We start from the raw sequence: 55,712 nt of genomic DNA on the forward strand, positions 1-55,712 counted from the left end.
TCCTCCGGCGGTATCCACCGGTCAAGCAGACGCGGCGGTCCCGGACGGATCCGAAGGAGCTGCTGAGTCTCTTGACAGTGGCTGCGGTGAACGGATATGCGGTGGACGACGAGGAGACCGTCGAAGGCGTCGTCGGTTGCGGCGCGGCCATCATCGACGGAGCCGGAGCCGGCGTCGCGGCGGTGGCCATGAGCTGCACGAGCACCATGGCCGACGACCGGTACCGCGCCGTCGTCTCGGCGGAGATCGTGGGACTCGGTGAGGAGATCGGGCGTCGCCTCCGATCGGACGCCGAAGCCTGCCATCCCTCGGCGAGCAGGGTCCCGGCAAAGTCGGTTTAGTGGCGATTGATCACCTGATCCCGAGGATCTGGAGGGGGCGGGTGGCGTCTCGGGCGAGGTGTCGGATGGCTTTGGCGATGTTGTCGGTGCCGGTCAGGCGCAGGGCGCTGATAGCGAGGTTGCGCAGGGTGGCCATGGCGCGGGGTGCGTTGCCGGTACGGGTCTGGGAGTGACGACGCCGGTGGTGTGGTCGATCGCGGCTAGGAGGTGCACCAGGTCCGTGCCGTCTGTGTTGCCCGTGTCGCCGGCGTGGCCGTTCGGTGTGGTCAGGTGACGGCGGCGAGCGCCGCGAAGGCTCTTGCCGTCGACCGCGACCGCCTGGATCGGCCGTCGAGTGGAGGCGGCGGCGCCCGTGGTCGTGCGGGCAGTGATCCACGCTGACACCGCGGTGTCCAGCTCGTCGGCGTTGACCGCAGTTAACGCTCGGCGCACGGTGGCCTCATGCGGTGGGCGGTAGTGTCCGGACAGCGGGTCCCGGCGAACGCCGAGTAGGGCTAGGACCTGCTGCGGAGCATCGGCTGCCCACTCGGCGACTGCGGTGAAGGAGCGTGCTCCGGTCAGGACCGTCACCGCGGCAATGGCCAGCAACGAGCACCACGTGTGGCGGATGCCGCGATGTGCGCGGGGATCGGGTATTCGAGACAGGTGATCGGGCAGGCCTGTTCAGCGTCCTGTGCCCGGACCTCGATGCTCGCCTGTCGGATCCGCTAAACGGACACCACGCCACTATGCCGGGGTCCTACCTCGGCGAGCTGTTGATCGCCGGTCCGCGCAGGAAAAACGGAGCACACTCCGAAAGAGTCTTTCGTTCTGAAATGCGAATGTGGTTCACTGGGCGGAACAAACGGGGCAGCGCTCGATTCGAGTTCCTTTCCTTCAGCGTCGAAGCAGCGAAAGGCTGACCATGGCCCTCGACACCCAGCGGTTGATCAGGCGACTCTCCTGGCGCATCGTGCCGCTCATCTTCATCCTCTACATCATCGCGTACGTCGATCGGTCGGCCGTCTCGTTCGCCGCGCTGACAATGAACGCCGATCTCGGCCTGTCCGCCTCGGCGTACGGCCTGGGCGCTTCGATGTTCTTCATCAGTTACCTCCTGTTCGAGGTGCCCAGCAACCTCCTCCTGGTCAAGTTCGGACCGCGCAAATGGATCGCCCGGATCCTAGTGACCTGGGGGATCGTGACGGTAGCGACCTTCGCCATCCAGGACGAGATCGGCCTATACGTGGCACGGTTCCTCCTCGGAGCGGCCGAAGCCGGCTTCTTCCCGGCGATCATCCTCTACATCAGCTGGTGGTTCCCGCGGGCCGAGCGGACAAAGATCACGACGTACTTCATGCTCGCCGTTCCCGTGTCGTCCGTCATCGGCGCGCCCCTCGCTACTGCAACCATGACCGCGCTCGACGGGGCTCTGATGCTCGAGGGCTGGCGGTGGGTCTTCCTCGTGCTCGGTGCGCCGGCGGTCATCATGGGCTTCGTCTGCCTCAAGATCTTGAAGGACCAGCCGCGCGATGCGAAGTGGCTGCGTCCGGAGGAGTCGAGCTGGCTCGAGATGACTCTCGCAGCGGAGAAGCAGGAGATGGAGACGGTCAAGCACTACTCGCTGCGCGAGGGACTGACCAATCCGCGAGTCCTCCTGCTCGCCGCCGTCCTCCTCCTGTGGAACTGCTGCAACTACGGCATCATCTACTGGCTGCCTCAGATCATCAACGCCGTCGTGTCCGACACCCAGCTTGTGGGATGGATTGTGGCCGCCGCGTGGACGCTCGCGGCGATCGGGATGGCGTTGTGGGGGGTACGCGCGAACCGGACCACCGACCCGGTCGTGCCGATGTCGATCGTGTATTCCCTCGGAGCAGTTGCACTCTTCGCCGCCGGTTCGCTCGCCGCACTTCCGATCCTGCAACTGGTAGCGCTGATCACGGCGCTCATCGGTCTGATGTCCGGTATCTCCATCTTCTGGTCCATTCCGACGGCATTCCTCACCGGGACCGCAGCCGCGGGCGGTGTCGCACTCATCAACTCCGTCGGGAACTTCTCGGGCGTGATCGCGCCGTGGGGCGTCGGGGTGATCTACGACGCGACCGGCGGCTACTCCGCCGCGATGTACATCTTCGGCGGTCTCCTGGTCGTCTCGGTCCTGCTGGCATACGTCTTCCGGTACGTCGTCAGACGCGACAGGATCGAAGCGAAGTCGGTTCCCACGGTCCCGGCCGAGCAGTAGTCAGCCCACCGACGCGACCACAGAGGCCCCGAAGTCTTCGGGGCCTCCGCGCTGCGGTACCGGCGGGACTTGAACCCTCGTGCGAGATTTCATCCCCGCAGGCGCGGGGAGCTCGCGCACCAATTTTGCTGGCCTCGGTGAATCTCGATGATCCGGACGGTCGCTAGAGACGTTCAATGGTGAGGGGTATATGGCCTGACCTCGGCGTGAGCTGGCAGCCGGTCGTCGCGGTGCTACCTGGGGTGCATGAGGTATCCCGATGGTGGTGGCCTGACCGCCGAGCAGCGATTATGCCGTGAGCAGATACGGATGCAAGCAGCCGACCGCTTCGCCGAAGGCGCGACCGACGCCCAGGTCGCCCAATCGCCTGAGCAGGCGGCCGCGGGGCGCTGCCAACGCCGGGTGGCGGGCGAGGCGGGCCCACCATCTGGCGGATCTGCACCAGTGTCGTGAGAACTACGGTTCAATCGGACGCCGGTTCAGGTGATCTTTAGGGCTGTCTAGGGTTGCTAACGGTTACGTGATCGGGTTCAAACCACTAACGCCACGCTAACAAACGATCAAGGGCCTGACCGCTGTTTCCAGCGATCAGGCCCTTGACCTGCATCTATCGGGTCGGGGTGGCGGGATTTGAACCCACGGCCTCTTCGTCCCGAACGAAGCGCGCTGCCAAGCTGCGCTACACCCCGGTGCGCGGAGCTTGTCGCCCTGCGCCTCGCAAAGTCTAGCGGACTTTGGCCGTGCTTGTGTCATCCGTGGATCGGGTGATCACGACGAGGCCCGGCGGGGGACGAGCGTGAGGAGCGTCGCCTCCGGCGGGCAGGCGAACCGGACCGGCGCGTACGGTGATGTGCCGAGGCCGGCCGACACGTGCAGCCACGCGCTCTCGTGCCGGCTCAGCCCCTTGACGCGGGCCCGGTCGATGCCGCAGTTCGTCACCAGCGCCCCGTAGAAGGGGATGCACAGCTGGCCGCCGTGGGTGTGACCGGCGAGCAGGAGCTGGTACCCGTCGGCGGCGAACCGTGACATGTTCCGCGGCTCGGGCGAATGCATGACACCCAGCCGCAGATCGGCGTCTGCGGGTGCGGGACCGGCGATCTCGTCGTACCGGTCGCGGTCGATGTGCGAGTCGTGGATGCCGCCGACATGGACGTCCAGATCGCCCACCTTCAGACGGGCCGTCGCGTTGTTCATGTCGAGCCATCCCGCCGCCGTCATCGCGGAGCCCAGCTCGTCCCAGGGCAGGTTCGGGATGATCTCTCGGGCGTCGTTCTTGGACGTACGCCAGAGGTACCTGGCGGGGTTCTTGGGCCGTGGGGCGTAAAGGTCGTTCGACCCGTACACGAACATGCCGGGCCGGTCGAGCAGAGGCTCGACAGCGTGCATGTAGGCGGGAATCGCGTCCGGGTGAGCCAGCGTGTCGCCGGTGTTCACCACCAGGTCCGGCTGGAGGGACGCCAGGGAACGAACCCAGGCGATCAGCCGGGACCGCCCCGGGGTGAGATGCAGGTCGGAGATCTGCAGGATTCGGACCGGCCGTTGCCCGGGATCGAGCACAGGCACGTCGAAGCGTCGCAGCCGGAACCAGTTCCGTTCCACGATGGAGGCGTAACCGAGACCGGCCACGCCGAGGCCGAACAGGGACAAGGGAACCGCGACAGCTTTCCTCACACTGCCATCATGCCCGACCAGGGCGGCGACTCAGGGATAACGCTCAGGGATAACAAGGCGAGAACCGATCCGCCGAGACGGCAAGATGGACTCTATGAGTGCGTTGAAGGACAAGCTGAAGGCCGATCTCTCGGCTTCGATGAAGGCCCGTGACGAGGTACGCCTCCGGACCATCCGGATGGCCCTGGCCGCCGTCAACGTCGAGGAGGTGGCGGGCAAGGAGTCCCGCGAGCTCTCCGACGAGGAGATCATCAAGGTCCTGACCCGGGAGGCGAAGAAGCGTCGGGAGGCTTCCGAGGCGTTCGCGAACGCCGGGCGCGCCGAGCAGGCGCAGGCCGAGCTGGACGAGCAGGCCGTCCTTGAGGAGTACCTCCCCGCGCAGTTGTCCGATGACGAGTTGAACCGCCTCGTGGCCGAGGCGATCGCGGAGAGCGGCGCCGAGGGTCCCAAGGCGATGGGCCAGGTCATGAAGGTCCTCAACCCGAAAATCGCGGGCCGTGCCGAGGGCGGCCGCGTCGCCCAGGCCGTCCGAGCCCGGCTCGCCGGCTGACCGGGACCGGCGCGCGCCGCATCCGGCGTCGGACCTCGCGCCGGACCTCACGCCGGACCGCGTACGAACGCGCGTCGAACCTTGCGCTGGACCGCGTACGAACGCGCGTCGAACCTTGCGCTGGACCGCGTACGAACGCGCGTCGAACCTCGCGTCGGCGCCGCGTATCGACCGCGCATGGAACCGCGTACGGGACTGCTGGGCGGGGCTGGAAACGCGTCGTGGGCCGGCGATGGAGACCGCCGGCCCACGAGTGTCGCGTGAGAAGACTTCTCAGTTGTCGAGGATGATGGGGCCGCCGTCGTTCCAGTGACCGCGACCGTTGCCCCGGCCGTTGTTGCCTCCGCCGTTGCCTCTGCCGTTGTCCCCGCGGTTGTCCCCGTGGTCGCCGCCCCGATCGTCACGGGCCGGACGACGAGGCGCGCACTGCTGGCTGCAGCCGCCGAACCGTGACATGTCCGGCGGGATGAACGATGTGGCCTTGACGTCCTTGAGCGCCCCCAGCATCGTCTCCTTCCAGATCGGGCCCGGGATGGTCGCCCCGAACACCGAGCCGTAGGCACGCCCGCCCATGACCTGGCCACTCAGCGGGTAGCGCACCGGGCCGCGGGGGTCGCCGAGGCTGACCGCTCCGGCCAGGTCCGGGGTGTATCCCGCGAACCAGACGGTCCGGGACTGGTCGCCGGTGCCGGTCTTGCCGGCCGCGTCCCTGCCGATGCCGCCGACGCCCGCCATGGTGCCCTTGGTGAACACGCCTTCGAGGATGTGGCTGGTCGCGTCCGCGATCTCCGGCTCGACGGCCTGCTTGCACTCGGGCTTGAACGCCGTGACCTTGCCGAACCGGTCGACGATCTCCGTGATCGCCATCGGGGCGCAGTACTTGCCGCGCGCGCCGAGGGTCGCGTACGCGGACGCCACGGTCACCGGGTCCATCTCGTTGAAGCCGAGGGTGAAGGTCTGGAACTCGCGCAGCTTCTGGCCGTCGGCCCGCTTGATGCCGAAGTCCTTGGCCGTCTTGACGACGTCGCAGAGGCCGACCTTCCGCTCAAGCGTCATGAAGAAGGTGTTCACCGAACCCCAGGTGCCGGTCTGCAGGGTCTTGAACCCGCCGTTGCCGCCCTCGGAGTTGTGCTGGGCGACGGTGGGATCGCCGACGTTCTCACCCTTGCAGTTCTTGAAGTCCGAGTAGCCGTTCGCCTGGAACGTGCCGCCGACGCTGAAGCCATCGTCGAACTTCATGCCCTCCTTGAGGGCGGTGACCAGGGTGAACATCTTGAACGTCGAGCCGGCCTGGAAGCCGGTGCCGCCGCCGTGCAGGGCGTCCGCCACGACGTTGAACGACATCTCGTTCTTCTTGTGGTTGGTCCCGAACTTGCGGCTCGCCGCCATCGCGCGGATCGCGCCGGTGCCCGGCTCGATGAGCGCCTCGGACGCGACCGGCTTGTCGGACGTGTGGACGTACTTCTTGATCGCCTTCTCGGCGGCCTTCTGCATGTCGCGGTTCAGGGTGGTCTTGATGGTCAGGCCGCCCCGGTTGAGGAAATCGCGCCGGGTCTTCTCGTTCTTGCCGAACTGCTCGTCGTGCAGGATCTCGTTCTGGACGTACAGGCAGAAGTACGGGAACTCGCTCTCCTCGCAACCGCCGGGGATGGGCTTGTCCTTGTACCCGAGCTTCTTGGCCTTGGCCTTCGTCGCCTCCGCCGTGGTGATGATCTCCAGCTCGGCCATCCGGTCGAGCACGACATTGCGCCGGGCGACCAGCCGGTCCCGGTATGCCTTGCCCAGGTTGGGGTCGGTGTTGTTCGGGTTCTGCACCGCTCCAGCCAGGGTGGCGGCCTCCACGAGGTTGAGCTCCGACGCGTGCTTGCCGAAGAACCGCTTGGACGCCGCCTCGATCCCGTAGGATCCGGCCCCGAAGTACGCGATGTTGAGATACCGGTTGAGGATCTCGTCCTTCGAGTACTTCTGCTCGATGGCCATGGCGTAGCGGATCTCGTTGAGCTTGCGCGAGAACGTCGGCGCGACGGCCGCGGCCTTGTCCTCATCGGTCTCGGCCTTGTTGTAGATGACCTGCTTGACGTACTGCTGAGTGATCGAGGAGCCGCCCTGGGTGACGCCACCCGTCGTGAGGTTCTTGACGAGGGCACGGCTCGTGCCCTCCAGATCGAGCGCCCCGTGCTCGTAGAAGCGGAAATCCTCGATGGCCACGATGGCCTTCCGCATGATCGGCGAAATCTTGTCGAGCGGGACGGACTCGCGGTTCTGGAAGTAGAACTGCGCGATCTGCTTGCCGCTCGCGTCGAGCAGCGTGGTCTTCTCGGGAAGCGGAGGCTCGTCGAGGTCCTCCGGAGCGATGTTCAGCTCTTCCTTGACGGACTTCACCGTGATACCCGCACCGCCGACAGCCGGTAGCGCGATGGCCGCCGCCAGCACCCCCGCCGCACCAGCGGCGGCGAACAGCCGCAGGACGGTAGCGAACGCCGTTGCCTGAGCTTTGCCTTTAGCTTGCACGTTACTAAGGGTACGCGGATCGCGGCACTCAATCGCTACCGGCAGGCGCTCACTTTACATTCGCCCCTGACGGGGAGGACTAGTCATTCCCGGCCACATGGCCTGACATGACCATCCGGGAAATTGGTCCGCCCGGGTCTGTCGGCCCGATCGTCATCTTGCGTACGTTCTCCTCTGCGGCAATGCAACCAGGAGGCTCGACGCCCGCGCCCGTCGGCCGAAATGACGACTGACCACCTTAAGGGGAGTGGGGTCGAACATGTGGATCACGGATTGGACATCCCGTGCCGCCTGTCGAGGTGCGGATCCTGACGCTCTCTTTGTGCAGGGCGCCGCGCAGAACCGGGCGAAACTGATCTGCCGGGGATGCCCGGTCCGTACCGAGTGCCTCGCCGATGCGCTGGACAACCGCATCGAGTTCGGGGTGTGGGGCGGGATGACCGAGCGGGAACGCCGCGCGCTGCTGAGGCGCCGGCCCGATGTGAACTCCTGGCGCGACCTGCTGGAGTCGGCCAAGGAAGAGTACGAGCGAACCAACGAGCTCATCGCCGGATGAGCCGGGGGCTCACCCCCTCCCTCCTCCAGCGGTTATGACACGCCGGTCAAGACGGGCTGGTCATGACGCGCCTGTCATGACGCGCCTGTCATGACGCGAGGAGCTCTCCGATCTCGCGCAGCCCGTCCAGATCGTGCACGTCCTCGGCCATCGCGGGGACGTGGGCGATCGGCACGGTCGGGTGCGCCGACGTGAAGTGCTCCTGCTCGCGCTGCTCCCGGGCGGCCAGCTGCATCCGTCCGGCGTGCAGCCGCAGGACGGCGGAGGCCAGCTCGTGCTCGCCACGGGACTCCAGGTCCTCCGCCGCCGCGGTACTCCGGGCGGCGGACAGGGCGGGCGCCGGCGAGCGGTGCAGGCGGTTGATCACCAGCCCGGCCAGGGGCATCCGCTCCTCGGCCAGCCGCTCGACGAAGTAGGAGGCCTCGCGGATCGCGTCGCGTTCCGGTGTCGCGACCACGACGAAGGCCGTTCCGGGGGCCTGCAGCAGCTTGTACGTCTGCTCGGCACGCTGTCTGAACCCTCCGAAGACCGCGTCGAGGGCCGAGACGAACATCTGGATGTCCTTCAGCACCTGGGCGCCGAGCACCTTGGTCAGCGCGCCGGCGACGATGCCGAAACCCGCGTTGAGCAGCTTGAACGCGCTCCTGCCTCCGACCTTGGCCGGGGCCATCAGGATGCGGATGAGCCGCCCGTCGAGGAACCGCCCGAGGCGTTCCGGCGCGTCGAGGAAGTCGAGCGCGGACCGGGACGGCGGCGTGTCGACGATGATCAGGTCCCAGTCACCGGACCGGCGGAGCTGGCCCAGCTTCTCCATCGCCATGTATTCCTGCGTGCCGGAGAAGCTCGACGACAACGACTGATAAAAGGGATTTGTCAGGATCTGGCGGGCGCGCTCGGGGTCGGCGTGCGCTTCGATGATCTCATCGAAGGTCCGCTTCATGTCGAGCATCATCGCGTGCAGCTCGCCCTGTGATCCTCCACGTGAGTCTCCACGTGAGTCCCTGTGGGAGCCGACGCCCTTGACCCGGCGCGGGATGTTGTCCAGCTCGGTGAGCCCCATCGACTGGGCCAGCCGCTTCGCGGGGTCCACGGTGAGCACCACGACCGAACGGCCGCGCTCGGCCGCCCGCAGCCCCAGAGCCGCCGCCGTGGTCGTCTTTCCGACGCCGCCGGAGCCGCAGCACACGATGATGCGCGTGTTCTCGTCGTCGAGGATCGCGTCGATGTCCAGAACGGGGGCGATCTTGCTCACAGCTCAGCCTTTCGACGTCCTGACGTCCGGAGGTGACCGGCGGCCGCCGGGGCCGTACGGGATCGGGTCATGCCGCGCCCTGCGCGCGGATGGCCTCGGCGAGCTCGTACAGCCCGGCCAGGTCGGCGCCGTCGGCGAGCAGCGGCAGCTCGTAGCGCGGCCTCCCGGCCTTGGCCAGGGACGCGCGTTCCCGCTTCTCGAGCCGCATCCGGTGGGCGTGGTCGGTGACCTCCTCGGCGAGGGCCTGGGCGATCGCCGACGCGTCATCGGGACCGCCGACGACGCCGGCCGCCTTCAGCCCCAGCGCGAGCTCCGCCTGGTCGAGGTGGTTCTTGAGCGCCGCGTCCAGCACGTCCTTCGGCAGGCCGATCGGACGGACCATGTTGATGAAGATCCCGCCGACGGGCAGTTCGGCGGCGTGCAGCTCGGCGATGCCGTCCAGCGTCTCCTGGACCGGCATCTCCTCGAGCAGCGAGACGAAGTGGACCGCCGTCTCGGGTGAGGCGACGACCCCGCGCACCAGGTCTGCGTGGTTCTTGACGGGGCCGACGCGGGCGAGCCCGGCGACCTCCTGGGTGACGTTGAGGAAGCGCGTGATCCGCCCGGTGGGCGGCGCGTCCATCACGATCGCGTCGTAGACCCGCCGGCCGGCCTTGTCGCGGCGGCGTACGGCCTCGCTGGTCTTGCCGGTGACGAGGACGTCTCGCAGGCCGGGGGCGATGGTGGTGGCGAAGTCGACCACGCCCATCCGGGTGAGCGCCTTGCCCATGCGCTTGAGCCCGTAGAACATCTCGAGGTAGTCGAGCATGGCCTCTTCGGGGTCGATCGCCAGGGCGTACACGTCGCCGCCGCCGGGGGCCACGGCGATCTTCCGCTCCTCGTACGGCAGGGGCGGCAGGTCGAAGACCTGGGCGATGCCCTGCCTGCCCTCGACCTCGACGAGCAGGACCTTGCGGCCGCCCGCCGCGAGGGCGAGGGCCAAGGAGGCGGCCACGGTGGTCTTCCCCGTGCCGCCCTTGCCGGTGACGACGTGCAGCCGCACGCCGTCCCAATCGGTGTCCCGAGAGCTCACGGCTCCTCCTCGCCAAGGGGCGTGGAAATGGCGTCGGCGACGCTGCCGCGCCGGATCGTTCGCTCGCTCCGCTCGCTCACGGTTTGAAGGCTACCCAAAGGTCACATGTCGATTTCGCGGAGGCTGTCCCTTGAAGACCCTTGCGGTACGCCTTGTGCGCCGATTGGCTTGGGGCAGGCTTCATCGTCTTTACACAACGGCGTGGAAAGGGGCATCGATCGTGGAGTCGGTACTGTACGCGTTTGTCCTGATATTAACGATCTTTGTGCTGATCGTGCTGGCGCGCAGCATCCGGGTCGTCCAGCAATTCGAGACGGGCATCGTCTTCCGTCTTGGGCGCATCCAGTCGAAGGTCAGGGGGCCCGGACTCCATCTGGTCGCTCCGGTGATCGACCGGATGCAGAAGGTCAACATGCAGATTGTCACGATGGGCATCCCCGCACAGGAGGGGATCACCCGTGACAACGTCTCGGTCCGGGTCGACGCCGTCGTGTACTTCCGGGTCATCGATCCGATCAAGGCCGTCGTCAACGTGCAGAACTACCTGTTCGCGGTGTCGCAGGTCGCCCAGACGTCGCTGCGCTCTGTCATCGGCCAGTCCGAGCTGGACCAGCTCCTCTCCGACCGTGACGAGCTCAACGCCCGGCTGAAGAACGTCATCGACGAGCCGACCGAGGGGCCGTGGGGCGTCAGGATCGAGCGGGTCGAGATCAAGGATGTGGCGCTCCCCGAGGGCATGAAGCGGTCGATGTCCCGCCAGGCCGAGGCCGAGCGCGAGCGCCGCGCCCGCATCATCACGGCGGACGGCGAGTTCCAGGCGTCCAAGCGGCTGGCCGCGGCGGCCAAGGAGATGTCGTCCGATCCCGCCGCGCTGCAGCTGCGCCTGCTGCAGACCGTGGTGGAGGTCGCCGCAGAGAAGAACAGCACGCTGGTCATGCCGCTGCCCGTCGAGATGCTGCGCTTCTTCGACCGGATGGCCCCGGACGCGGCTCAGGCCGCGCAGGCTCAGGCCGCGCAGGCTGGGCAGGCTCCGGCGGGACCGGAGGAGCCGGAGCCGGTGGACGAGGCCATCGACGAGCTGCCCGCCATCGAGTCCCAGGTACCCGTTCCCGGGCTCTCCGGCATCCCCGGCGCCACGGAGCAGGCCGACCACGCCCCCACGGTTCAGAACCCTGTCTGGAACCGCGACGCCCCCTGAAGCGCGGGCGATCCGCCCCCCGTGCCCGCCGGTGACATCCCCTCGGGCGCGGGGCGCGAGCCGTCGATAACCTGGCCCCATGACCAAGTGGGAATACGTCACGGTGCCGTTGCTGACGCACGCGACGAAACAGATTCTTGACAACTGGGGCGAAGACGGCTGGGAGCTGGTCTCCGTCATTCCAGGGCCGAACCCCGAGCAGCTCGTCGCCTACATGAAGCGGGAGAAGTGATGACCACCCCTGAAAAGCGCATCGCCGACCTTGGGCTGACCCTGCCCGAAGTGGTGGCCCCTCTCGCCGCCTACGTGCCCGTCGTACGCACGGGCGACTATGTCTACACCTCCGGTCAGCTTCCCATGGTCGGTGGCAAGCTCGCCGTGACCGGCAAGGTCGGCGCCGAGGTCTCCGCCGAGGACGCTGCGGCCCAGGCGCGGATCTGCGCGCTGAACGCCCTCGCCGCGCTGAAGTCCGTCGTCGGCGACCTGTCGAACGTCGTCAGGATCGTGAAGGTCGTCGCCTTCGTGGCGAGCGCTCCCGGCTTCACCGGCCAGCCGCAGGTCGCCAACGGCGCCAGCGAACTGCTCGGGGAGATCCTCGGAGACGCCGGCAAGCACGCGCGCAGCGCCGTCGGCGTGGCGGTCCTGCCGATGGACGCTCCGGTCGAGGTCGAACTGATCGCCGAGGTCCGCTGACCCTCCTCGTACGCGGTGCGGGACCGGCGGGCGCGCCTCGTGACGGGCGTCCCTCGTGACCGTCCGGGCGTTCCCCGCGATCGTGTGGGCGTCCCCCGCGCGGTCGCGGGCGGACGCCCGTCGCGCGTGATCACACCGGCACCGTAGGCGCGTTGACCGAGCGATGTTCTAATGGGTCGCACAGAGCGGCTACCGCGTGGAGGATTCATGACGATCCCGCTTCCGGGAGAGATCGGCCAACGGGCGCGGGACGTCATCGCGGGGCGCGTTCCGGTGGCGCCGGCCAGGGACGCGGCTACCGTGGTGGTGCTCCGCGACGACCCGCTCGAGGTCTATCTGCTGCGCAGGAAGGCGACGATGGCCTTCGCCGCGGGCGCCTACGTGTTCCCCGGAGGGTCGGTGGACCCCCGCGACGCCGATCACGCGGTCGCGTGGGCCGGCCCGTCCCCCAGTGAGTGGGGCGCGGCGTTCGGCGCCGACGAGCGGACGGCACGCGGCCTGGTGTGCGCCGCCGTACGGGAGACCTTCGAGGAGTCCGGTGTCCTCCTGGCCGGGCCGAGCGCGACCACGATCGTGGCGGACACCACGGGTGACGACTGGGAGGCCGATCGCCTCGCGCTGATCGACCGCACCCTCTCCTTCGCCGAGTTCCTCGACCGGCGCGGTCTGGTGCTGCGGTCCGATCTGCTCAGGGCGTGGGCGCACTGGATCACACCCGAGGTCGAGAGCCGGCGGTTCGACACCCGGTTCTTCGTCGCCGCGCTCCCGCCCGGCCAGCGCACGCGTGACGTCGGGGGAGAGGCGGACGCGGTCGCCTGGATGAGCCCGGCCGCCGCCCTCGACCGCGCGAAGGCGGGCGAGATCCTGCTCATGCCGCCGACCTTCCAGACATTGACCGAACTGGCCGGGTTCGAGACGATCGGCGACGTGCTGCGCGAGGAGCGCGCGATAACCACGGTCCAGCCGTCCGCCGCCGAGGTGGACGGCGAGATCGTCCTGATCATCCCCGGCCTGGTGCCGGGAGGGGCACTGGGCCACGTCCCGGGACGCATGCCGTGAGCATGGCGACAAGCACGGCGACGGCGCGTCCGGCGAATGAGGAGAGATGAGCGGCATTCGGATCCCCGTTGACGGCATCGACGGATCCGGTACGGCGCACGCCACCGCCCTGCTGGCCCCGAATCCTTCGCCGATGACGCTGGACGGCACCAACACCTGGGTCATCGGCCGGGCGGAGGCCGTAGTCGTGGTGGACCCGGGACCGGACGACGAGTCCCATCTCCGGCGGGTGGCCGACCATCTGGCCGACCGCCGGGTGGTGGCCGTGCTGCTCACCCACGGGCACGACGACCACAGCGGGGGCGCGCGAAAGTTCGCCGGGATGGTGAACGCGCCGGTCCGGGCACTCGACCCGCGGCACCGGCTGGGTGACGAGGGACTCGGCGACGGTGACGTCATCGACCTGGACGGCCTGGAGGTCAGGGTCGTCGGCACCCCGGGGCACTCATTCGACTCGCTCTGCTTCTGGCTGCCGGAGGACCGGGCGATGCTGACGGGCGACACGATCCTCGGCCGCGGGACGACGGTGATCGCGCCCGACGGGGATCTCGCCGACTACCTGCGGAGCCTGGACCGGCTGCGGGCGGGGGCCGAGATCTTCTCCGCGGCGGCGCTGCTGCCCGGCCACGGCCCGGTCCTGCCCGATCCGGTGGGTGTCCTGGACGAGTACATCACCCATCGGCGTCTGCGTCTGGACCAGATCCGCCAGGCCATCCGGGACGGGGCCGAAGACGCCCGGCAGATCGTCGAGATCGTCTACGCCGAAGTGGATCCCGCGCTGTGGCCCGCCGCCGAGATGTCGGTGGCGGCCCAGCTGGACTATCTCAAGTCGCTCTAGCGGGAGCGGTTGTAGAGCCGCTCCATGTCCAGGATGACCACGGCCTTGGCCTCGATACGCAGCCAGCCGCGCTGCGCGAAGTCGGCCAGGGCCTTGTTGACCGTCTCACGGGAGGCGCCGACGAGCTGGGCGAGCTCCTCCTGGGTGAGGTCGTGGTGGACCCGGAGGCCGTCCTCGGTCTTGCGGCCGAAGCGATCGGCGAGGTCGAGCAGCTGCTTGGCCACACGGCCGGGAACGTCGGTGAAGACCAGGTCGGCCAGCACGTCGTTGGTACGGCGGAGCCGCTGGGCGAGGGCGCGCAGCAGGTGCAGCGCGACCTCGGGCCGGCCGGTCAGCCACGGCCGCAGGTCGTCGTGGCCCAGCCCGGCCAGGCGCACGTCCGTCAGGGCGATGGCGGAAGCCGTACGCGGGCGGGGGTCGAAGAGGGAAAGCTCGCCGAACATCTCGCCCGGGCCCAGCACGCTGAGCAGGTTCTCCCTGCCGTCGGGTGCGGTGCGGGCCAGCTTGATCTTTCCTTCCAGCACCACGTAGAGCCGGTCGCCGGTCTGGTTCTCACTGAACAGGGTCTGTCCCTTGGACAACTCGACCTCGGTGACGCTCGTCCGCAGTGCCGCGGCGCCCTCACGGTCGAGCGCGGAGAACAGGGGCGCCTTGCTCAGTACGTCTTCGGTGCTCACGGTGCCTCCTCCTTGCAATGGTCGCGCTCGGTCGTTGGCGCCGTGCAAGCCATTGTGACCTACGCCGTCCGCGTAGTCTTACGGGGTGTCCCGCAAAGTTCAGACGGCTGGGGAGTCCCGGCTCGCTCTCGTTCGCCGCGCGCGGCGGATCAACAGAATCCTGGCGGAAACCTATCCTGACGCTCATTGCGAACTCGACTTCGCCAACCCCCTCGAACTGCTGGTCGCCACGATCCTCTCGGCGCAGTGTACGGACAAAAGGGTAAATATGGTTACTCCGGTGCTTTTCGCGAAGTATCGGACACCGGCTGACTATGCCGCGGCGGACCGGGCCGAGCTGGAAGAGATGATCAAATCCACCGGATTCTTCCGGGCCAAGGCCAACAGCATCATCGGCATGGCCCAGGCCATCTGCGAGCAGCACCACGGCGAGGTGCCCGGGACGCTCAAGGAACTCGTCGCCCTGCCCGGAGTGGGGCGCAAGACCGCCAACGTGGTGCTGGGCAACGCGTTCGACGTCCCGGGCATCACCGTGGACACCCACTTCAAACGGCTGGCCAAACGCTTCGGCTGGACCACCGAGACCGACGCCGTCAAGATCGAGCACGAGGTCGGCGACCTGATCCCCAAGTCCCAGTGGACGATGCTCTCGCACCGCCTGATCTGGCACGGCCGCCGCGTCTGCCACGCCCGCAGGCCGGCGTGCGGCGCATGCCCGCTTGCCGACCTCTGCCCGTCGTACGGCACCGGCCCGACCGATCCCGTAGAAGCGGGCAAGCTGGTGAAGGAAGGCCCCTTTTCCTGATCAGCCGGGAAGTTCGTGATCCGCGGGAAGGTTGACCGCCGCTCCGCGGTTGTACGGCTCGCGCGGCTCGACCTGCATCGGAGGAGACATTGGTTCCCGGCTGGCTGACGGACCTGGCGGCGAAAGCTGTACGGAACCCCGTTCCCGAGGTGCTGCGGCCTCCCGGTGACGGCGCGGGGCGGCAAGCCGCGGTGCTGCTGCTGTTCGGCGAGGGGCCGGCCGGACCGGACATCCTGCTCATCCAGCGCAGCTCCAACGGCCGCAGGCACGCCGGCCAACCGGCCTTCCCCGGCGGAGGCGTCGATCCCAGCGACGACGGCCCCGTGGGGGCCGCACTGCGGGAGGCCGAGGAGGAGACCGGTCTCGACCCCGGCGGGGTGAATATCGTCGGGACGATGCCCGAGCTGTACGTCTGGCGCAGCGACAACCGCGTGACGCCCGTCCTGGGGTGGTGGCACACGCCCTCCGCCGTCCACGCCGCCTCGCCGGACGAGGTCGACTCCGTGGAGCGGATTCCGATCGCGGAGCTCGTCGATCCCGCCAACCGGTTGCTGCTGCGCTACCCGCGCGGCCGCGCCACTCCGGAGGAGGGCCTGTCGCGAAGGTACGCGGGGGATCCGGGAGGCGCGCCCGCGTTCCGGGCGCGCGGCCTGCTGGTCTGGGGCTTCACCGCCGGGGTCCTCGATCGGGTGCTGGCCGTGTCGGGCTTCGAGCGGCCCTGGGACCGGACCCGCGTCGAGGATCTGCCGCCGGACGCGCTGGAGCTCGCCTCACGCGGCTGACCGGGCCGTCCCGCGCTGGCCGGCGCCCCTGTACGAAGACGGACCGGCGCCCCTCTACGAGGACGGACTGCGGTCGCTGATGAGGCTGATCCCGAGTGAGGCCCAGTCGGCGACGTCGTCGTCCGGGTCGGCGGCCAGCAGGCGCAGTGCCGCGACACCGGCCGGATCCGGCGGGTCTCCCATCACGTTGGGCAGGGCGTAGGCCGCGCCGTACCGGACCGAATGCTCCGGATGGGAGGCCAGCTCGATCACGGAGGGCAGCGCCCGCGCGTCGCGCAGATGGCCGAAGGCGATCAACACCGAGTACAGCACGCGCGCGTCCTCCTCGCTGGCCGCGAGGTAGCGGAGGACCGGGAGCGTCTTGTCGGCGAACGGCCGGTCCCGGCCGAGCTCGCCGAGGATGTCCACCCCGAGGACGCGCTCCGCGGTCGTGTGCCCGGCGCAGAGGCGTCTCGCCAGGGTGAAGGTCTCCAGGTCTCCGCGTTCCTGAAGCACGGCTATCGCCTGCCAGCGTACGGTGCCGTCCGGATCGCCGTCGGCCAGCGCGATCTGGATCAGTTCCTCGACCTGTCCCCCCATGACGTCACGATATCGAGCAGCGTGGAGGAAAGGTGTGCACGACGACGGGCGTGGCTGGATACCGTTGAATCTGTGCGCGGCGATCTCCTCGACCTCATCCTGATCGGCTTGGTGGTGGCCTTCGCCGTTTCCGGATACCGGCAGGGCTTCATCATCGGGGCGTTCAGCTTCGTCGGTTTCGTCGGCGGCGCCCTTCTCGGGATGTTCATCGCGCCCCCGATCGCCGGGGCGATAGTGAACGGCGACACCGAGCGCGCGCTGCTCGCCATCGTGATCGTCTTTCTCGCCGCGACCATCGGCCAGTTCGCGTCCTCCACAGTCGGGGCGGTGGTGCGGAGCCACGTCACATGGGAGCCCGCGCGCCTGGTGGACGCCTTCGGCGGCTCGCTGGCCAGCGGGCTCTCCGTGCTGCTCATCGCCTGGCTGCTCGGCTCGCTGATCGTCTCCATGGGCTTCCCTTTGCCCAAGGAGCAGATCAACGGCTCCGTCGTCTGGCAGGCGGTCGACGAGGCCATCCCCAACGGCGTACGCGCCCTGCAGAAGCCGTTCCGGGACTTCGTCGACTCCTCGGAGTGGCCCGAGGTGATCACCTCGATCGGCGGTCAGAACGTCCCCCCGCCGGATGAGGGCGTGCTGAGGGGCAGCCCCGGGCTGAGCCGCGCGCGCCGGGCGATCGTCAAGATCCAGGGGACCGCGCCCACCTGCCGCAAGCGCATCGAGGGCACCGGCTTCGTCTACTCCCGCAACCACATCATGACGAACGCCCACGTCGTCGCCGGCGTCAGCCAGGAGCTGCGGGTCACCGACTCCACCGGAACGCCGCACAACGCCCGGGTGGTGCTCTACAACCCGGACCGGGACATCGCCGTCCTCTACGTCCCCGGTCTGAACGTGGCGCCGCTGCGGTTCGACTACACCGCCAAGAGCCGTGACGACGCGATCATCGCGGGATATCCCAAGGGCCACGGGTTCACCCCGCTCGCCGCCCGGATCCGGGCCAAGCAGCCCGCCGAGTCGTACGACATCTACAACCGGCACAAGGTCGAGCGCGAGGTCTACGCGATCCGCGGCACCGTGCAGCCGGGAAACTCCGGAGGGCCGCTGCTCAGCCCGGACGGCCGGGTCTACGGCGTCATCTTCGCGGCGGCGACAGACCAGGCCGAGACCGGGTACGCCCTGACGGCGGAGGAGGTCCGTCGCGACGCCGACGACGGCAGCGGCGCCATGGCCCCCGCCGACACCCAGGAATGCGACTGAACAGGACGTAGTCCCCCGTTGTCCCCCGGCCTGCCCTTCGACGTGCTGTCTTCCAGCGCTCTCTTCAGTGGCGCCTTCAGTGGCGTCGCAGGTGGCCGAGGATCTCGGTGATCGCCATGGCGGGGTCGGCCTCTCCTGCGCCGATCCCGGCCGCGATCCGGCCGGCGGTCCCGGTCAGCCCCTCCAGATCCAGCCCGTACGGCTCTCGCCGGCCGTACGCGCCGGCCCGGGCGGAGCCGCGGGTGAGCAGGGCGGCGGCTCCGGAGAAATTGCCGCGCTGGAGGTGCGTGAGGCCGACGCAGATCTGGGCGAGCCCCTGCCAGAGCTCCCGCTCGCCGGCGGGGCCGGTCTTCCAGCGGGCTTCCAGGACCTCGTGCGCGTGGAACGGCCGTCCGGCGGCCAGCAACCGCGCCGCGTCGGCCAGCGCCTCCTCGGCGCTCGGAGCGTAGTCGTTCGGGACGCGGGGCACGCCCTGCGCGCCGTGGGGCAGCGGCCTGCCGTACTCGTCGCGCGGGCGGGCGCTGCGGGGGCGGCCCGTCTTGTCGCGGTCGCGCATGATCCCTCCAGATCGCTCCATGTGGCCGGTCGGCTCGGGAGCCCGGGATGAGGAGCGGATGTCCGGGGGCCTGGCGGTCGGGCTAGCGGTCGGGCTCGGGGTCGGAGAGCCAGGCGATCAGCTCGGCGTCGAACTGATCGGGACACTCCTCGTGCGGGAAGTGCCCGGCCCCTTCGATCATCCTCCACCGGTACGGCGCAGCGACGAAACGGCTGGATCCCTGGGCGGTCCGCGGCAGGAAGCAGGAGTCGACCGCGCCGTGCAACTGGAGCGTCGGCACCTCGATCTCGGCGCGCATCTGCCGGGCGTAGCGGAGGCCGTCCGGCCGGAGCTGGGAGCGGCCGAACCAGCGGTGGTATTCGAGCGCGCAGTGCGCCACTCCGGGGATGCTGAAGGCGTCCCGGTAGGTCCGGGCGACGTCCTCGGGAGGCCACTCCGGCCCCGACCACTCGTCGAGCAGCCGCCCGACGAGCGCGCCGCCGTCGGCGGTGAGCCTGCGCTCGGGCAGCGCGGGCAGCTGGAAGCCGAGGCTGTGACCGCTGGCCCTGAGCTGTCCCAGGGGATCGGTGACCAGCGACGCGCGCAGCCGCAGTGGGTGCGGCGCCGAGACCGGAACCAGCCGGCGGACCACCTTGGGATCGAGCGCGCCCATGGTCCAGGCCAGCAGGCCGCCCCAGTCGTGGCCGACGACGATCGCGCCGGTCTCGCCCAGCGCGCGGATCAGCCCGGCCGCGTCCATGACCAGTGTCGGCAGGTCGTAGCCGCGCGGCGGCTTGTCACTGGCGCCGTAGCCGCGCAGGTCCACCGCGACCGCGCGGTAACCCGCCGCGGGCAGCGACACGAGCTGGTGCCGCCAGGTCCACCAGAACTGGGGGAACCCGTGCAGCAGCAGCACCAGGGGACCTTCACCCGCCTCCACCACGTGGAACCGGGTGCCGCCCGCGTGCACCGCGCGATGCGTCCAGGGCCCCTCGATCTGGACGAAAGACTCGTCAGTCGCCATGGCCCGGTGACTCGCTCACCGTCTCGCGGTGCGCGCCGACCTGTCCGGCCGTCGGGCCGGTGTACGGCTTGCGTGCGGGCGCCGTCTCGGGGAACACGCTGGGCGTCTCCGCACCGGCCTCGGCCGTCTCGCCCTCGCCACCGCCGCCCTTGAGGCTCCTGAGGGTGCGGGCGGTGCGCTGCATGCGGTTCAGGCCCTTCAGGCGGCGGTAGCCGACGAAGACCAGCCCGGCCGCCACCACCAGGTAGAACACCGTGACGATGAGGAACGCCAGCCATTGGGCCAGCCCGGCCGCCACCAGGGCGTACGCGATCGTGAAAGAGGCGAGGATCAGGCACAGGTGCCCGATGAAGGCGGCGGCCCCGAACAGCCCCGTGGCGGTCCCCACGCGCTTGGCGTCGAATTTCAGCTCGGCCTTCGCCAGCTCGATCTCGGAGCGGACGAGTGTTGAAATATGCGTGCTCGCCTGGGCGACGAGCGCGCCGAGCGATTCGTCCTCGGGCATCAGTGATCTCCTATTCTGCGAACCATCAAACATCATCCCGTGCCCGCTTGCGCACGCGGACGTGGAGCAGGATCGCGGCCAGTACCGACGCGGTGAAACTGGCGACCAGTACCGCCGTGGTGATCCGCTCCATGCCGGGGAAGGCCCGGTCGCCGATCAGCAAAGCGACGGTGAAGCCGACTCCCGCGAGTACGGCCACGGCCGCGAGGTCGCGCCAGTACAGGTCCTCACTGATCCTCGCGAACCCGAGTCGGACCGACAACCAGGCACCTCCGAACACACCGAGGAACTTGCCCACGACCAGCCCGATGATGACGCCGAGGGTGATCCTCTCGGTGAAGACCGCGCCGAGCGACTGGAGGTCGAGCCGGACCCCGGCGGCGAAGAAGGCGAACACAGGAACCGCGAAACCGGCCGAGATCGGCCGGATGAAGTGATCGGCGCGTTCCGCCGGCGAGCCTTCCTCGCCCTCGTCGCCGCGCACCCTGGTGAGCAGGCCGCACAGCACCCCGGCGACGGTGGCGTGCACCCCGCTCTCGTGCACCAGCACCCAGGCGGCCACGCCGAGCGCGATGAAGACCAGTGGGCTGCGCACCCGCTTCCACTGCAGGAATCCGTACAGCGCGAGGACGGCCGCGGCCGCGAGCAGCGGCGTGAGGTGCACCTGCTCGCTGTAGAAGAGGGCGATGACGGTGATCGCGCCGAGGTCGTCCACGACGGCGAGGGTGAGCAGGAACGCGCGCAGCGCGTCGGGCATCGCGGAGGCGGTCACGGCGAGGACGGCGAGGGCGAACGCGATGTCGGTCGCGGTCGGGATGGCCCATCCCTTGGCGGCGCCGTCCACGCCCCAGCTGACCGCCAGGTAGAGGATCGCCGGCACGATCATCCCGGCGATCGCCGCGACGATCGGCAGGATCGCGTCCCGGAGGTTGGAGAGCTCGCCGTGGACGAACTCCTCCTTCACCTCGAGACCGGCGACGAAGAAGAAGATCGCGAGCAGGCCGTCGGAGGCCCACTGGTAGAGCGTGAGGTTCAGGGGGCCGGGCACGGTGTTCCTGAGCGCCTGGTAGGAGTCCGACCACGCGGAGTTCGCCCAGATCAGGGCGGCCACCGTGGCGGCCAGCATGATCACGCCGCCGATCGTCTCCGTTCTGAGCGCCTCCGCCAGCTGACGGGCGTACCTCACCGTCGGCCGGACAGGCCAGATCTCGGCAGCGCGACGCAATGATCCCCCTTGGTGAGCCGGATCGTCGCGGGCGGATCCCCCGACGGCCGACCAGACTTCCCGGCACACCTCCCGCCAAGGCTACCTATGTCATGGCACGCGAAGAGGCGCGGGTGTCCGGCGGAAACACCCACGCCCCCGAGGAATCCGCGTCAGTCCTCGCTCTTCGCGCTCGGCAGCTTCTCGGAGATGAGGTTCATCACTGAGCTGTCGGTCAGCGTGGTGACGTCGCCGAGGGAACGGTTCTCCGCCACGTCACGGAGCAGGCGACGCATGATCTTGCCGGAGCGGGTCTTGGGCAGCTCGGGCACGATCAGGATCTGCCGTGGCTTGGCGATCGGGCCCAGCGTCTTGGCCACATGGGCACGCAGCTCGGTGGCGACGTCGTCGCTCTCCTCCGCGCTGCCGCGCAGGATGACGAACGACACGATCGCCTGGCCGGTCACCGGGTCGGTCGCGCCCACGACGGCCGCCTCGGCGACCTTCGGGTGGCTGACCAGGGCGCTCTCGACCTCAGTGGTCGAGATGTTGTGGCCGGAGACGAGCATGACGTCGTCGACGCGGCCGAGGAGCCACAGGTCGCCGTCGTCGTCGCGCTTGGCGCCGTCACCGGCGAAGTACAGCCCCTCGAAGCGCGACCAGTACGTGTCGATGTAGCGCTGGTCGTCTCCCCAGATCGTGCGGAGCATCGACGGCCACGGCTCGCGGACCACGAGGAAACCGCCGCCGCCGTTCGAGACCGAGTTCGCCTGGTCGTCGACGACGTCGGCCACGACGCCGGGCAGGGGCCGCATGGCCGCGCCGGGCTTGCCCGAGGTCACGCCGGGCAGCGGGCTGATCATGATGGCTCCCGTCTCGGTCTGCCACCATGTGTCCACGACCGGGCAGCGGTCGCCGCCGATGTGGTGGCGGTACCAGACGTACGCCTCCGGGTTGATCGGCTCGCCGACGGAGCCGAGGACGCGCAGCGACGACATGTCGAACTTGGCGGGGATGTCGTCGCCCCACTTCATGAACGTGCGGATCGCCGTCGGAGCGGTGTAGAGGATCGTCACGCCGTACTTCTGGACGACCTCCCAGTACCGGCCCTTGTGCGGGGTGTCCGGGGTGCCCTCGTAGAGGACGCTGGTCGCGCCGTTGGCGAGCGGGCCGTACACGATGTAGGAGTGCCCGGTGACCCAGCCGATGTCGGCGGTGCACCAGTAGACGTCGGTCTCCGGCTTGAGGTCGAAGACGGCGTGGTGCGTCCAGGACGTCTGGGTGAGGTAGCCGCCGGTGGTGTGCAGGATGCCCTTGGGATTACCGGTGGTGCCGCTGGTGTACAGGATGAACAGCGGGTCCTCGGCGTCGTGCGGCACGGCCGTGTGCTCGTCGGACTGCCGCTCCACAAGGTCGTGCCACCACACGTCCTTGTCGGTCGTGGCCACCTCCTGGCCGGTCCTGCGGACCACGACGACGTGCTCCACCCCGGGACACTCGCGGACCGCCTCGTCCACCGTGGGCTTGAGCGCGCTCGGCGCGCCGCGCCGGTAGCCGCCGTCGGCGGTGATGACGACCTTCGCGTCCGCGTCGTCGATGCGGCTCTTCAGCGCGCTCGAGGAGAAGCCGCCGAAGACCACCGAGTGGACGGCGCCGATGCGCGCGCAGGCGAGCAGCGAGATCGGCAGTTCGGGGATCATCGGCATGTAGATCGCGACCCGGTCGCCCTTGCGCACGCCCAGTTCCTCAAGCGCGTTCGCCGCCTTGGAGACCTCCCGCTGGAGGTCGGCGTATGTGATGGTGCGGTTGTCGCCCTCGGGCTCGCCCTCCCAGTAGTAGGCGACCTTGTCGCCGTGGCCCGCCTCGACGTGGCGGTCCACGCAGTTGTACGCCACGTTGAGCTTGCCGCCCACGAACCACTTGGCGAAGGGAGGGTTCCACTCGAGGGTGGTGTTCCACCGCTCAGCCCAGGTCAGCCGCTCGGCGGCGCGCTCCCAGAAGCCCAGCCGGTCCTCCGCCGCCTCGTCGTATGCGGCCGCGGTGACGTTCGCGGCCGCCGCCAGGTCGGCCGGTGGTGCGAACCGGCGGTTCTCGCTCAGCAGGTTCGACAGCGTCTCCTGGGTCCCGTGACCAGGGGTTTCGGAGGTCACAACGTGCTCCTTCGCATGGCGTTCATGATTGTCGCGTCCCACTTCACCAGTCCGGAAGCGCCCAGGACAAGAGGTCTAGACAGGTCTGCACCGATGGGGCGCCGGCTCGCTGAAGAGGGCTATTCACCTGATAAATGGATACCTGATGAAACACAGTGGAATGGGATAGAGGGTGCCGGTTTCTGCGTTCAACGGCGGGACCTCCTCGCTGAATGACGCTTACTCGCCGGTATGGTCGGTTCCCGTGAGCGACCCACTGGCAGTCATCGCCGAACTCCCCGGAGTGCCGCAGGCCGTACAGGAGGCACGCGAAGCCGTGGACAGGCTTTACGGGCACCGCGTGCTCCGGCGGCGGAGCCCGGAGGTCTCGGCGGAGTCCGCCCTGCGCGGCGCGCGGGCGTCGGCCGCGCTCGAAGGGGCCGACGTGCCGCTGGAGTCGCTGCGGGCGGGAGAGGCCACCGACCCCACGGTCCAGGGCGCGCTCCGTGTCTCCGCCGAGCTGGGACGGCTCGGCAAGACCTGGCGTACGGCGCCCCGCCAGGTGCTGGCGAGGCTGCACACCCTGGCGGCGGCCGGCCTGACCGTCGAGCCGGGACGCCCGAGAACCGAACCCACGTCCACCGACCCGCTCGGCCTCGGCCCCGCTCCAGGCCCGGACGAGACCGCGGCGCGGATGGCGGCCCTGACGGATCTCGTGATGGGAGGAACCGCCGCGCCCGCGCTCGTCCTCGCCGCGATCGTGCACGCGGAACTGGTGGTGCTGCGGCCGTTCGGAGTCGTCGACGGCGTCGTGGCCCGCGCCGCCGAGCGGCTCACCCTGGTCGAGCACGGGCTGGATCCCAAGTCGCTCGCGGTCGTCGAGGTGGGCCACGTCGATCTCGGGGACGCGTACGCGGAGGCGCTGCGGGCGTATCTGAAGGGCACCGCCGAGGGGGTGGGCGCCTGGGTGCGGCACTGTGCGTCGGCCGTGGTGCTCGGGGCAAGGGAGACGACCGCCATCTGTGAGGCACTGTCTCGCTGACCCGGCTCGCGGATCGCTCTCCCGGGTCTCCCGGGTCTCGCAGAGCTCCCGGGTCTCCTGGGACAGGGGCGGGCAGCGACCGGTGGTTCTCTGCCGGAGGGTGGAAGCCCGTGGGCGGCTGTCGGATCATGGTCGGTCGTCAGAGATCCCGGGTGGTCAGAGGGCCCGGGTGGTCAGAGATCCCGGGTAGTCAGAGGGCCGCTGGTCATCAGAGGGCCGGTGGTCGGAGGGCCGCCGGTGGAGGAAGGCCGCTGGTTACAGAAGGCCGAAACAACAGCAGACGGCGTCCCTGGACTGGGACGCCGCCGCCAATACGTCGCACCGGGTTACCAAGCGTGCACCTTCTATTTGTCGGATCGGGACAAGCCCGTCTCGACACGCCTCCCGCGGCTGGTCGCGCGTGGGTACCCGGCGGCCGTACCCGGGCACAGGGCCCGTTGACACCTTTCTACGTCGGATTTCCGCACTTGGGAAGCCCTCAGGCCAAGACCTTTACTGGCGATCGTGGAGAAGTCCGAAACGATGTACGGAAGGTCTCTTGTACCTGGGGATACTGGATCGTTACATACGCTCTCGATCACATTGGGTGATCGTTTTAGGTCGCGAATTGACAACGGCTGTCGATGCTCGGCGGCCGTCACTGCAAGGAAACCCGCCCAATCGGGAGATTGCCGCTCGACGCGGCCGCCGCGATCGGGCAGCATACGGTGGGGACTCCCATTACGGAGAGTTGAGGTGTGCTTGGCCGAAGACTTGGCGACTCCCTTGCCAGGCCATGGGCAACTGTTGAAAGCTTTCTTCGGAAAACGGATCCGGCTCTACCCCCCCAGTGCCGGACCGGTAGGCGACCCCCGCTCTCCCCCCCGGCGGGGGTCGCCCCTTTCGGTGCCGCTGCCTCCCGCTGGGGCCGCTCCTTCGGTGCCGATTTCCCCGACGCGTTCCCCTCTTCTGCGCCGGTGTCTCCCGCTGGGAGCCGCTCCTTGCGATGCCGCTGCTTCCCGAGTTCGGCGCGCGGGTTTTCCACAGGCGGACGGTCATCCCCAGAGCGGCGTTCGGTAAGCCTCGCGGAACCGCCGGGCTCGCAAGGTGGTCTTCCTGCCAGGAGGGGAGAGACCGATGCACCGGCCCTTGGCCATCACCGACGACCAGGAACTCCTCGACGACCTCCTCCGCATCGCCGCGGCGGCCGGGGTCGAGCTCGATGTCGCGCACGCCGCGGCGCATGCCCGGCCGTACTGGAGCGGCGCTCCGCTGGTCATCGTCGGCGGTGACCTGGCGGACGCCCTCGCCGCCACCGGCCCGCCACCGCGGCAGAATGTGCTGCTCGTGACGCGCGACGCGGACGATCCCTCGATGTGGCGGCGGTGCGTCTCAGTCGGGGCCCGCGCGGTGGTGGAGCTGCCGCAGGCCGAGCGCCTCCTGGTCGATGAGCTGGGCGAAGCCGCCGAGCCGGTGACCAGGGCGGGCACGGTCGTCTGCGTCTCCGGCGGTGGAGGCGGCACAGGCGCGACCGTCCTGGCCGCCTCCCTCGCCCTCACCGCTTCCCGGCGCGGGCTGCGTACATTGCTGGTCGACGCCGATCCTCTCGGCGGTGGCATCGACGTCGTCTTGGGCCAGGAGGAGGCCACCGGAGCCCGCTGGCCGGATATCGCCGGCAGGGAGGGACGGGTGAGCTTCGCCGCGCTCCAGGAGGCGCTGCCCACGTTCGGCGAGTTGACCGTGCTGTCCTGGCATCGCGGCGAGCCGGCGGCCATTCCGAGTCAGGCCATGCGGGCCGTGCTGGACGCCGCCCGTCGTGGCTGCGACCTCGTCGTCGCCGATCTGCCGCGCTACCTGAGCGACGGCGAGACGGAGGCGCTGTCCCGGGCCGCCGCCACGCTGGTCGTCGTCCGATCCGACGTCCGGGGGGTGCTCGCCGCAGGGCAGGTCCTGGCACAGCTCCGCCGACACACCGCCGATCTCCGGCTCGTGCTGCGTCCCGGCGCTCTCGCCCCCGATGTCGTCACGACATCGCTCGGCGCACCGGGCGCCGGGGTGCTGCCGGAGCAACGGGGCCTCGCCGAGGCCCTCGATCGCGGCGCGCCGCCTCCACTCGGCCGCACACCCCTGGGCCGGTTCTGCTCGGACCTGCTCGAAACCCTGACGGAGGCCGCGTGAACACGCGTGCCGGCCAGAGCGATTCGTACGGCACAGCACAGGCCATGGCTACGCGGCGGTCGAACGACCCGCAGCCGCCCGATCCCATGGTCTCCCCGGACCTGGTCGAGGCCGTCCGTGTACGGCTCGCCCGCTCGGGGCTGGAGCCGACGGCGGCCCGGGTGGCGAGCGCGCTCCGCGCCGAGCGGGCGGTGCTCGGGGACGCCGAGGTGCTGGCCATCGCGCGCACCCTGCGCGCCGATCTCATCGGTGCGGGGCCGCTCGAAGGGCTCCTCGCCGAGCCTGATGTCACGGATGTGCTGGTCAACGGCGCGCGAGAAGTGTGGATCGACGACGGCCGCGGCCTCAGGCGCGCCTCCGTCACCTTCTCCGGAGACGAGGAGGTCCGCCGCCTGGCCCAGCGGCTCGCCGCCGCGGCCGGTCGGCGTCTGGACGACGCCAGCCCGTACGTGGACGCGCGGCTGGCGGGAGGTGTCCGGCTGCACGCCGTGCTGCCACCGATCGCACCGGAGGGCACCTGCATGTCGCTCCGACTCCCGTCCCGCCGCACGTTCACGCTCGAGGAGCTGGTCCCCGGCGTCGGAGCGGCGGCCCTGCGGGCGATCCTGGCTGCCCGGCTGGCCTTCCTCGTCACGGGAGGCACCGGCACGGGAAAGACCACCATGCTGGCGGCCCTGCTGTCCCTGGCGGACCCGGGTGAAAGGTTGCTGCTCGTCGAGGATTCCGCCGAACTGCGGCCCCGGCACCCCCATGTCGTCCGCCTGGAGACACGGCCGCCCAACCTCGAGGGCGCGGGTGGCGTGACACTCCGCGACCTCGTACGGCAGGCGCTGCGGATGCGGCCGGACCGCGTTGTGGTGGGCGAGGTCCGAGGTTCCGAGGTCATCGACCTGCTCGCCGCTCTCAACACGGGGCACGACGGTGGCTGCGGGACGCTGCACGCCAACAACGCGGCCGACGTGCCCGCGCGGTTGGAGGCCCTCGCCTGCGCGGCCGGGCTCTCCAGGGAGGCGGTGCACAGCCAGCTCGCGGCCGCGCTCGACGTGGTCGTCCATCTCGTCCGCGATCCCGGGGGAGGGCGGCGCAGGGTGGCTGAGATCTGCCTCCTGGAACGCGGCTCCTCCGGTCTGGTGACCGCCGTTCCGGCCCTGACCTTCGGCCCCGACGGCGACGTGACCTCCGGTCCCGCAGCCGCTGTGCTCGCGGCCCGATGCCCGGAGGTCCCGTGGTCGCCATAGCCGTAGTGGCCGCCGCGCTCGCGGCGTGGGTTTGGGCCGGCCCAGGAGCCGCCACGGCACGCGTGGTCGGACTCACCGGCACCCGGAGACGCACGCCGCGACGCCGCATGACCGCACTGCTCGATCGCCCCCGCCCGGAACGCCAGGCCGCGGCATGGCGTGCGCTCTCCATCGAGGTCTGCCAGGGCGTGGTGGCCGAGCTCGCCGCCGGTTGTACGCCGGGTGACGCGCTGTCGCGTGCCGTCTCCGCGGTCACCCCGCCAGATGCGGAGGTGCTCCGACCGGTCGCCGCCGTGGCCAGGGACGGGGGTGACGTCGCCGCCGCCCTGCTCCGTGCCGCCCCACCTCGGGGTGGAGACGGGCTCACACGTCTCGCAGTCTGCTGGCGGGTGAGCATGGCCGCGGGCGGCGGCCTGGCCGCGCTTGTCGAGCGTCTGGGCGGCTCGCTGCGCGAGGCGGAGGCGCACAGGCAGGAGCTCACCGCCCAGCTCGCCGGCCCTCGGGCTACGGCGCGTCTGCTCGCGGTCCTGCCCGCGCTCGGCCTGCTGATGGCCGCCGGACTCGGCATGAGCCCGCTGTCGTTCCTGTTCGGCGAACCCGCCGGGATCGCATGCCTGATCATGGGTCTTCTCTTGGACGGCGTGGGCGTCTGGTGGACGAACCGCCTCGTCATCCGCGCCGCGCAGTCCGCGTCATGAGGACGACACAGTCCGCGTCATGAGGACGACGACGGGAAGGGAGGCCGGCCCATGATGGCGATGATCGCTGTCGTCCTTGCCGTGGGGGCCGTGGTGGCCTGGCCCGCTCGTGTCTCCCCGTCTGATCGGCTGCGCGCGGTTTCCGGTTTCGGCCCACCCGGAAAGTCGCGGCGTGGAGTCGAACGGGCTGCTGGGCCGGGCTCGCTCCGAGGTCCTGGGGCAGGGTCTGGGCCGAGCGCCGGTTGGGGGGCTGTTCAGGGAGACGACGACGGAACCATCGCCGATGTGGAGGGGCCCGCGGGCGCACGCGCTCTCAGGGGGCGCGGGCGAGCGGGCGCTGGAGAGGAAGTGCCGGCGATTCGGCTCCAGGGCCTCGCCGTCGCCGCTCCAGCGGGGGTCCTCGCCTTCCTCGTGTTGGGTGGGGTCCTGGGTGCTGTCGCGGGTGTACTGGTCGTCGCCGGCATCTGGGTGGTCGTTCAGCGGCGGGAACCCGCCGAGATTCGGCGCCGTCGCGAGCGCGTGACGGCGGATCTTCCGTTCGCCGTGGATCTCATGGTCGCCTGTCTGCGTGCTGGACAGCCGGTGAGCGGAGCGGTCGACATGGTGGCGGAAGCCATCGGCGGTCCGTTGGGGGAGCGGCTCTCCTGGGTGGGAGGCCAGATACGGCTGGGGGCGGATCCAGAGTCGGCATGGGGTGCCCTCGCGCAGGATCCGCCGCTGACCTCGCTCGCTCGGGCCATGATCAGAGCGACCCGACGCGGAGCGCCGGTCGCCGAGGTGCTCACCAGGCTGGCTGATGACGCTCGCCAGGCCGCTCGCGCGTCCTCATCGGCGGCTGCGCGGAAGGCCGGGGTTCAGGCCGTGGCCCCGCTTGGATTGTGCTTTCTGCCTGCATTCGTCTTTCTTGGGATCATTCCCGTGGTCGCAGGGCTTGCCGGGCAGGTCCTCCTGCCGTGACCTCGCGGCCTACTCTCCCTCCATGCGTGGCCGGGGGCGGATAGTCCTCTCCGACCGTTTTTACGGTTTTTCTCCAACGGTCGTTCTCTTCCTCTGGCCGTTTCCTCCGTTGGCAGGCCTGCTCCTCCTCTGCCTGTTCCTCTGCCTCCTCCTCTGCCTCCTCCTCTGGCAGGGACCTTTCGCGGCCGTTCTTCGTCTCTGGGTCTTCGCTCCCGTCCCCGGCTGGACCTCCTCTGGTCACTCGGCGAGAGCGTGGGCGACGACGCCTGGCCTGGTAACGGGTTGGACGGTGCTCTCACGGTGCTCTCGGTGATTCGGGGCTGTGGACAACTCTCTCCACGCCTGTGGATAACCAGGGGTCTCTTGGGGCGAGATCACAGGCGACAGATACCGGTGTAGGTGCCGCTCATCCACAGTGAATCGGATATCCACAACAGGCCGCGAGACGGATTCTTATCCCCAGAATCGGATTCGGGACCGGGGAGCGGAAGCTCGATCGCAGAACCTGGGTGCATCCACGGAAGGGCCGTGGGTGATCCGATCAGGGGGATCGATGCGCAAATGGATCGGCAAACTCGGCAAAGCCGCCGGGCTGACGCGACAGGCGTTCTCGGCATTTCTGCGAGCAGGCGCACGTCTCTGGCGCGAGACGTCCGGTGGACTGCGGTCCCGTGCCCGCTCCGCAGCCGTCCAGTGGACATTGATCGCCCGCACGAGGGCCGAAGCGGGAATGTCGACCGCTGAATACGCAGTGGGCACGATCGCCGCATGCGCGTTCGCCGGCCTGCTCTTCAAGATTGTCACCAGTGGTGAGGTCAGAGGAATGATGACAGCCCTGATCCAGAAGGCTCTCAAGCTGGCCGGGTGACGCCGCGAGGACGGCCGTCCAGAACCGCAGGATCGGAAGCGCGAGCGGCGCCCTCCGGGCGTCCCGAAGAACCCCGAACGGCCTTCCGAGGGGAACCCGAACAGCCTGAGCGAATCCGGGAGGAGCCCTCTCGGAAACTCCTGAAAGGGCGTCGTGGGGGAAGCCGGGAAAGCGTCGTGAGGGAAGTCGTGAGGGACGTGGTGAGGGAAGTTGTGAGGCGCATGGGAGAGGGCGTCGCGAGAAAACCGAACGGCGTCGTGAGGAACCTTGAAGCGCAATGAGGAGGCATCGTGGGACAGCCAAGCGCCGATTCGGCCAAGCGTGGTGTTGGCGCGACGTTCGAAGATGTTCACCAGGGGCGCTGGAAAGCCGTGCCGGGCGTGGGGCCTGTCCTTGGCGTGGTGGCTGCCCCCGGCGTGGTGGCTGTCTCTGGCGTGACGGCTACCTCTGGCCTGATGGCCGCCCCTGGCTTGGTGAAGGTTCGTAGCACACGACCTAAGCGCTCTTCTCCAGATCTGCCGCTGCCCTGGGATTCGCGGCCTCAGCGGCCGCGGCGGAGTGATCGAGGTTCAGTCACTGCCGAGGCGGCCGTGGGGTTGCCGGCGTTGGTCGCGGTCCTTGGCGCCGCTCTGTGGGCCGTGGCTCTCGTCGGTGCTCAACTGGCGTGTGTGGACGCGGCGAGGGCGGGAGCCAGGGCCGCGGCTCGAGGCGAGCCCGCCGAGGAGGTGCGCGCGGCGGCGGCACTTTCGGCACCCCGAGGTGCGGGAATCACGGTCTCGATCGCGGGCGAGATGGCCCGCGTGACGATCTCCGTGGAGGTCCGGCCGAACTGGGGGCCGATGCTTCCGCCCGTCCACGTTGAGGCATCCGCCAGCGCTGCCACCGAGCCTGGCGTGATCGACCTTTCCGGTCGGAGCCCTGAGGACGGTGTGCCGTGATTCGCCGACGCGGACTTAGGGATGGTGGGGTGGGCGACCTGATGGCCGGACTGATGGGTAGGCCGGCGGCCGGACCCACGGGCGAGCCGGTGGCTGGACTGACAGGCGGACCTGGGGGTGGGGCGGGCGGCGTGACGGCCGGACTGATGGGTAGGCCGGCGGGCGGACTGACGGCTGGGCCGACGCACGGCGCGATGACGGGGTCGACGGGTGGTGGGAAATCGCGAGAATCGCGGGAGAGGGGGTCCGCCACGATCTGGATGGTCACGCTCATGGCCGTGGTGTGGATCGTCGCGCTGGTCATACTCCAGATCGGAGCGGCGAGAGTGGCGCGCCATCGGGCGCAGAGCGCGGCTGATCTCAGCGCCCTGGCAGCGGCGGCGCGTGCCTTCTCCGCGCCCACAGGGGCCTGTGGGCGTGCTGGTGCCGTGGCGGCGGCCAACGGCGCGCGCATGGACTCCTGCGCCCTCTCTGACGGCATCGTGGCCGTCTCCGTGTCCGTTCCGGTGCCGCGTGTCCTGCCCTTCGCGGGCATCGGTACGGCGACCGCTCTCGCCCGCGCTGGACCCGTCACGACACCCTGACCGCCGGAGGCGATCGGGCGGGTGTCACGTACCGAGGAGGATGCCGAGCAGGCGGAGAGCTCCGGCCTTGTCGAGGGGCTCGTTGCCGTTGCCGCACTTGGGGGACTGGATGCACGACGGGCAGCCCTGCTCGCATTCACAGGCGGCGATGGCCTCCCGGGTCGCGGAGAGCCAGTCCGTGGCACGGGCGAAGCCCCGTTCGGCGAAGCCCGCCCCGCCGTCGTGGCCGTCGTAGACGAAGACCGTGAGCAGACCCGTGTCCTGGTGAAGCCGGGTGGAGACGCCGCCGATGTCCCATCGATCGCATGTGGCGAACAGGGGGAGCAGGCCGATGGAAGCGTGTTCGGCGGCATGAGCCGCACCGCCGAGGTCCACCGGCTTGCCGTCGGTGTCCGCCATCAGCGGCGCGAGCGCGGAGTCGGGCAGGGTCCACCAGACCGCCCGGGTGTGCAGTGTCCGGGGTGGCAGGTCCAGCGGTTCCTCGCCGAGGGACTCGCCGGTCTGGGTCCGCCGCTTGATGTACGAGACGACCTGCTGGGTCACCTCCACGGAGCCGAAATGCAGTTCGCCCGGGCCGAAAGGGCGCATCCGGATCGACTCGGCCACCCGGATGTCCGTGATGTCCCGCGCGTACGTGGAGTAGTCGGGTTCGGCCGCCGTGACCAGGGCGACATCGGAGTCGAGATCGAGCAGGTCCACGACGAAGGTCTCGCCCTGGTGGAGGTAGACCGCTCCCGGATGGACGGACATGTGGGCGGACGGCTCGTCCACAGTGCCGAGGAGCCGCCCGGTGTCGGTTTCCACGACCTGGATCGGGGCGCCTCCAGAGCCGCGGATGTCGGCCAGGTCGCAGGCGCGTTCCCGGCTGGTCCAGAACCAGCCCGTGGCGCGCTTGCGCAGCATCCCGCGGTCCACGAGATCGTCGAGGACGTCTGCCGCGGCCGGCCCGAAGACCTCCAGGTCCGATTCCGTCAGCGGGATCTCCGCGGCGGCCGCGCAGAGGTGGGGCGCCAGCACGTACGGATTGTCCGGATCGAGCACGATCGCCTCCACCGGCCGGCCGAACAGCGCCTCCGGGTGGTGGACGAGGTAGGTGTCCAGCGGATCGTCCCGGGCCACGAGCACGGCGAGGGCGTCCTGACCTGCCCGCCCGGCCCGCCCGGCCTGCTGCCAGAGCGAGGCCCGGGTGCCCGGCCAGCCCGCGATGAGGACGGCGTCCAGCCCGGACACATCGACGCCGAGCTCCAGGGCGTTGGTGGTGGCCAGGCCCATCAGCGAGCCGGACCGCAGCGCCTTCTCCAGCGCCCGCCTGTCCTCGGACAGGAAACCCGCCCGGTAGGCCGCCACCTGGGCCGGCAGGTCGGGGGAGACCTCCTCCAGGTTCCTCCGCGCGGCGAGCGCGACGGTCTCGGCGGCGCGACGGGACCGGACGAAGGCCAGCGTTCGCACTCCTTCGACGATGAGGTCGGAGAGCAGGTCGGCTGTCTCTACGGTGGCGGTGCGCCGGATCGGCGCGCCGTTCTCGCCCCGCAGGTCCGTCAGGGGCGGCTCCCAGAGCGCGAAGGTGGCGGGACCCCGGGGAGAGGCGTCCACGGTCACCTCGGCCATTTCAAGGCCCGTCAGGCGGCTTGCCGCCAGGGCGGGCTCGCTCGCGGTGGCCGACGCCAGCAGGAAGGTGGGGCGGGAGCCGTACTTCCCGCAGATCCGGCGCAGGCGGCGCAGGATCTGGGCGACGTGCGAGCCGAAGACGCCGCGGTAACCGTGGCATTCGTCGACGATCACCAGGCGCAGCCGCCGCCAGAAGGAGGACCACCGGGCATGTCCCGGGAGCATCGACCGGTGCAGCATGTCCGGGTTCGTCAGGACGTAGTTGGCGTGCTGCCGCACCCAGGGACGTTCCTCCGCGGGAGTGTCGCCGTCGAAGGTGGCCGCTCTGACCTGGGCCAGCCGCAGCGCCCTCACCGCCCGGAGTTGGTCTGCGGCGAGCGCCTTCGTGGGGGTCAGGTAAAGCACCGTGCCACCAGCCAGGACGTCGGTCACGGCCGGGAGCAGGTACGCCAGGGACTTTCCCGAGGCGGTGCCAGTGGCAATGATCACGTTTTGGCCACGTCGGACGTGATCGGCGGTCTCAAGCTGGTGTTGCCAAAGGCCCGATATGCCCTGGTTCTCCAATCGGCTCACCAACACCTCCGGGGCCCACTCCGGCCACCGGGCCTGGCCCGCCTGACGTGCTGGAACGTGCTCGACATGGGTGACCCGCCCGCTGCGCGACGGCGCCGAGAGCAGTCGCGCCAGGAGAGGGCCTGTCCGACATGAAGGTGAGGTAGACGAAGTCACTGGTTTCCACTATGGCATCTGTGGGGAGAGTCGCTCGGAGTCGGGATTTCGTATAGACACGGAGTCATAGCGTGGTTGAATGCCGCGCGTCGGGGTCGTTCTTCTGGGGCTTACCGAGCTTCCAGGATGCACGACCCCAATCGAGGACCTACGCATGCAAGGCGCTGGAGGATCTGTGGATCTGAAGTTGGACCACCATTCCGAGGACAACCTCACCATCGTCGATGTAGAAGGTGAGATCGACGTCTACACCGCGCCCAGACTGCGTGAGCTGCTCATCGACCTGGTCAACAAGGGCAACTTCCGCCTCCTTGTCAACATGGAGAAGGTGGACTTCCTGGACTCGACCGGTCTCGGCGTGCTGGTCGGCGGTCTCAAGCGGGTGCGGGCGCACGACGGCTCACTGGAGCTCGTCTGCACGCAGGAGCGCATCCTGAAGATCTTCCGGATCACCGGTCTCACCAAGGTCTTCGGGATCTACGCCTCGGTGGACGAGGCCAAGGAAGCCCACGGCCGAGACAAGTGACGGCCGAGGAGCCAGCATGGCCACCGTCGAGCTGACGTTCAGCGCTCTCCCGGCCCATGTGCGTACGGCACGGCTGGTCGCCACGGCCATCGCCCGGCGTACCGGCGTGTCGGAGGCGCTGCTGGACGAGGTGCGGCTCGCCGTCGGAGAGGCGTGCTCGCGGGCAGTGGAGGCGCATCGCGTCCATTGCCCGGGAGAGCCGATCGTCCTCGAGCTGCGCGACGACTCGGGACGCTTCGAGGTCACCGTCACCGATGCCGCTCCCAGCGACGACCTCCAGCAACCCGTGATCCCCACGGACGGCGCTCTCGTTCCTGAGATGCCCGGCCTCGGGATAGCGGTCATCGTGGGCCTGGCCGACGACGTCGAGGTGTCTTCCGGTGCCAAGGGCATGCGCATCCGCATGAGCTGGCCCGCGTCGCCCAACGGCGTAGCCGCGGTCTGATCGGGATCGAGTGCCTCCCTGCAGGGGGCGGCGCTCGATCCTTTTTTGTGTTGCTCGGCATCCCCGATATTCGGATGGCCGAAACCTGATATTCGCGCCCGTCGTAATTTGGACGGCATCAGGTCAAAAAAGTGACGTGGCCAGGCAAAGATCGTGTTATCGCCGTACGCCATCGTGATTAGCGGCCGAAAGGGCCTTCATATCCGCCGTCCCGCTGCGTAGACTCCCCGCACCGGCCAAGGTATTGCGGATGCAACCGGAAGCGGCATTGCCAACCACCCGGAAGGCGCCGCTCGGCCCGCCGAAACATTGACAGCAGCGCCGTCCGGGACATACGAGTCGGCGTGGATAGCAGTCATTTTTCGTTGTTCGCGCGGACTCCAGAACCCGTCTGGCCGAGGAGGACGGATGTCTGCCTATTTCGCCGCTGACGAAGACGCAGCGGTATCCCTGAGCGGTTCCCATCTCACACTCGTCGTCGTGGTCGCCGCGGTGGCCCTGATCGCTCTCGCCGTAGCGGGCGGTCTCGTCCGCGAAGTGCTCTCCGCGGGGCAAGGCACCGAGCGAATGCAGAACATCGCGAGAGCCGTGCAGCAAGGTGCCGCCGCGTACCTCACGCGGCAGTTCCGGACACTTGCCATCTTCGTCGTCATCATTCCCTTCCTGTTGTTCCTGTTGCCCTCCGACTCGACCAGCGTGGCCGTGGGGCGTTCCGTCTTCTTCGTGGTGGGCGCGGTGTTCTCCGCGCTGACCGGCTTCACGGGCATGTGGCTCGCCGTCCGCGGCAACGTCCGCGTCGCGGCCGCCGCCAGAGGCGCGCAGGCGGGAGGGGAGGGCATCACGCCGGGCGAGAAGGCCGCGATGCGCATCGCCTTCCGCACCGGCGGCGTGGCGGGCATGTTCACCGTCGGCCTCGGCCTGTTCGGTGCGGCGATCGTCGTGCTCATCTACAAGGGCGATGCCCCGAGCGTGCTGGAGGGCTTCGGCTTCGGAGCCGCGCTGCTCGCCATGTTCATGCGGGTCGGCGGCGGCATCTTCACCAAGGCCGCCGACGTCGGCGCGGACCTGGTCGGCAAGGTCGAGCAGGGCATCCCCGAGGACGACCCACGCAACGCGGCCACCATCGCCGACAACGTGGGCGACAACGTGGGCGACTGCGCCGGCATGGCGGCCGACCTGTTCGAGTCGTACGCGGTCATGCTGGTCGCCAGCCTGATCCTGGGCAAGGCCGCCTTCGGCACCGAGGGCCTGGTGTTCCCGCTGATCGTCCCGATGATCGGTGTCATCACGGCGATCATCGGCATCTTCACCACCGCTCCGCGCAGCGGCGACCGCAACGGGATGGCCGCGATCAACCGCGGCTTCTTCATCTCCGCCGCCATCTCCGCGGTGCTGGTGGCCGGCGCGGCGTTCGTCTACCTGCCCGCCAGCTTCGGCGAGCTGTCCGGGGTGAGCAAGGAGATCGCCGGGCTCGGCTCCGACCCGCGCCTGATCGCCATCGGTGCCGTGCTCATCGGTCTGGTGCTCGCCAGCGCGATCCAGATCCTCACCGGCTACTTCACCGAGACCAACCGCCGACCCGTGAAGGAGATCACCGAGAGCTCGCGGACCGGCGCGGCGACCGTCATCCTGTCCGGCATCTCGGTCGGTCTCGAGTCCGCCGTGTACTCGGCGCTGCTCATCGGTGGTGCGGTCTACGGTGCGTTCCTGCTCGGCTTCGGCAACGTGACTGTGGCGCTGTTCGCCGTCGCGCTGGCCGGCACCGGCCTGCTGACCACGGTCGGCGTGATCGTGTCCATGGACACGTTCGGCCCGGTGTCGGACAACGCCCAGGGCATCGCGGAGATGTCCGGCGACGTCGAGGGTGAGGGCGCCCGCGTGCTCACCTCTCTCGACGCGGTCGGCAACACCACCAAGGCCATCACCAAGGGCATCGCCATCGCGACGGCCGTACTGGCCGCCACGGCCCTGTTCGGATCCTTCCGTACGGCGGTCGAGGAACAGCTCGCCAAGGCCAGCCAGGGCGTCAAGGAAGCGCTGGGCTCGTTCGCGAACTTCAGCCTCTCGGTGGACTCGCCGAACGTGCTGGTCGGTCTGATCATCGGTGCCGCGGTGGTGTTCCTGTTCTCCGGCCTGGCGATCATGGCGGTCGGCCGGGCCGCCGGGCGCGTCGTCTTCGAGGTGCGCGAGCAGTTCCGCACCAAGCCCGGGATCATGGACGGGAGCGAGCAGCCGGACTACGGCCGCGTGGTGGACATCTGCACCCGTGACTCGCTGCGCGAGCTGGCCACGCCCGGCCTGCTCGCCGTGATGACGCCCATCGCCGTCGGTTTCGCCTTCGGGTACGCGCCGCTCGGCGCCTACCTCGCGGGTGCGATCGCGGCCGGCACGCTGATGGCCGTGTTCCTGGCGAACTCCGGTGGCGCCTGGGACAACGCCAAGAAGCTGGTCGAGGACGGCCACCACGGAGGCAAGGGGTCGGAGGCTCACGCGGCGACCGTCATCGGCGACACCGTCGGCGACCCGTTCAAGGACACCGCCGGTCCCGCGATCAACCCACTGATCAAGGTGATGAACCTCGTGGCGCTGCTGATCGCCCCGGCGGTCGTGGCCTACGCCGACAACGCCGTGCTGCGCGTCGGCGTGACGGCCGTCGCGCTCACGGTTGTCGTGGCCGCGATCGTCGTGTCGAAGCGCCGCTCGGGCGGCATCGCCTCGAACCACGAGGAGCGTACGCCGGAGACCGTGGCGAGCTGACGTCTGTTCGCCGGAGGGCCTCCCGCGGGTGCGGGGGGCCCTCATGCGTTGCGGACGCATCTAGACTCAGGAGTCATGGACAAGCCATCCGGCGGGCGGGCCCTCGTGATGATCCTGGTCGGAATGCTGGCGATGTTCGCGGTGATCGTCGCGCTCGCCGTCTGGGCCTCCCGATGAAGACGCTGATCGTCGTGCGACACGCCACGGCCGCGCAGGTGCCCGGTCTGGCCGATCGCGAGCGTCCGCTCACCGAGCACGGGAAGCGGGACGCCCGCGACGCGGGTGACCTCATCCGGCCGCTGAAGCCGGGCCTCGTGCTCTGCTCGCCTTCGGTCCGCACCAGGGAGACCGCGGAGCTGCTCGGGATCGACGCTCCGATCGAGATCGAGCGCGACATCTACGAGGCGTACGCCGACGAGCTGCTCGACCTGCTCCGCCGTACCGGCCCGGAGATCGAGACGCTGGTGCTGGTCGGGCACAATCCGGGCGTCCACGAGCTCGTGCTCACCCTGACCGGCGACGGGGACGCGGGTTTCCCTCCCGGGGCGCATGCCGTGATCGAGCTCCACGGCGGCTGGCAGGACCTCGATTCGGGGACCGGCAACCTTGTCCGGGCGCACCGTCCTTAGACACTGGGCAGGCAGGGCCGCCCGTGCGCTGAAGGTCGAGGATCCTCGCCTGGCGCTCGGGTTCGGTCTCGTCGGGGGCGCCTGCGTGGCCGTCCCACTGATCATCGGACTGGTGACGGGCCACCCGGAGAAGGGTGCCGTGATCAGCACCGGTGCCTGGCTGGTCGCCGTACGGGCCGTCCGCATTCCGGGCAGCGTCCGGATGGCCCGGCTCCTCGGCGCCACCTTCGCCCTGGCCCTGGGCACGCTGCTCGGGATCCTCCTCGTCGCCGGGCACGACTGGCTGCTGGTCCTGGTCACCCCCGCGCTCGCGGCGCTGGGCATCGTGGTGCCGGTGATGGGGCCGACCGCGGCGCTGGCGCTGCTGCTGACCGTGGCCCATCCGCTGCCCGTGGATCCGATCCCGCATCTGGGGCTGATGCTCCTCGGAGGCCTGCTGTCCACGGTGGTGCTGACCCTGCCCTGGCCCTGGCGCGGCCACCTGCCGTTGACCGTCGTCCTGTCCGGGACCGCCGCCTCTCTGGCCCAGCTCGTGGACGCCGCCGCCGACCAGAGCCTCGATCGGGACGCCTGGGACGAACGGCGGCGCGTGGCTTCCGCGTCGTTGGAGAAGGCCAGGAAGGCGTGCGCCCGGCGCCACTGGCAGCGGCGGTCCCCGCAGGCGGAGGCGGTGGTGGCCGCCTTCCGCCGCGTGCTGTACGAGGCGGTGACGCTGCGGGGCCTGTACACGGCGGTGTACCGCCAGGTCCCGGACGTGGACGAGCGGGTGGGCCTCTCCGCGCTGACCACGGCCCTCTACCGGTCGCTGCGGTCGATGTCGGAGGCGCTCGCCAACCCGGGGTCGGGCGTGGAGTTGGCCCTCGGGATCGACGACTTCAAGCGCCGGGTTGACGCCCTGCGGGGGGAGCGGCCGAAGGAGGAGCGCGAGCTCCTGGTCCTCGTCATGCTGCGCCAGATCGAACACTGCGCCGAGCGGCTCACGGCGGCGGTGGGGAAGGCGGCCGGGCCCGCGCTGGAACTGTCGTCGCCGCGGCTGGTCCTGCCGCAACTCGGCACTCCGGTCACTCCCGAGGTGCGCTATCGGCTGGCGTGGGACGATCCCGGGTTCCGGCACGCGCTGCGGGTCGGGCTGGGCACGTTGATCGCCATGCTGATCGTCGTGTTCGCCAAGCCCGCCTACCCCCAGTGGCTCGCGATCACCGTGCTGGTGACGATTCAGCCGACGTATGGCGAGACGATCGCGAAGGCGGGTGCGCGCACGCTCGGGACGGCGATCGGCGGGCTCGCCGCGGCCATGGTCCTGATGATCGCACCACACCGGTGGTCGCTGGCGATCCTGATCACCATTGCGGCGCTGCTGGCGTTCGGCATGGCCAGCGCCCACTTCGCGTACTGGATCACGTTCCTCAACATGTTCGTGCTCCTGCTCATCGACTTCCAGGTGCCGCAGCGGCCGCAGCTTGCGGGAGCTCGGGTGGGGCTCACGATCCTCGGCGGCGTCATCGCGCTGGCCTGCACCCGCCTGCTGTGGCCCCGCGGCGAGACCGTACGGCTGGGCGACCGCGTGGCGCGGATGCTCAGGGCTCACGCGACCGCGTCGAGGACGCTGGCCCAGGTGAGCCGGAAGGAGCTGCCGCAGGAGAAGGCGGAGGAGGCCATCAGGAAGGCGTCACGGGCCACGCTGACGGTGTCCACGTCGCTGGACCACATCGCGCACGAGCCGGGCGCCACGCCGCCGGAGGAGGTCGTGGAGGCGGTGGGGCTCACGCAGCGGGTCCGCGACGACCTGATCTCGGTCACCTCGGTGCTGCGAGGGGGCCGGGCCGAGCCCGGACCCGCACCCGAGGTGCTCGACGCGGTCGCCGACCGGCTGGAGGACGCGGCGAACGCCGTGGAGGCGGGCGAGTCGTACCAGTCGGGCGGGGAGGTGGACGGCAAGCTGGCCGATCTCGGCGGATGGCTGGGCACACTCGCCGAGCGACGTCTGGACGAGCTGGACGCGGCGCCGGCCGACAGCGCCACCAAGGTCAGGCGGGCGCTGCTGCAGGCGGCGGCGGTCGACCACGCGATGCGCTCGCTCAACTCGGAGTCGGCACGGCTGTCCGAGTCGGCCACCGCCGCGTTCGCCGGCAACCGGGCCGACCGGAGCGATCGCCCGGGGATCAGTGATGCGGTGTGACGACCCCGTCCTCGGCGTCCGCGGCCTCTACCTCCTCGCGGGAGATGCCGAGCAGGTAGAGGATCGAGTCGAGGTACGGAACGTTCACGGCGGTGTCGGCGGCCTGCCGCACGATCGGCTTGGCGTTGAACGCGATGCCGATGCCGGCCGCGGCGATCATGTCCAGATCGTTGGCCCCGTCCCCGATGGCGACGGTCTGGCTGATCGGGATGCCCGCCTGCGCGGCGAACCGCTTCAGGGCGCGGGCCTTGCCGGGGCGGTCCACGATCTCGCCGACCAGCCGGCCGGTGAGCCGGCCGTCGACCACCTCGAGCGTGTTGGCCGCGGAGTAGTCGATGCCGAGCTCGTTCACCAGGCTGTCGGTGATCTGGGTGAACCCGCCGCTGACGATCGCGAAGCGGTAGTCGAGACGCTTCAGCGTCCGTACGAGGGTGCGCGCGCCGGGCGTGTAGACGACCTCCTTGGCGACCTGCTCGAAGATCTCCTCAGGGAGCCCTTCCAGGAGCGCCACCCGCCGGGTCAGCGACTCCGCGAAGTCGATCTCGCCGCGCATCGCCTCCTCGGTCACCCGGGCGACCTCGTCGAGGCATCCGGCGTGCCGGGCCAGCAGCTCGATGACCTCGGCTTGGATGAGGGTGGAGTCGACGTCCATGACGATGAGCCGCTTGGCCCGCCGGTGCAGGCCGGAGCGCTGGACGGCCACGTCCACGTGCTGGAGCGCGGCCTCGGTGGCCAACTCGGCCCGCAGCGCGACCGGGTCGGCTCCGGAGACCGCGAGCTCGATGCACGTCACGGGGTAGCTCGACAGCCGCTCGATGCGGTCGATGTTGGCGCCCGACGCCGCGATCTTGCCGCTGATGCCGGCCATGGCGGCCGGCGTCAGCGGGGCGCCGAGCACGGTGACGTGCAGGCGGCCGCGGCGCCGCTTCTTCTCCTTCGAGACGGTGCCGGTGGCGATCTCGAGGTCCATGTCCAGGTCGGCGGCGACCTGCTCGACGGCGGTCCACAGGCCGCCGAGGGTGCCGCCGGTGCCGGTCGGCGGGCCGCCCGCGTAGGCGACGAGCACACCGAGGGTGAGCCGGCTGCGGATGACGACCTGCTCGACGTCCGCGACGGTCACGGGGAACCCGGCCAGCACGGTGAACAGACGCGAGGTGACTCCCGGCCGATCCGGACCGGTGAGTGTGATCAGGAGCGTGCGCTGGTTCATCGCCGCCAACGCTACTTGGCCGGGGCGGATGGTCGCGCAGGGGGTTCACCATGCGGACGCCTGAGTGTCTTCACCGTGAGGTGCGGCGGTCATTTCGGCATGTCGTGATGGTCGTGAGACGCTTTCAGGGAAGGACGCGCGCCCATGACGATCTCTCTCGAAACCGGTCGCTACACGGTCGGCATGGCCGTGACCGCCGCCGACCTGCAGGCCGCGCAGCGGCTGCGCCACCGCGTGTTCGCCGAGGAGATGGGGGCACGGCTCGACACCCCCGTCTCCGGGCTCGACGTGGACGGCTTCGACGCCTACTGCGACCACCTCCTCGTCCGCGAGGGGAGCGAGGTGGTCGGGACGTACCGGCTGCTGCCGCCGGGCCGGGCGGACCGGCTGTACGCCGACGCGGAGTTCGATCTGGGCGGGCTCGCCGGGATCCGGAGGGAGCTGGTCGAGGTCGGGCGCACCTGCGTGCATCCCGATCACCGCGAGGGTGCCGTCGTCGGCCTTCTGTGGGCCGGCATCGCCCGCTACATGATCGACGGCGGCTTCCGGTGGCTGGGCGGATGCTGCTCGGTCCCCCTGGACGACGGGGGCGTGGCGGCGGCGGGCGTCGCGGACCTGGTCCCCCTCGGCCCGGAGGAGTACCGCGTCCGGCCGCGTAATCCGTGGCGGAATCCCCGGAGCGGTGCCGGGACGGACGCGGCGCCGTCCGGGCGTTTCGTGCCGCCCGCACTGCTTCGCGGGTACCTGCGCCTGGGGGCGTGGGTGTGCGGCGCGCCGGCGCACGACCTGGATTTCGGCACCGCCGACTTCTTCGTGCTCCTGTCCATGGCGCAGGTGGACCAGCGCTACCTCCGGTACTTCCTGGGGGAGGCTCAGTGACCGCGCCACTCGCGGGGGCCAACCCGTGGCTGCGCGTGAGCCCGTGCGCCCCTGAGGCGTGCGTGGAACCGCCGGTCGCGGCCGCGGGTCCGCTCCGCCGTGCCGTACGGCTCGCCGCGGCGGCGATGGTGCTGCTCGCCGGGATCCCGCTCTCACTCGCCGCCAGAGGGATGCGTACGGCGCGCAGGGGCCGGATCGTCAATGTGTGGGCACGGATGCTGCTCCGCGCGCTCGGCGTCAGGCTGGACGTGCGGAGCGGGTTCGCGTTCGTCGCCGGATCGCCGCTGACGCGGACTGGGGTGGGGGAGCCGGCCGGGCCGGAGGACGGAGCCGGGCCGGAGGAGCGCAGGGGGACGCTCGTCGTGGCCAACCACGTCTCGTGGCTGGATCCGCTCGTGGTGGCGGCGACCGTGCCGTCGCGGCCGCTCGCCAAGCGGGAGGTCGGCGCGTGGCCGGTCATCCGTACGCTCGCGGCCGGATCGGGCGCGCTATTCATCGACAGGGAGCGGCTGTCGGCGCTGCCGGAGGTGGTCGGCAACATCACCGGCGCGCTGCGCGCGGGTGACACGGTCGCCGCGTTCCCCGAGGGGACGACGTGGTGTGGGCGCGGCATGGGCGAGTTCCGGCCCGCCGTCTTCCAGGCGGCGATCGACGCGCGTGCGGCGGTGCGGCCGGTCACGCTGCGCTACCGGGAGGGCGAGGCGACGTCCACCCGAGGCTGCTACGTGGGGGACGACTCGCTTCTCGCCTCGATCCTCCGCGTGGTGGCGACACGGAGCCTCGTGGTGGAGGTGACGCGGTTCCCCGAGGTACGGCTCGCGTCGTCGAGGACGCCGTCGAGAACGTTGTCGAGCACGTGGTCGGGGATGCGGCACGAGGAGCGCGGGGCCCTGGCGAGGATCGCCGAGGCGTACGTGCGGACGGGGCTGCCGGAGCAGCACGGGGCGGCGAGACGCGAAACGCCCGCCCGGTCGGCCCGGGCGGGCGTCACCGTACTCAGCTCGCCGCTCGGGAGTGTCTGACAGAACAGGCCGCCCGCCGTGTGAGAGGCGGGCGATCCGTCAGGTCCGTCCGGTACGGCGCGTGGTTTTAGCGTACGACCGCGGTCTTGACCTTCTTGGAGAAGATCCAGCCCTTGATGCCGAGCTCCTTCAGGCGCCTCTTGTCGAGGTCCTCGGCGCCGTGGGGGACGTCGAAGCTGATCGTGCCGATCTCGCCGACCTGGGGGCCGCGCGCGGTCTTCTTCAGGCGGAACTGGATGGAGAGCCAGTCGCTGTCGTCGACCTCCAGGACGCTCGGGGACCAGCACCAGAACTCACGGCCCTCCCAGTCGCACTCAGTGCCCTTGGGACCGTTCCAGTAGAGCTTCTTCTTGGTGTCGACGCCCTTGGGCAGGGTGCCGCCGATCCAGTAGTAGTCCGCGTCGTACGGACCGGTGTTGGTCGCGGTGAAGGAGTACTTGACCCAGCCGCCGGGCTTGGCCTTCTTGGTGTACTTGACGTTCGAGATCTTGAAGACGCTGAACGGGTCGCTGGCCTTGGCGGCGCTCGTCGTCGTCGTGGCGCCGGCCGGCGCGGCGGCGAGAAGCGTGGCGCCCGCGAGCGGGGCGATCAGCGCGAGCGTGGCGATCTTTGCGATCGGGTGACGCATGTGTTTGTCTCCCAGAGGACTTAGGGGGGAAGTGGGTAAAGGCCCCCCAGTAAACGCAAAGGTTTCTATCACTCCGCAGATCATCGGTAAAGATCTTTTTTATGAAGTTTTTATGCTATCTCGGGTTTGGCGGGGAAATGTCGGTGTATGTCCTGGTTTGCTGCGCGGCTAAAGGATGAGGTGCGTGTCCCCGAACTCGTGCCAGAGATAGCCCTCGTCGAGCGCGGCCTGGTAGGAGCGGGACAGCAGCTCCGGGTCCGCGATGGCCGACAGCATCATGAGGTGGCTGGAGCGCGGCTCGTGCAACCCCGTGAGCAGCCCGTCCACCGCCCGTACACCTTCGTCCGGCGTCACGACGTGCGCCGTCCACCCCTCGGCCGCCCGCACAGTGTCGTTCTGCGCAGTGCCCGCCCCCCCGGTGTTGTTCTGCGCAGTGTTGTTCTGCGCAGTGCCGTTCTGCACAGGGCTGGTCTTCAGGGCGTCGGCCCGGGCCGCGCTTTCCAGCGCGCGCACCACGGTGGTGCCCACGGCGATGACCCGCCCGCCGTTTTGCCGGGTGAGATTCACCAGCCGGGCCGTGTACGCGGGCACGGAGAAACGCTCGGGATAGGGAGGTTCGTCCTTCTCCGGCGACGCCACGCCCGTGTGCAGCGTGATCGGCGCGACCCCGACGCCCCGGGCGACCAGCGCGGTGACCAGGTCGGCCGTGAACGGGCGGCCCGCGCTCGGCATCTCCGCGCTGCCCGGCTCGATCCCGAACACCGTCTGATAGTGGCCCAGCGGCCAGTCCCGCTCCACGTAGGAGTAGCGGATCGGCACGCCGTACCTGTCCAGATAGGACGGCACGTCGCGGTTCAGGACGGCCCGCCACAATCGCGGCGTCTCCCGGCGCACGAGCCGCAGGGTGGCCTGCCCGGGCAGGGGGAGCCACTCTCCCGGCGCCCCGCCCGCATACGGCTCCGTGGCGCCGGACGTACGCCGCCGCAGCTCGACCAGCCACTCCCCGGTGGGCAGTTCGCCGGAGAAGTGGACGGCCAGGCGATCGAGCCGTACGGCGGCTGCCACGGTCGCCGAGTTGTTCACGACGAGCAGGTCGCCCGGCGCGAGGATCGCGGGCAGCTCCCGGAACACCCTGTGGGTGATCTCCCGGGTGTCCTTGCGCGAGACGAGCAGCCGCACCCCGTCCCGTCCGAGCCCGCGCGCCTCCGGGGGCTCGTGCGCTTCCCGTACGGCGGGCAGCGTGAAGTCGATGGCCAGGCTCATTCCAGCGCGTCCCTCGTGAAACGGCCGCCGGCCGGGCGGGCGTGGATGAGGCGCAGCAGCGCGGAGGCGACCGTCTCCGGCGCGGGGGCGGCGGACGCCTCCTCGGCGCCGACGGCGTCGGCGAGCATCCGCGTGCGCATCTCGCCGGGATCCACCCACCAGACCGTGACGTCCGGCTCCTCGGCGGCCAGCACGTTGGAGATCTGGTCGAGCGCGGCCTTCGTCGCCCCATAGCCGCCCCAGCCCTCGTACGGCTCGACCGCCGCGTCGGACGAGATGTTCAGCACCGCTCCGCGGCGCTCACGGAGCGCGGGCAGCGTGGCCTGGATCAGCCCGAGCGGCGCGATCACGTTGGCCTCGAACAGGTCGCGCAGCCCGTCGAGCGGATATCCGGCGAGCCTGGGCAGCGGCGCAGGCCCCAGTCCGCCGGCGTTGTTCACCAGCAGGTCCAGGTGCGGCACGGCCTCCGCCAGCCGGGCCCGATGGGCGGGATCGGTCACGTCTCCCGCGATGGCGGTCACGTCGGCGGAGACGTCAAGGTCGAAGGCGGCGGAGTGGAGGTCCTCCTCGCCTCTGGCGGTGAGGGTGAGTGCCCACCCGTCGGCCGCGAGAGACCTGGCGAGGGCCAGCCCCAGCCCGCGGGAGGCGCCGGTGATGAGTGCGTGCTTCATGCCGCTCACGCTAGGAATCGAGCGGTCGCCGTACATCGGCCCCGAGGTCATGTCCCGCCTGGGCAGTTGGCCCTAGGACCCGGCCCTACGCCCCGCCGGAACCCCGCCGGAACCCTGCCGGAACCCCGCTGGAGGCGCGCTGGGAACTGGCCCCAGCACGGCGTGGGGACCACCGGTGGGCGCGGTCATGTCGGAGGTCCGCCATATGGTTGGGGCGTGGCGGAGCGAACACCTGAACGGCCCCCGGGCACCTGCGGTCGTGACGCCGTCCTGCACGCGGTCAGCTCGGCCGTGCTCGCGGTCACCCGGCACCTCTCGGTGCGCGAGGTGCTGCAGGTCATCGTCCGTTCGGCGGGGCAACTGCTCGACGCGCGCTACGCCGCGCTCGGCGTCCCGGACGACCAGGGCAGGTTCGCCGAGTTCGTCGCCGAGGGCATCTCCGAGGAGGAGTGGGAGGCCATCGGCCCCACCCCCCGGCAGCACGGCATGCTCGGCGCGATGCTGCGCGACGGCGATCCGGTCCGATTGCCCGACATCCGCAAGGACCCGCGGTTCGAGTGGTGGCCGAGGGCGCATCCCGTGCTCAAGGACTTCCTCGGTGTGCCGATCCGCGACGGCGACCAGGTCCTCGGCATCATCTTCCTCTCCAACAAGCGCACCCCCGGCGGGTTCACCGCCGCGGACGAGGAACTCCTCACGATGTTCGCGGCGCACGCCGCCATCGCGCTCACCAATGCCCGGCTGTACGAGCGGGGGCGCGAGCTGACCGTGATCGAGGAGCGCACGCGCATGGCGCACGAGCTTCACGACGCCGTCACGCAGAAGCTGTTCTCGCTGCGGCTGACCGCGCAGGCCGCCGCGTCGCTGCTGGCCACCGATCCCGCGCGGGCCGCCACGGAGCTCGACCAGGTCCAGCGGCTGGCGGGGGAGGCGCTGGCCGAGCTGCGCGCGGTGATCGTCGAGCTGCGCCCGGCCGAGCTCGACCGGCACGGCCTGGTCGAGACCCTGCGCAAGCACGTCCACCTGCTCGACCGGCTCCACCCGGTGTCGGCGCGGTTCACCGCCCGCGGCGACCCTGCCGGGGCGCCGCGGGCCGACGTCACCTCCGAGGTGACGGTGCTGCGGGTGGCGCAGGAGGCCCTGCACAACGCGCTGCGCCACGCCGAGGCCGCCCACATCGACGTACGGCTCTCGCATCTCGACACGAGGCTGGTCCTGGAGGTCGGCGACGATGGGAAGGGGTTCGACCCCGAGGCCGACTCCGTCCGGGGCCTCGGGCTGGCCTCGATGCGCGACCGCGCGGAGAGCGCCCGAGGTTCGCTCGAAGTAATCGCCACCCCTGGGGGCGGCACGACGGTCCGGCTGGTGGTGCCCGCATGATCCGCGTCCTGATCGCCGACGACCATCCGATCGTCCGGCAGGGCCTCCGCACGTTCCTGGAGATCCAGGAGGACCTGGCCGTGGTCGGCGAGGCGGCCGACGGCGAGGAGGCGGTCGCGCTGGCCGAGTCGCTCCGGCCGGACATCCTGCTCCTCGACCTGAAGATGCCCGTGCTCGACGGCCTGGGCGCGCTGACGAGGCTCGGCTCGGCTGACGACCTCGGCATACGGGTGATCGTGCTGACCTCGGTCAGTGACCGGGGCGATGTCGCGCCCGCCATGCGGGCGGGAGCGGCCGGCTTCCTCTACAAAGACGTCGATCCCACCGCCCTGGTCCAGGCCATCCGCGCGGTCCACGGAGGCCAGGTGCTACTCGCCCCCGAGGCCGCCGACGCCATGATCTCCGGCGAGGAGCGCGGCCACGGCGACGCGGGCGCGGCGCTGACGGAACGGGAGCGCGAGGTCCTCCGGCTGATCGCCCGGGGCCGCTCCAACCGGGAGATCGCCAGAGAACTGGTCGTCGCGGAGAAGACCGTGAAGACCCACGTCTCCAATGTCCTGATGAAGCTCGGTGTCCAGGACCGGACCCAGGCTGCCCTCTTCGCGGTACGGCATGGCCTCGGCTAGGGATTCGAAGAGGCATGATTTTTGACATGCGACCCGAGTGGTCAGCCCTGCCGCTGCCCCTCCACGATGGCGTGGTGGGCGGCCACCCGCGCCCGCCGTACGGCCCGGTCCAGCTCGCGCAGGGCCTCGCTCCGCGCGGCGAGCTGACCGGAGGTCAGGCCGCGCTCCCCGGCGAGGTCGAGCGCCATGGCCAGCCGCGCGGCGAGCGCGCCCACTCGATGGGCGCGTCCGGAATAGCCCGGGGCGAGGGTCTCACCGCCGTCCTTCAGCGCCGGAGTCCCTGGGCCGGGCCCCGCCACTCCGACCAGGGCGTTCGTCGCGGCCCGCATGGCGGCGGTCAGGGCCTGCTCGGCCTCGGCCAGCGACGGCACGTAGGGCTCGCTGTCCGCCGACTCGACGACCGTCCAGCGCACCCCGGAGTAGGACGAGCCTCGCCTGTCGGCCTCGGGCACCAGGCCGAGGCGCCGCCCGCGGAGCACGGCTATCGCGGCCTGCCCGGCCTCGATGGCGCTGATGTTGAAGGTGGGCGGACCGGCCAGGCCGAGCGGGTCACCGGGGATCGGCAGGGCCAGCCGGAACGAGCCGAGGCCGTCCGCCCGGAGTCCGGCGAGGAAGGCGCGGAGCGTCGATTCCCGGGGGCCGTCGGCCACGACCTGCGGGCCACCGGCGCGCTCGACGTGGTCCACGGCCTCGTCGAGCCCGACGTGTCCGCCGAGCCAGGCGTTTCCCCACGAGACGAGGACGGCTGAGATCGGTGAATCCATGCGCACCCGATCCACGATATGCCGACCTGCTGCAATAGTTTTGTCTCGAGTAACCACAGGAGGGGGCCACATGGGCGGTCAAGTGCTGCGACTTCGTGATGTCACCGTGCGCAGGGACGGCGCGGCGCTGTTGCGCGCCGTCGACTGGTCCGTCCGCGAGGATGAGCGCTGGGTCGTCATCGGTCCCAACGGAGCGGGCAAGACCACGCTGCTGCAGGTGGCCGGGGCGCTGCTCTTCCCCACGGAGGGGGCGGTCGAGATCCTCGGCGAGCGGCTCGGCCAGGCGGACGTCTTCGACCTGCGTCCGAGGATCGGCCTCGCCAGCGCGGCGCTGGCCGAGCGGGTGCCGCCGGACGAGAAGGTCATCGACCTCGTGCTGACCGCGTCCTACGCCATCCTCGGCAGGTGGAACGAGGAGTACGACTCCCACGACGTCACCCGCGCGGTCGAGCTCATCGACCAGCTCGGCTGCGCCCACCTGATCCGGCGGCGCTTCGGCACGCTGTCCGAGGGCGAGCGCAAGCGGGTCCAGATCGCCCGGGCCCTGATGCCCGACCCCGAGCTCCTGCTGCTCGACGAGCCCGCCGCCGGGCTCGACGTGGCCGGACGGGAGGATCTGGTCCGCCGCCTGGGCGCGCTGGCGCGCGACCCCAAGGCGCCGACGATGGTCCTGGTCACCCATCACGTCGAGGAGATCCCGAGCGGGTTCACCCACGTGATGATGCTGCGCCACGGTTCCGTGGTCGCCCAGGGTCCGGTGGAGTCGGTGATGACCGGTGACAACCTGTCCCGGACCTTCGGCGTGCCGCTGCGGCTCGACCGGGGGGCGGGCGACCGCTGGTACGCCCGGCCGTTCTGACCACTGGTACGCCAGGCCGTCCCGACCGCGGTACGCCGGTCCGTTCCGAGCGCGCGTAAAGCCGAAACCACATAGCATCCAGTCAAGACCCAAAGACTGGAGTTGACGGATGGCTCAGCTCATCGCCGCCGTGGTCGTGGTCGCGCTTGCCGGCTTCGCGCTGACCCGGACGATCCGGATCATCCCCCAGGCAACGGCGAGCATCGTCGAGCGGTTCGGCCGTTACCACCGCACGCTGAACGCCGGGCTGAACATCGTCGTCCCGTTCATCGACCGGATCAAGGTCGAAGTGGACCTGCGCGAGCAGGTCGTCACCTTCCCTCCGCAGCCGGTGATCACCTCCGACAACCTCGTGGTGTCGATCGACACTGTCGTCTACTTCCAGGTGACCGATCCCAAGGCCGCCACCTACGAGATCGCGAGCTTCATCGTCGCGGTCGAGCAGCTCACCGTGACGACGCTGCGCAACGTGGTCGGCGGCATGGACCTGGAGCGCACGCTGACCTCCCGCGAGGAGATCAACACGGAGCTGCGCGGCGTGCTCGACGACGCGACCGGCAAATGGGGCATCCGGGTGAACCGGGTCGAGCTGAAGGCCATCGACCCGCCCCCCTCCATCCAGGACTCGATGGAGAAGCAGATGCGCGCCGACCGGGACAAGCGGGCCGCCATTCTCAGCGCCGAAGGGCAGAAGCAGTCGGCCATCCTGACCGCCCAGGGCGAGCGGGAATCCGCAGTGCTCAAGGCGAGGGGAGAGGCCGAGGCGGTCGTGCTCCGGGCCCAGGCCGACGCGGAGGCCCAGGCGATGCGGGCGAAAGGGCAGGCCGACGCGATCGCGATGGTGTTCCGGGCGATCCATGAGGGCAACCCCGACCAGCGGCTGATCGCCTACCAGTACCTCCAGATCCTCCCCGAGATCGCCAAGGGCGACGCCAACAAGGTGTGGATCGTCCCCTCCGAGATGGGCAAGGCCCTGGAGAACCTCGGCGGCCTCTTCTCCCCGCCCAAAGATCCCGTCTGACCGGCGCTCCGTCCCCGGCTACGCGACGGCTCGCGTTGCCGTACCCCGAATGGGCCGCGCCGATGGACGCCCCTCTACCATCGGGCGATAGCCGTTCAAGGGAGTAAAGATCTTGACGCCGTGGGAGGCGGTCGCGGTGTTCGCGGCCGGGGTCGGGGCCGGGGGCATCAACGCCGTCGTGGGGTCGGGCTCGCTGATCACGTTCCCGACGCTGCTGGCGATCGGCCTTCCCCCCGTCGTGGCGAACGTCTCCAACAACGTCGGGCTGATTCCCGGCGGCGTCACCGGCGTGCTGGGCTACCTGCCCGAGCTCAAGGGGCAGCGCGCCCGGCTGATGAGGTTCGGCGTGGCGTCCGTCATCGGCTCGCTCATCGGCGGGGTGCTGCTCCTCCGGCTGCCCGAGAAAGCCTTCCAGTTCATCGTCCCCATCCTGATCGGGGCGGCCTGCGTGCTGGTCATCGTGCAGCCGAAGCTCAACGGCTGGCTGGCCGGTCGGCGCACGCACCCGCACGGCGGCCCCTGGCTGTGGCTGGGCGTGCTGGGCTCCGGGATGTACGGCGGTTACTTCGGCGCCGCCCAGGGCGTCGTGCTCATCGGCCTGCTCGGCGTCTTCCTCGATGAGGAGCTGCAACGGATCAACGCGGTCAAGAACTTCCTGTCGCTGCTGGTCAATCTGACCGCGGCGATCCTTTTCGTCCTGATCGCGCATGTGGACTGGGCGGCCGCGCTCATGGTCGCGCTGGGCACGGGAGTCGGCGGGTTCCTGGGTGCCCGGCTGGGACGCAAGCTGCCCGCCCCGGTGCTGCGCGGCATGATCGTCTGCATCGGTGTCGTGGCGATCGTCAAGCTGCTGCTCTGACCCGCCACGCCGTTCTGGCCGGGGGTCAGCGTGCTTCCCGGCCCAGCTCCGCGCTGACCTCCGCGGCGGTCCGCTTGAGCGCCTCGGCGAGCGGCGAGCGAGTGCCCTCGGGCACGGAGGCGGTCGTTCCCACGATCGCCATCGCGGCGACGAGCGTGTCGCCGCGGAACAGCGGCGCCGCGATGCTGCGCACGCCGTTGACGGACGGGGTGTTGGCCGAGATGTTGTTCCGCCGGATCTTCTCCAGCTCCCGGCGCAGCTCGGCGGACGCCTGAACCTCCTGCGCGAGCCCCGGGACCTCCTCCTCCGGAAGGAAGGCGCAGAACACCCTGCCCTGGGCGGATTCGGTGCGGGACAGCCGGGACCCGGTCCGCACGCTGACGCGGATGATGCGGTCGGTGTTGTCGTCCACCCGGACCACGACGGCCGTGTCACCGTCCCAGACGCTCAGCACGACGGTCTCGTCGATCTCGCGGACGAGCCGCTGCATGTACGGCCCGGCGATCCCGATCACCGGCATCCCGGCCCGCGCGGCGGCGGAGAGCGTCAGGATCTGCGGGCCCAGCGAGTAGAGCGCCTCGCGGTCGTCGTAGCGCAGCAGGTTGCTCTCGCGCAGCGCCTTCGTGTACCGGTGCGCGGTCGCCTTGCTGGTGCCCAGGCTCGTGGTGATCTCGTTGAGGCTGAGCTGGGGACGGCTGACCGTGAAGGCGCTGAGGATCAGCGCGGCGCGCTGGACGGTCTGGATGGCCGGAGCCGCCTTCGCGTCGGCGGAGTCCCCGTGAACGGGTCTGGCGTCTTCACCCATGTCAGGTCACCCCGGTCGGTGTGATTCGTTGTGATTCGTTGCGTTTTGCGAGACAGCATCCTGTCATCCAGAATATTTCCTGTCGACGGTTGTCCGTTCAGCCCACTCGCTCGCACAGGTGATCGATGGTTGTCCGCCGGGTATGTACACCTTTGTGAAGGGCGACTGGGTGGAGATCGTCATCGACGCGGGCGGCACCCCCCGCACATACGAAGTGGTCGCGACCAAGGCGGGCAGGCGGGTCGAGGTCACCACGGGACGCGGCATCGTCGAGGTCAGCGAGGTGACCCGGACCGGCACCCCGGTCCGAACCGCGCGTTTCATGTCCAGCCGCATCCTCGCGCTGGTGGAGCATCCCGCCGACGACCGCCGACCCGGCACCTGAAAGTCCGGCGGCCGACGGTCCGGCACCTGAAAGTCCGGCGGCCGACGGTCCGGCGCCTGGAGGTCCGGCGCCTGGAGCTCCGGCGGCCGACGGTCCGACGTCCGCGTCGGCCGCGCCGGCGGGAGCCGTACGGACGGTCACGGGGCGGGACGGACCTGCACGATGCCGTCCCGGCGGAGGCGGGTCTGGAACGAGGGCTGCCGCGAGGTCGCCGGGCCGTGCGCGACCGTGCCGTCGGAAATGCGGAAGACGCTGCCGTGCCACGGGCAGACGACGCACGCGTCGCCCTCCTCCACGACGAGCCGCCCCTGGTGCAGCGGACCGGCCAGGTGGGAGCACCGGTCGGCGAGCACGCTCACGCCGTCGCCCAGGCGGAGCACGAACAGGTCGATGTATCCCAGCCGCCGGGTCACCGGCCGGCCGTTGGGCAGGTCCTTGAGGGCGCACAGGTCGTGCCAGCCGAGCGGCACCAGGTGGCTGAGCGACTCCGCGTGGTTGGCGCCCGCGGCCTGCCGGTAGGCGAGGTGTCCGCCCAGGTAGGCGCCGCCGAGCGCCGCGCCGAGCCCGGCGAACGAGAACGCGCGGCCCGCCCGCTGCTTCCCGGCCATCCGCAGGAGCAGCGACACCGTGTAGAGACCGGTCGCGGTCGCGTTGGTCAGCGCGTGGACGAACCCGACGCGCTGCTGCTCGCGATGGAGCGTGGACCAGTCGGTCAGTCCGGCGGCGGCCGTCGGGACGGCGGTGCCGAGGCCCGTCGCGAGCAGCACCCGGGCCGACCGCTCGTCCGCTCCGGTCCAGTCGAGTACGGCCGTCGCGACCCAGCAGCCGAGGCCGATCGTCGCCAGCGACGGGTGAAGGGGATGCCCGACGGGGACGCCGTGCAGCAGGTCGCGCACCGGTCCAGGGCCGATCTTGCGGCGTACGGCTTTCGCGATGACCCGGATCGGCCGGTCGAGGGCCGTGACGTGTTCGAGTCCGTCGAGAAGGTTGCCCGGCGGGATCCTGCGCGGCAGCCGGATCGCACGTCGCGATCTGGTCGTCTTATCCATTTTCGCCCCCTCGATACCAGCACTTACCCCCGGCCTGGACGGGCGAACACCGCGGTGACCGTCAGGGAGCCAGGTGCCCCCGGGCGACGGAGGACTCGACGAGCTGGGCGGCGTAGGCGCCGAGGGTGGGGGACCCCTCGCGGATGATCCGGAGGCTGTCCGCGAGGTAGCGCGCCGTGACCTTGTAGAGCGCCCAGGTCCCTCCCTCGTTGTGGTGGTTGGCGAGGATGGGGGCGAGCCGGTCGAGAGCCTTGGCGAACCGCGCCTCCGCCGTCCGCCGCTCCTCGAACTCGTCCCACAGCGCGCGCAGCCGTACGCGCTGGTCGTGGGGGAGCAGGGCGAAGATCCGAGCGGCGGCGGCGAGCGCGTCAGGAGCCGGGGTGTCCTGCTGGAAGTCGGGGCGCGTGTCGCGGGGGATGTCGTGCCGGAAGCAGTCTCCCGTATCGATCTCCACGATGTCGTGGACGAGCAGCATGGCGACCACCCGCTCCAGGTCGGTCCCGGGAGGCGCGTGTTCACCCATGGTCATCGCCAGCATGCCGACGTGCCAGGAGTGCTCGGCGCCGTTCTCCCGCCGTGACCCGTCGATCAGGGTGTTGCGGCGGATGACGCGCTTCAGCTTGTCGATCTCCATGGCGAAGCTGATCTGGGCATGCAGGCGATCCTCTTGGGTAGCGGTGGTCACCTTGGCAAGCCTAACCTTCGTGATCAACGAATGCCCTGCCCTCAAGCGCTTGTTCACGATTCGTGGTCATGGTGTCGCCGACCGTACGGAGTGGCGTGAAGGTGAGGCGTGAAGGTGAGGCGTGAAGACGGGGCAGTGAAGACGGGGCAGTGAAGACGGGGCAGTGAAGACGGGGCAGTGAAGACGGGGCAGTGAAGACGGGGCAGTGAGGGCGGGGCAGTGAGGGCGGGAAAGCCCCGAAGCGCGGCGCCGGGCTTCGGGGCTTCGCTCATCACGATTCACTTCGCGGGCGTCCCGCCGCGTCGAGTTCGAGTACGAGGTCGAACCGGGGATCGCGGTAATGGCGGGCGCCGAATCCGGTGCGGGTGACCGTCCAGCCGAGCCGGTGAGCCCACCAATCCTGGTCGACGCAGAGGTCCCGGTCGGCCTGGCCGGCGAGTACGCCGAGCTGGGCCTTGATTCGTAAGAGCCGGTTGGTACCGTGGAAATGCATAGGAGACTCCCCTTTCGCCGCTTCGATGAGGAGCTCTCGTTTGTCCGCCGGGTCGGGCGGTGGCAGCCTTCCGGCCCGGCTCTTCTGTGTTTCGATCACTCCCCTGAGTACCCCTGTTGTTTCGATCGTGACGCCGGAGAGATTTCCTTGCAATACTCAACGTAAGGAAAGTTGCAACAATCTTCCCCAGATGCGCCGCACCTATCGGTGCAAATTGCATTACGATGCTTTCAGGGGCGTCCGCCCTCGTATGCCTCCACGGCGCGCGTGAGGAGGTCGACCGGGTTGTCGGAACG

General features: G+C 69.9%; 56 protein-coding genes and 1 tRNA gene (2 of these 57 only partly in view). 34 read left to right on the top strand and 23 right to left on the bottom strand.

Translation table 11 applies throughout. The annotated features are described in order from the left end of the window. A protein-coding gene (locus tag QSK17_RS11810) for an IclR family transcriptional regulator (protein WP_285704690.1) crosses the window boundary here: on the top strand, positions 1-341 show its end. The gene continues 469 nt to the left of window position 1, outside the view; the window shows 341 of its 810 coding nt (coding positions 470-810); the start codon falls outside the window, past its left edge; the stop codon is at positions 339-341. A gap of 93 nt (positions 342-434) precedes the next feature. On the opposite strand, the gene QSK17_RS11815 is transcribed toward QSK17_RS11810, so the two are convergent. Beyond that, positions 435-998: a transposase family protein gene (locus tag QSK17_RS11815; RefSeq protein WP_352231794.1), complete on the bottom strand. Its 564-nt coding sequence runs from the start codon at positions 996-998 to the stop codon at positions 435-437. A gap of 247 nt (positions 999-1,245) precedes the next feature. On the opposite strand from QSK17_RS11815, the gene QSK17_RS11820 reads away from it, so the two are divergent. Continuing rightward, on the top strand, positions 1,246-2,565 hold the full coding sequence (locus tag QSK17_RS11820; protein WP_285704691.1) for an MFS transporter: 1,320 nt from the start codon (positions 1,246-1,248) through the stop codon (positions 2,563-2,565). 615 nt (positions 2,566-3,180) lie between these two features. Here the strand turns inward: QSK17_RS11820 and QSK17_RS11825 are convergent. After that, positions 3,181-3,254: transfer RNA gene (locus QSK17_RS11825), tRNA-Pro, on the bottom strand. Positions 3,255-3,333: 79 nt separating this feature from the next. Then, positions 3,334-4,236, bottom strand: coding sequence for a metallophosphoesterase (locus tag QSK17_RS11830; RefSeq protein WP_285704692.1), 903 nt, complete (start codon positions 4,234-4,236; stop codon positions 3,334-3,336). Positions 4,237-4,330: 94 nt separating this feature from the next. Here QSK17_RS11830 and QSK17_RS11835 point away from each other — a divergent pair, with 94 nt between their 5' ends. After that, positions 4,331-4,786: a GatB/YqeY domain-containing protein gene (locus QSK17_RS11835; protein ID WP_285704693.1), complete on the top strand. Its 456-nt coding sequence runs from the start codon at positions 4,331-4,333 to the stop codon at positions 4,784-4,786. A gap of 273 nt (positions 4,787-5,059) precedes the next feature. Here QSK17_RS11835 and QSK17_RS11840 read toward each other — a convergent pair whose 3' ends face one another. Beyond that, positions 5,060-7,297 (bottom strand): transglycosylase domain-containing protein, encoded by a 2,238-nt coding sequence (locus tag QSK17_RS11840; protein ID WP_285704694.1) that lies wholly within the window; start codon positions 7,295-7,297, stop codon positions 5,060-5,062. A gap of 259 nt (positions 7,298-7,556) precedes the next feature. Here QSK17_RS11840 and QSK17_RS11845 point away from each other — a divergent pair, with 259 nt between their 5' ends. Further along, positions 7,557-7,853 (top strand): WhiB family transcriptional regulator, encoded by a 297-nt coding sequence (locus QSK17_RS11845; RefSeq protein WP_061253934.1) that lies wholly within the window; start codon positions 7,557-7,559, stop codon positions 7,851-7,853. An 88-nt stretch (positions 7,854-7,941) separates the two neighbouring features. Here the strand turns inward: QSK17_RS11845 and bagB are convergent, their stop codons facing one another. Next, a complete protein-coding gene (gene bagB / locus QSK17_RS11850; RefSeq protein ID WP_285704695.1) occupies positions 7,942-9,105 on the bottom strand; it encodes an ATPase BagB in 1,164 nt (387 codons plus the stop codon). 67 nt (positions 9,106-9,172) lie between these two features. Continuing rightward, on the bottom strand, positions 9,173-10,177 hold the full coding sequence (gene bagA, locus QSK17_RS11855) for an ATPase BagA (protein WP_285704696.1): 1,005 nt from the start codon (positions 10,175-10,177) through the stop codon (positions 9,173-9,175). A 220-nt stretch (positions 10,178-10,397) separates the two neighbouring features. Here bagA and QSK17_RS11860 point away from each other — a divergent pair, with 220 nt between their 5' ends. The 5 genes from QSK17_RS11860 (at position 10,398) to QSK17_RS11880 (ending at position 13,965) form a co-directional block, all read left to right on the top strand. Continuing rightward, on the top strand, positions 10,398-11,375 hold the full coding sequence (locus tag QSK17_RS11860) for a slipin family protein (RefSeq protein ID WP_285704697.1): 978 nt from the start codon (positions 10,398-10,400) through the stop codon (positions 11,373-11,375). 79 nt (positions 11,376-11,454) lie between these two features. Next, positions 11,455-11,607: a Sp36 family protein gene (gene sp36, locus QSK17_RS11865; protein ID WP_157529890.1), complete on the top strand. Its 153-nt coding sequence runs from the start codon at positions 11,455-11,457 to the stop codon at positions 11,605-11,607. Next, positions 11,607-12,068 carry a RidA family protein gene (locus tag QSK17_RS11870; protein WP_285704698.1) on the top strand — a complete coding sequence of 154 codons (462 nt, stop codon included), beginning with the start codon at positions 11,607-11,609 and terminating at the stop codon, positions 12,066-12,068. Before sp36 ends, QSK17_RS11870 begins: the two co-directional genes overlap by 1 nt. A 207-nt stretch (positions 12,069-12,275) precedes the next feature. Beyond that, positions 12,276-13,127 carry an NUDIX hydrolase gene (locus tag QSK17_RS11875; RefSeq protein ID WP_285704699.1) on the top strand — a complete coding sequence of 284 codons (852 nt, stop codon included), beginning with the start codon at positions 12,276-12,278 and terminating at the stop codon, positions 13,125-13,127. A gap of 46 nt (positions 13,128-13,173) precedes the next feature. After that, positions 13,174-13,965, top strand: coding sequence for an MBL fold metallo-hydrolase (locus QSK17_RS11880; protein ID WP_285704700.1), 792 nt, complete (start codon positions 13,174-13,176; stop codon positions 13,963-13,965). On the opposite strand, the gene QSK17_RS11885 is transcribed toward QSK17_RS11880, so the two are convergent. Beyond that, positions 13,962-14,642: a Crp/Fnr family transcriptional regulator gene (locus tag QSK17_RS11885; protein ID WP_066950431.1), complete on the bottom strand. Its 681-nt coding sequence runs from the start codon at positions 14,640-14,642 to the stop codon at positions 13,962-13,964. The two genes, QSK17_RS11880 and QSK17_RS11885, sit on opposite strands and share 4 nt — an antisense overlap. A gap of 85 nt (positions 14,643-14,727) precedes the next feature. Here QSK17_RS11885 and nth point away from each other — a divergent pair, with 85 nt between their 5' ends. Then, entirely contained in the window at positions 14,728-15,447 is a 720-nt protein-coding gene (nth, locus tag QSK17_RS11890; protein WP_285704701.1) for an endonuclease III, read from the top strand. 89 nt (positions 15,448-15,536) lie between these two features. Next, positions 15,537-16,229: an NUDIX hydrolase gene (locus QSK17_RS11895; RefSeq protein WP_285704702.1), complete on the top strand. Its 693-nt coding sequence runs from the start codon at positions 15,537-15,539 to the stop codon at positions 16,227-16,229. A 54-nt stretch (positions 16,230-16,283) separates the two neighbouring features. On the opposite strand, the gene QSK17_RS11900 is transcribed toward QSK17_RS11895, so the two are convergent. Then, a complete protein-coding gene (locus QSK17_RS11900) occupies positions 16,284-16,808 on the bottom strand; it encodes a HEAT repeat domain-containing protein (RefSeq protein WP_285704703.1) in 525 nt (174 codons plus the stop codon). Positions 16,809-16,880: 72 nt separating this feature from the next. Between QSK17_RS11900 and QSK17_RS11905 the strand changes: the two genes are divergently transcribed. Further along, positions 16,881-18,065: a MarP family serine protease gene (locus tag QSK17_RS11905; protein WP_285704704.1), complete on the top strand. Its 1,185-nt coding sequence runs from the start codon at positions 16,881-16,883 to the stop codon at positions 18,063-18,065. Between the two features lie 76 nt (positions 18,066-18,141). On the opposite strand, the gene QSK17_RS11910 is transcribed toward QSK17_RS11905, so the two are convergent. From QSK17_RS11910 to acs, 5 genes are all read right to left on the bottom strand, one after another. Further along, entirely contained in the window at positions 18,142-18,621 is a 480-nt protein-coding gene (locus QSK17_RS11910) for a DUF309 domain-containing protein (protein WP_285704705.1), read from the bottom strand. An 82-nt stretch (positions 18,622-18,703) separates the two neighbouring features. Then, a complete protein-coding gene (locus tag QSK17_RS11915; RefSeq protein ID WP_285704706.1) occupies positions 18,704-19,624 on the bottom strand; it encodes an alpha/beta fold hydrolase in 921 nt (306 codons plus the stop codon). Further along, positions 19,614-20,129, bottom strand: a complete 516-nt coding sequence (locus QSK17_RS11920; protein ID WP_285704707.1) for a phage holin family protein — start codon at positions 20,127-20,129, stop codon at positions 19,614-19,616. Before QSK17_RS11920 ends, QSK17_RS11915 begins: the two co-directional genes overlap by 11 nt. 25 nt (positions 20,130-20,154) lie before the next feature. After that, positions 20,155-21,315 carry a Na+/H+ antiporter NhaA gene (gene nhaA, locus QSK17_RS11925; protein WP_285704708.1) on the bottom strand — a complete coding sequence of 387 codons (1,161 nt, stop codon included), beginning with the start codon at positions 21,313-21,315 and terminating at the stop codon, positions 20,155-20,157. Positions 21,316-21,506: 191 nt separating this feature from the next. Then, positions 21,507-23,483 carry an acetate--CoA ligase gene (gene acs, locus QSK17_RS11930; RefSeq protein ID WP_285704709.1) on the bottom strand — a complete coding sequence of 659 codons (1,977 nt, stop codon included), beginning with the start codon at positions 23,481-23,483 and terminating at the stop codon, positions 21,507-21,509. Between the two features lie 244 nt (positions 23,484-23,727). Here acs and QSK17_RS11935 point away from each other — a divergent pair, with 244 nt between their 5' ends. The 8 genes from QSK17_RS11935 (at position 23,728) to QSK17_RS11970 (ending at position 31,944) form a co-directional block, all read left to right on the top strand. Next, complete coding sequence (locus QSK17_RS11935) at positions 23,728-24,504, top strand: Fic family protein (RefSeq protein ID WP_285704710.1); 777 nt, start codon at positions 23,728-23,730, stop codon at positions 24,502-24,504. Between the two features lie 1,116 nt (positions 24,505-25,620). After that, entirely contained in the window at positions 25,621-26,661 is a 1,041-nt protein-coding gene (ssd, locus tag QSK17_RS11940) for a septum site-determining protein Ssd (RefSeq protein ID WP_285704711.1), read from the top strand. An 86-nt stretch (positions 26,662-26,747) separates the two neighbouring features. Further along, positions 26,748-27,899: a TadA family conjugal transfer-associated ATPase gene (locus QSK17_RS11945; protein ID WP_285704811.1), complete on the top strand. Its 1,152-nt coding sequence runs from the start codon at positions 26,748-26,750 to the stop codon at positions 27,897-27,899. Continuing rightward, a complete protein-coding gene (locus QSK17_RS11950) occupies positions 27,887-28,597 on the top strand; it encodes a type II secretion system F family protein (RefSeq protein ID WP_285704712.1) in 711 nt (236 codons plus the stop codon). The genes QSK17_RS11945 and QSK17_RS11950 overlap by 13 nt, the downstream gene beginning before the upstream one ends. A gap of 348 nt (positions 28,598-28,945) precedes the next feature. Beyond that, positions 28,946-29,554, top strand: coding sequence for a type II secretion system F family protein (locus tag QSK17_RS11955; protein WP_285704713.1), 609 nt, complete (start codon positions 28,946-28,948; stop codon positions 29,552-29,554). A gap of 553 nt (positions 29,555-30,107) precedes the next feature. Further along, entirely contained in the window at positions 30,108-30,422 is a 315-nt protein-coding gene (locus tag QSK17_RS36130) for a DUF4244 domain-containing protein (RefSeq protein WP_352231790.1), read from the top strand. A 455-nt stretch (positions 30,423-30,877) separates the two neighbouring features. After that, entirely contained in the window at positions 30,878-31,360 is a 483-nt protein-coding gene (locus QSK17_RS11965; RefSeq protein WP_285704813.1) for a TadE family type IV pilus minor pilin, read from the top strand. A gap of 194 nt (positions 31,361-31,554) precedes the next feature. Then, positions 31,555-31,944: an Rv3654c family TadE-like protein gene (locus tag QSK17_RS11970; protein WP_285704714.1), complete on the top strand. Its 390-nt coding sequence runs from the start codon at positions 31,555-31,557 to the stop codon at positions 31,942-31,944. 24 nt (positions 31,945-31,968) lie between these two features. Here the strand turns inward: QSK17_RS11970 and QSK17_RS11975 are convergent, their stop codons facing one another. Continuing rightward, entirely contained in the window at positions 31,969-34,239 is a 2,271-nt protein-coding gene (locus tag QSK17_RS11975) for a DEAD/DEAH box helicase (RefSeq protein ID WP_285704815.1), read from the bottom strand. A 217-nt stretch (positions 34,240-34,456) separates the two neighbouring features. Here QSK17_RS11975 and QSK17_RS11980 point away from each other — a divergent pair, with 217 nt between their 5' ends. The 5 genes from QSK17_RS11980 to QSK17_RS12000 all read left to right on the top strand — a co-directional run bounded on the left by QSK17_RS11980 (position 34,457) and on the right by QSK17_RS12000 (position 40,817). After that, positions 34,457-34,807, top strand: a complete 351-nt coding sequence (locus tag QSK17_RS11980) for an STAS domain-containing protein (protein WP_285704715.1) — start codon at positions 34,457-34,459, stop codon at positions 34,805-34,807. Positions 34,808-34,823: 16 nt separating this feature from the next. Beyond that, the gene (locus QSK17_RS11985; protein WP_285704716.1) at positions 34,824-35,252 is read left to right on the top strand and encodes an ATP-binding protein; all 429 of its coding nucleotides are present in this window, start codon (positions 34,824-34,826) and stop codon (positions 35,250-35,252) included. Between the two features lie 408 nt (positions 35,253-35,660). Continuing rightward, a complete protein-coding gene (locus tag QSK17_RS11990) occupies positions 35,661-38,009 on the top strand; it encodes a sodium-translocating pyrophosphatase (protein WP_285704717.1) in 2,349 nt (782 codons plus the stop codon). A gap of 173 nt (positions 38,010-38,182) precedes the next feature. Next, a complete protein-coding gene (locus tag QSK17_RS11995; RefSeq protein WP_285704718.1) occupies positions 38,183-38,638 on the top strand; it encodes a SixA phosphatase family protein in 456 nt (151 codons plus the stop codon). Next, a complete protein-coding gene (locus tag QSK17_RS12000) occupies positions 38,616-40,817 on the top strand; it encodes an FUSC family protein (RefSeq protein WP_285704719.1) in 2,202 nt (733 codons plus the stop codon). Before QSK17_RS11995 ends, QSK17_RS12000 begins: the two co-directional genes overlap by 23 nt. Here QSK17_RS12000 and serB read toward each other — a convergent pair. Beyond that, positions 40,801-42,027: a phosphoserine phosphatase SerB gene (gene serB / locus QSK17_RS12005; protein WP_285704720.1), complete on the bottom strand. Its 1,227-nt coding sequence runs from the start codon at positions 42,025-42,027 to the stop codon at positions 40,801-40,803. The two genes, QSK17_RS12000 and serB, sit on opposite strands and share 17 nt — an antisense overlap. A gap of 144 nt (positions 42,028-42,171) precedes the next feature. Here serB and QSK17_RS12010 point away from each other — a divergent pair, with 144 nt between their 5' ends. Both QSK17_RS12010 and QSK17_RS12015 read left to right on the top strand, forming a co-directional pair. Next, positions 42,172-42,906, top strand: a complete 735-nt coding sequence (locus QSK17_RS12010) for a GNAT family N-acetyltransferase (protein WP_285704721.1) — start codon at positions 42,172-42,174, stop codon at positions 42,904-42,906. Further along, positions 42,903-43,928 (top strand): lysophospholipid acyltransferase family protein, encoded by a 1,026-nt coding sequence (locus tag QSK17_RS12015; RefSeq protein ID WP_285704722.1) that lies wholly within the window; start codon positions 42,903-42,905, stop codon positions 43,926-43,928. The genes QSK17_RS12010 and QSK17_RS12015 overlap by 4 nt, the downstream gene beginning before the upstream one ends. Positions 43,929-43,995: 67 nt before the next feature. On the opposite strand, the gene QSK17_RS12020 is transcribed toward QSK17_RS12015, so the two are convergent. The 3 genes from QSK17_RS12020 to QSK17_RS12030 all read right to left on the bottom strand — a co-directional run bounded on the left by QSK17_RS12020 (position 43,996) and on the right by QSK17_RS12030 (position 46,490). Then, entirely contained in the window at positions 43,996-44,556 is a 561-nt protein-coding gene (locus QSK17_RS12020) for a hypothetical protein (protein ID WP_285704723.1), read from the bottom strand. 168 nt (positions 44,557-44,724) lie between these two features. Continuing rightward, a complete protein-coding gene (locus QSK17_RS12025) occupies positions 44,725-45,819 on the bottom strand; it encodes an S-adenosylmethionine:tRNA ribosyltransferase-isomerase (RefSeq protein WP_285704724.1) in 1,095 nt (364 codons plus the stop codon). After that, positions 45,816-46,490 (bottom strand): SDR family NAD(P)-dependent oxidoreductase, encoded by a 675-nt coding sequence (locus QSK17_RS12030; protein ID WP_285704725.1) that lies wholly within the window; start codon positions 46,488-46,490, stop codon positions 45,816-45,818. The genes QSK17_RS12025 and QSK17_RS12030 overlap by 4 nt, the downstream gene beginning before the upstream one ends. Before the next feature lie 216 nt (positions 46,491-46,706). On the opposite strand from QSK17_RS12030, the gene QSK17_RS12035 reads away from it, so the two are divergent. Together QSK17_RS12035 and QSK17_RS12040 are read left to right on the top strand one after the other, a co-directional pair. After that, positions 46,707-47,870, top strand: a complete 1,164-nt coding sequence (locus QSK17_RS12035; RefSeq protein ID WP_285704726.1) for a GAF domain-containing sensor histidine kinase — start codon at positions 46,707-46,709, stop codon at positions 47,868-47,870. Continuing rightward, positions 47,867-48,496, top strand: coding sequence for a response regulator (locus tag QSK17_RS12040; protein WP_285704727.1), 630 nt, complete (start codon positions 47,867-47,869; stop codon positions 48,494-48,496). The genes QSK17_RS12035 and QSK17_RS12040 overlap by 4 nt, the downstream gene beginning before the upstream one ends. Before the next feature lie 41 nt (positions 48,497-48,537). On the opposite strand, the gene QSK17_RS12045 is transcribed toward QSK17_RS12040, so the two are convergent. Next, entirely contained in the window at positions 48,538-49,260 is a 723-nt protein-coding gene (locus QSK17_RS12045; protein WP_285704816.1) for an Rv1486c family protein, read from the bottom strand. 70 nt (positions 49,261-49,330) lie between these two features. Here QSK17_RS12045 and QSK17_RS12050 point away from each other — a divergent pair, with 70 nt between their 5' ends. The 3 genes from QSK17_RS12050 (at position 49,331) to QSK17_RS12060 (ending at position 51,999) form a co-directional block, all read left to right on the top strand. Continuing rightward, positions 49,331-50,119: an ABC transporter ATP-binding protein gene (locus QSK17_RS12050; RefSeq protein ID WP_285704728.1), complete on the top strand. Its 789-nt coding sequence runs from the start codon at positions 49,331-49,333 to the stop codon at positions 50,117-50,119. Positions 50,120-50,228: 109 nt separating this feature from the next. Continuing rightward, positions 50,229-51,140, top strand: coding sequence for an SPFH domain-containing protein (locus tag QSK17_RS12055; RefSeq protein WP_285704729.1), 912 nt, complete (start codon positions 50,229-50,231; stop codon positions 51,138-51,140). 112 nt (positions 51,141-51,252) lie between these two features. Next, on the top strand, positions 51,253-51,999 hold the full coding sequence (locus QSK17_RS12060) for a sulfite exporter TauE/SafE family protein (RefSeq protein ID WP_285704730.1): 747 nt from the start codon (positions 51,253-51,255) through the stop codon (positions 51,997-51,999). Positions 52,000-52,024: 25 nt separating this feature from the next. Here QSK17_RS12060 and QSK17_RS12065 read toward each other — a convergent pair whose 3' ends face one another. Continuing rightward, on the bottom strand, positions 52,025-52,804 hold the full coding sequence (locus QSK17_RS12065; RefSeq protein WP_285704731.1) for an IclR family transcriptional regulator: 780 nt from the start codon (positions 52,802-52,804) through the stop codon (positions 52,025-52,027). A 142-nt stretch (positions 52,805-52,946) separates the two neighbouring features. Here QSK17_RS12065 and QSK17_RS12070 point away from each other — a divergent pair, with 142 nt between their 5' ends. Next, positions 52,947-53,189, top strand: coding sequence for a DUF8836 family protein (locus QSK17_RS12070; protein WP_285704732.1), 243 nt, complete (start codon positions 52,947-52,949; stop codon positions 53,187-53,189). 137 nt (positions 53,190-53,326) lie between these two features. Here QSK17_RS12070 and QSK17_RS12075 read toward each other — a convergent pair whose 3' ends face one another. The 3 genes from QSK17_RS12075 to QSK17_RS12085 form a co-directional block, all read right to left on the bottom strand. After that, positions 53,327-54,238, bottom strand: coding sequence for a Rieske (2Fe-2S) protein (locus QSK17_RS12075; protein WP_285704733.1), 912 nt, complete (start codon positions 54,236-54,238; stop codon positions 53,327-53,329). Between the two features lie 61 nt (positions 54,239-54,299). Then, positions 54,300-54,872, bottom strand: coding sequence for an HD domain-containing protein (locus tag QSK17_RS12080; protein ID WP_285704817.1), 573 nt, complete (start codon positions 54,870-54,872; stop codon positions 54,300-54,302). Between the two features lie 322 nt (positions 54,873-55,194). Continuing rightward, on the bottom strand, positions 55,195-55,416 hold the full coding sequence (locus tag QSK17_RS12085) for a hypothetical protein (protein WP_285704734.1): 222 nt from the start codon (positions 55,414-55,416) through the stop codon (positions 55,195-55,197). 285 nt (positions 55,417-55,701) lie between these two features. Between QSK17_RS12085 and QSK17_RS12090 the strand changes: the two genes are divergently transcribed. Next, on the top strand, positions 55,702-55,712 hold the 5' end (the start) of the coding sequence (locus QSK17_RS12090; RefSeq protein ID WP_285704735.1) for a helix-turn-helix domain-containing protein. 847 nt of this gene lie beyond the right edge of the window; the window shows 11 of its 858 coding nt (coding positions 1-11); the start codon lies at positions 55,702-55,704; its stop codon lies off the right edge, out of view.

Origin of the sequence: Microtetraspora sp. NBRC 16547 (assembly GCF_030268965.1) — a bacterium.
Taxonomy (GTDB): domain Bacteria; phylum Actinomycetota; class Actinomycetes; order Streptosporangiales; family Streptosporangiaceae; genus Microtetraspora.

Bases quoted from the DNA above. Each gene is read 5' to 3' on its own strand.
- sp36 (WP_157529890.1), top strand. From the start codon at position 11,455: ATGACCAAGTGGGAATACGTCACGGTGCCGTTGCTGACGCACGCGACG.
- QSK17_RS11820 (WP_285704691.1), top strand. From the start codon at position 1,246: ATGGCCCTCGACACCCAGCGGTTGATCAGGCGACTCTCCTGGCGCATC.
- QSK17_RS11910 (WP_285704705.1), bottom strand. From the start codon at position 18,621: ATGCGCGACCGCGACAAGACGGGCCGCCCCCGCAGCGCCCGCCCGCGC.
- QSK17_RS11875 (WP_285704699.1), top strand. From the start codon at position 12,276: ATGACGATCCCGCTTCCGGGAGAGATCGGCCAACGGGCGCGGGACGTC.
- QSK17_RS12085 (WP_285704734.1), bottom strand. From the start codon at position 55,416: ATGCATTTCCACGGTACCAACCGGCTCTTACGAATCAAGGCCCAGCTC.
- QSK17_RS12080 (WP_285704817.1), bottom strand. From the start codon at position 54,872: ATGGAGATCGACAAGCTGAAGCGCGTCATCCGCCGCAACACCCTGATC.
- QSK17_RS11880 (WP_285704700.1), top strand. From the start codon at position 13,174: ATGAGCGGCATTCGGATCCCCGTTGACGGCATCGACGGATCCGGTACG.
- QSK17_RS11915 (WP_285704706.1), bottom strand. From the start codon at position 19,624: ATGGCGACTGACGAGTCTTTCGTCCAGATCGAGGGGCCCTGGACGCAT.
- QSK17_RS11870 (WP_285704698.1), top strand. From the start codon at position 11,607: ATGACCACCCCTGAAAAGCGCATCGCCGACCTTGGGCTGACCCTGCCC.
- ssd (WP_285704711.1), top strand. From the start codon at position 25,621: ATGCACCGGCCCTTGGCCATCACCGACGACCAGGAACTCCTCGACGAC.
- QSK17_RS11920 (WP_285704707.1), bottom strand. From the start codon at position 20,129: ATGCCCGAGGACGAATCGCTCGGCGCGCTCGTCGCCCAGGCGAGCACG.
- QSK17_RS11900 (WP_285704703.1), bottom strand. From the start codon at position 16,808: ATGGGGGGACAGGTCGAGGAACTGATCCAGATCGCGCTGGCCGACGGC.
- QSK17_RS11835 (WP_285704693.1), top strand. From the start codon at position 4,331: ATGAGTGCGTTGAAGGACAAGCTGAAGGCCGATCTCTCGGCTTCGATG.
- QSK17_RS36130 (WP_352231790.1), top strand. From the start codon at position 30,108: ATGCGCAAATGGATCGGCAAACTCGGCAAAGCCGCCGGGCTGACGCGA.
- QSK17_RS12075 (WP_285704733.1), bottom strand. From the start codon at position 54,238: ATGGATAAGACGACCAGATCGCGACGTGCGATCCGGCTGCCGCGCAGG.
- QSK17_RS11990 (WP_285704717.1), top strand. From the start codon at position 35,661: ATGTCTGCCTATTTCGCCGCTGACGAAGACGCAGCGGTATCCCTGAGC.
- QSK17_RS11995 (WP_285704718.1), top strand. From the start codon at position 38,183: ATGAAGACGCTGATCGTCGTGCGACACGCCACGGCCGCGCAGGTGCCC.
- QSK17_RS12030 (WP_285704725.1), bottom strand. From the start codon at position 46,490: ATGAAGCACGCACTCATCACCGGCGCCTCCCGCGGGCTGGGGCTGGCC.
- QSK17_RS12055 (WP_285704729.1), top strand. From the start codon at position 50,229: ATGGCTCAGCTCATCGCCGCCGTGGTCGTGGTCGCGCTTGCCGGCTTC.
- QSK17_RS11945 (WP_285704811.1), top strand. From the start codon at position 26,748: ATGGTCTCCCCGGACCTGGTCGAGGCCGTCCGTGTACGGCTCGCCCGC.
- QSK17_RS12070 (WP_285704732.1), top strand. From the start codon at position 52,947: ATGTACACCTTTGTGAAGGGCGACTGGGTGGAGATCGTCATCGACGCG.
- QSK17_RS12065 (WP_285704731.1), bottom strand. From the start codon at position 52,804: ATGGGTGAAGACGCCAGACCCGTTCACGGGGACTCCGCCGACGCGAAG.
- QSK17_RS11845 (WP_061253934.1), top strand. From the start codon at position 7,557: ATGTGGATCACGGATTGGACATCCCGTGCCGCCTGTCGAGGTGCGGAT.
- QSK17_RS12045 (WP_285704816.1), bottom strand. From the start codon at position 49,260: ATGGATTCACCGATCTCAGCCGTCCTCGTCTCGTGGGGAAACGCCTGG.
- QSK17_RS11985 (WP_285704716.1), top strand. From the start codon at position 34,824: ATGGCCACCGTCGAGCTGACGTTCAGCGCTCTCCCGGCCCATGTGCGT.
- QSK17_RS12010 (WP_285704721.1), top strand. From the start codon at position 42,172: ATGACGATCTCTCTCGAAACCGGTCGCTACACGGTCGGCATGGCCGTG.
- QSK17_RS11970 (WP_285704714.1), top strand. From the start codon at position 31,555: ATGACGGGGTCGACGGGTGGTGGGAAATCGCGAGAATCGCGGGAGAGG.
- QSK17_RS12020 (WP_285704723.1), bottom strand. From the start codon at position 44,556: ATGCGTCACCCGATCGCAAAGATCGCCACGCTCGCGCTGATCGCCCCG.
- QSK17_RS12050 (WP_285704728.1), top strand. From the start codon at position 49,331: ATGGGCGGTCAAGTGCTGCGACTTCGTGATGTCACCGTGCGCAGGGAC.
- serB (WP_285704720.1), bottom strand. From the start codon at position 42,027: ATGAACCAGCGCACGCTCCTGATCACACTCACCGGTCCGGATCGGCCG.
- QSK17_RS12040 (WP_285704727.1), top strand. From the start codon at position 47,867: ATGATCCGCGTCCTGATCGCCGACGACCATCCGATCGTCCGGCAGGGC.
- QSK17_RS12025 (WP_285704724.1), bottom strand. From the start codon at position 45,819: ATGAGCCTGGCCATCGACTTCACGCTGCCCGCCGTACGGGAAGCGCAC.
- QSK17_RS11965 (WP_285704813.1), top strand. From the start codon at position 30,878: ATGGCCGCCCCTGGCTTGGTGAAGGTTCGTAGCACACGACCTAAGCGC.